A 54,301-nucleotide genomic window follows, 5' to 3' on the forward strand; every position below is an offset into this window, starting at 1 on the left:
GCAATACACAATATGTCGGAGCAGGATTCGAACACTTCCTACCGGGCGCTTAACGTGCTGCTGATTGAAGATTCGGCGGTCCTGCGCGGCATGCTGCTTGAATACCTGAAGGATTTCCCGTTCGTCGAGAACGTCGACTGGGCCGATACCGAAGCCATGGCCCTGCGCCTGCTTGCCGCCGGCCGCTACGACGTCGCCATCGTCGATCTGCAGCTGCGCCAGGGCAACGGCATCAATGTGCTGCGTGCCATGCAGCGCGCCAACAACGGCACCGTGCGCATCGTCTACACCAACCATGCCCAGCTCGAGATGTACCGGCGCCAGTGTGCCGAGGCGGGTGCCGACTACTTTTTCGACAAGTCGCTGGAGCTGGAGCAGGTGTTCCGCGTGATCGAGGAACACGCCGCGCCGCAGCCCTGAAGCGCCCGGGGCATCCAGGGCGTTCAGCGCATTACAGCGCCTTCAGCGTGTTCAGGCGCGTGCCGGCTCCGCGCTCTCCGGCTCTTCGGCCGGCGCCAGCACCGAGGCGGTCAGCGGCACCTCGATCCGGATCCGTACCCCGGCATCCGGTGACGAATCGATCTGCATGCTGCCGCCCAGCGCGGTGACGCGCTGCTCCATCCCCAGCAGTCCGTGGTGGCCGGCCGTGCTGCCGGCATCGAAGTCCGGCGGCAGTCCCTTGCCGTCGTCGCGCACGGTCAGCGTGAGCAGCTCGCCCTGGCAGGCCAGCGCGACCTCGACATGCCTGGCCTCGGAATACTTGCTGGCATTGGTCAGCGATTCCTGCACGATGCGGTACAGCGCGATCGCGGCTTCGTCGCGCAGCGCGGGCAGGTCTTCGGGCACGCTGACCTGGGTTTGCCAGTTGTTGCGCGCGCCCACTTCCTCGACCAGCTGGGACACCGCGGCGCGCAGGCCCAGGTTGAGCAGCACGGTGGGGCGCAGGTCTTCGATCAGGCGGCGCTTGATCTGGATGCCCTGGTCCACGTGCAGCATCACGCGCGTCAGGCGCTCGGCCGCGACCGGCTGGTCGGCCTGTATCTTGCGGCGCACCCAGTGCAGGTCCAGCTTGATCGCGGTCAGGATCGCGCCGAGTTCGTCATGCAGTTCGCGCGCGAGCCGGGTCTTCTCGTCTTCGGTCACGCGCTGCAGGTGGCCGGCCAGCGCCGACAGCTGGCGCGTGCGCGCGCGCACCTTGCGGTCCAGCCGCACGCTTTCCTCTTCCAGCTGGGTGCGCACCGCCTCGGCCATGGCCAGCCGCTTGGCGTGGCCGATGCCGACCGCCATCAGCAGGATGATGTTGATCGCCGTGAGCAGGCCGATGCCGTAGCGCGACAGCTGCACGTCGTTCTCGGCGCCCTCGAGCCGGTGCGAGACCGCGCCGGCCTCGCGCGCCTGCAGCTGGTCGAGCCCGCGGCGCGCGTTGTCCATGGTCTGCTTGCCGTAGTCGGTGCGGATCAGGTCCAGCGCCACTTCGAGGTCGCGCTTGCCGTACACCAGCGTCAGCGCCATCTCGTTGAGCTTGCTGTTGACCAGCTTGGAGGTGTCGCCGAACTGCTTCAGGCCTTCCGGGTCATTGGCGTAGCCCGCGCGGATCTGCGCCATCAGTTCGGCGATGCGGGGCAGCGCCTTGTAGTACGGCTCCAGGTAGCTTTCCTTGCCGGTCAGCAGGAAGCCGCGCTGGCCGGCCTCGGCATTGACCAGCTCGCCGTTGAGCGCGGCCAGCTCGGTCTGCAGGCGCTGCGAGCGGATCACGTCGGTATAGCTTTCGCGCAGGCGGATATTGCCGGTTTCCGACGCCACCAGCACCGCCAGCGTCAGCAGGATGCCGCCCGCGAGCAACAGCGTGTGAGGGAGAAATGACTGCTTGAACATGGGGCAATTCCTATCGTGAAGGCGCGCTCGCCCGCCGCGGCGCCAAGGGAGCGCCCATGGAATCACATCGACCGCCATGGGTCAACCCGGAGCCGGCTTCCGGGGCGCGCCTGGTGCGAGCACCGCAGCCCTGTCGCGCGCGCGGCGCCGGCCGCGGCAGGCGTTGTAGGACTTGGCTGACAGCGGAATCGGCTGCCTGTCGGTATTGGCACGAAGCGTGGCTTTCTACGATGAGGCTATGAGCTTGCACCCCTCGGCGCAAGCCTCACATGGGCCCAGCCAGGGCGCCTGGCCTGGTCCGAATTTTCGGGAGCCTAGCCATGCTGCAATATGCACTCGTATTTTTCGTCATCGCCCTGATCGCCGCGATTTTCGGCTTTGGCGGCATCGCCGCCGGTGCCGTGGAAATCGCCAAGATCCTGTTCTTCATCTTCCTGGTCGTGGCGCTGGTCGCCGCGGTAATGGGCCTCGTGCGCAGGGGACGATGAAGCCGGCGCAAGCCGGCGTCACCCCTCGACCGACTGACCCTGAGGAGACCGTATGCTGACGCAGAACCCTAAAGTCCGGAAGGAACTGAACCACCTGTCCGACAGTGCCGACAGTGCGATCCGCCATATCAAGCATGCCGCCCGCGATACGCGCGAGGCCGCGGCGCCGGTGTCCAGCGAAGTCAAGTCGTTGATCTCGCAGCTCGAGCACACCATCCAGGTGCTGGCGCGCGAGGGCTCGGCCGAGAGTCTGCAGGCCGGCCACCGCCTGCGTGAACGCGCCAGCGAGATGGCGCACCGGCTGCGCGCGCAGACCGCTGACGGCATGATGCGCGCCCGCGAGCGCGTCGACGGCGCGGTGGTGCAGGCCCAGCACCGCGTGGCCGAATCCCCGCTGAAGGCAGTGGCGATCGCCGCCGCCGTCGGCGCGGTGATCGGGCTGCTGCTGGCCAACGGCCGGCATCACGCCGATGAGGAATAGCCCAAGCGGTTTAGCCGACAACCTGGCTGACAAGCCCTGATGCGCAGACCCGCCCCTTCAGCGGGGCTGCGCCGGAATTCCCCCCTTTCCGGAACCCTCGTCCGGAAGCCCGGCCGCCAGTGGTGGTGCCGGGTGTTTTTTTATCCGCAAGCGAAACGGCGCTGAGCGCCCAGCGCGGGCGCGCGCCGGCAGCGCTCAGACACCCCACAGCACATTGGCCCCTTCGCGCTGCGAGGCGCGCAGCATGTCGAGGAACGGATAGGCCCGCTGTCCCAGGTGCAGCGGTTCTTCCTCTTCTTCCTCGGCATCGGGCCGGGCCTCGATCGCCGTGTCGGCCGGATGGGCGCGGCGCGCATCGGCCACGGCGGCTTCGAGCCTGTGGATCGCGTGCGGCAGTTCTTCGACGGTGATCACCCCCCGTTCCCCGAGATGCTTGCCGATGATGCCCAGGAGCGTCACGGCCAGATCCTTCATCATGATCAGGTCCTGCGCGGCGTGGGATTTGAAGGTGATCAGCATGATGGTTTTTCCTTTCTCGGAGAACGGTGGGCGGCGTCCCCGGGGGCGGGATGCCGCGCCGGTTCGGGCACGGTCTGGTACGGCCGCCGGAGCCGATTGTGGTCCGTGGCCGCCTTGCGCATGATGTCAGCATAGCACCTGATAAAATTGCGCGTTCCCGATTCCCATGCCTGTCACGCGGCGCGGCGTTGATTCGCCGTCACTTGCCGTGTTCGTGGCACCGGCGCGGCCCGCAGTGGACCGCGCCTGAACCAGCCCACAGGGCTTCCGACATCCATGCTGCCTGTTCAGACCTCCAATCTTGCCGCCGCGTTCACCGATGCCGTGCGCGCGCTCGCTCCGGCCGATGCCACCTTGCCCGCCGTCACCTTCGAGCGGCCCAAGGTGGCCGCCCATGGCGACCTCGCCTGCAATGTCGCGATGCAGGTTGCGCGCGCGCTCAAGAGCAATCCGCGCGAGCTGGCGCAGCGCATCGTCGCCGCGGTCGAGGCCGATGCCCGCGCGCAAGGGCTGGTCGCGGCCATGGAGATCGCCGGCCCCGGCTTCATCAACCTGCGCCTGACGCCGGCGGCCAAGGCCGAGGTGCTGCGCGCGGTGCTGAACGAGGGCGACCACTACGGCGCGCAGGAGCGCGGCGTGCAGGGCCAGGTGCTGGTGGAATTCGTCTCGGCCAACCCGACCGGTCCGCTGCACGTCGGCCACGGCCGCCAGGCGGCGCTGGGCGACGCGCTCGCCAACCTGCTGTCGTGGCAGGGCTGGCACGTCCACCGCGAGTTCTACTACAACGATGCCGGCGTGCAGATCCAGACCCTGGCGCTGTCGGTGCAGGCGCGCGCGCGCGGCCTCAAGCCGGGCGATGCCAGCTGGCCCGAGGCCGCCTACAACGGCGACTACATCGCCGATATTGCCGCCGATTTCCTCGCCGGCAAGACCGTCAGCGCCTCCGACGGCGAGCCGGTGACCGCGTCCGGCAATGTCGACGACATCGACTCGATCCGCAAGTTCGCCGTGACCTACCTGCGCAACGAGCAGGACATCGACCTGCAGGCCTTCGGCGTCAAGTTCGACCGCTACTACCTGGAGTCGTCGCTGTACAGCGACGGCCGCGTCGACGCCGCGGTGCAGTCGCTGATCGGCAAGGGCAAGACCTACGAGAGCGAGGGCGCGCTGTGGCTGCGCACCACCGACGACGGCGACGACAAGGACCGCGTGATGAAGAAGAGCGACGGCACCTATACCTACTTCGTGCCGGACGTGGCCTACCACACCACCAAGTGGGAGCGCGGCTTCACCAAGGTCATCAACGTGCAGGGCAGCGACCACCACGGCACCATCGCGCGCGTGCGCGCCGGCCTGCAGGGCCTGGACATCGGCATCCCGCAAGGCTATCCCGACTACGTGCTGCACAAGATGGTGACCGTGATGAAGAACGGCGAGGAGGTCAAGATCTCCAAGCGCGCCGGTTCCTACGTCACCGTGCGCGACCTGATCGAATGGTCCAACGGTGGTGACGAAACCATTCGCGGCTGCCTGGAAGGCGGCGTGGCCGACTGGCCTGCGCACTTCACCCGCGGCCGCGACGCGGTGCGCTTCTTCCTGCTGTCGCGCAAGGCCGATACCGAGTTCGTGTTCGATGTCGACCTGGCGCTCAAGCAGAACGACGAGAACCCGGTGTACTACGTCCAGTACGCCCACGCCCGCATCTGCTCGATCTTCGAGTCGTGGGGCGGCGCGGACTGGGAAGCCCGGCTGGCCGAGCTGGCCGGCGCCGACCTGTCCGCCGTGACCGGCGCCGAAGCCAGCGCCCAGGCGCTGGCGCTGGGCCGTCGCCTGGCCGAGTTCCCGGACATGCTGGCCGCCGCCGCGGCCGAACTGGCGCCGCACGCGGTGGCCTTCTACCTGCGCGACCTGGCCGGCGACTTCCACGCCTTCTACAACGCCGACCGCGTGCTGGTCGACGACGAAGCCGTCAAGCGCGCCCGCCTGGCGCTGCTGGCTGCCACGCGCCAGGTGCTGCGCAACGGCCTGGCGGTGATCGGCGTGTCCGCCCCGCGCCGCATGTAAGCAGCCGCCGGCGCGCCCGGCACGGGCCGCCAGGCGACGCAACGGGGCCAGCGGCCCCGGGGACGATCCGGTGCGGCCGCGGGCGGCACTGGCTCTATAATCCCGGCATCACCGAAGAGGACTTCATGCAACAGCAACGCAAGCGCGAGTCGCGCAATGTCCGCCGCAGCCAGCAGCGTGGCGGTACGTTCCTGGGCCTGGTGCTCGGGCTGATCGTCGGGCTGGCCATCGCCGTGGTGGTCGCCCTGTACATCACCAAGTCGCCGACGCCGTTCCAGCAGAAGCACGCCCCGCGGCCGAGCGAGCCCGGCAACGTCACCAGCCAGCTGCCGGCCCCGGCCCAGCGCGCCGACGAGGGTCCGAGCGACCCGAACAAGCCGCTGTGGAGCAAGACCCCGGCCAAGCCGGTGGGCCAGGCGCCCGAGCCCGAGCCCAAGCAGAACGGCCAGCCGCCGGTGGCGACCCGCCCGGCGGAGAAGCCGGTGGAGCGGCCGCTGGAAAAACCCGTGGAAAAACCGGCTGACAAGCCGCTCGCCGCCAAGCCGGCCGAAAAGCCGGTATCCGACCCGATCGCCGAGATCGCCCAGGCCGACGCGCACAAGGTGGGCTACCTGCTGCAGGTGGGCGCGTTCCGCTCGTCGGACGACGCCGACCGCCAGAAGGCCAACCTGGCGATGCAGGGCTTCGAGGCCCGCATCACCGAGCGTGACGTCAATGGGGTCAAGATGTACCGGGTGCGCCTGGGGCCGTACAACCGCATCGAAGACATGAACAAGGCACGCGACCGGCTGCAGTCGTCCGGTTTCGAGGCCTCGGTGATCCGCTTTACCAAGCAGTAGGCGGCACCGCTTAATACCCGGTAACCGCCGCAACACCGCAGCAACAGGTTCCTGCCAGCAGCGGCGGGCGCGCCGATGAACCGGGTGCCGCCGCCGCTGTCATACGCTCATCGTCCAAACCGCAAGGCCGTTCTGATATGAAAAAACTCGCCGCACTGTTCGCCATGTTCGCCGCCGTGGGCGGCCTGCTGATGTCCGCCCCGTCGCAGGCGGCACCCACCGAAGGCAAGGAGTACCAGGTCCTGAAGACACCCCAGCCGGTCCCGGCGGGCAAGATCGAGGTGACCGAGTTCTTCTGGTATGGCTGCCCGCACTGCTACGAGTTCGAGCCGGACCTGGAAGCCTGGGTCAAGAAGCAGGGCGGCAATGTGGTGTTCAAGCGCGTGCCGGTCGCCTTCCGCGACGACCTGCTGCCGCACACCAAGATCTTCTACGCGCTGGAAGCCATCGGCAAGCTCGACGCCATGCACAACAAGGTCTTCAGCGCCATCCACGTCGACCGCAAGCGCCTGACCGACACCAACGAGATCGCCGATTTCATGGCCAAGAACGGCGTCGACCGCAAGGCCTTCCTGGACGCGTACAACTCGTTCACGGTGACGACCAATTCGCAGCGCGCCAACAAGATCGCCGACGCCTACAAGATCGACGGCGTGCCGACCGTGGTGGTGCAGGGCAAGTACGTGACCTCGCCGTCGATTGCCGGCAACAAGCAGACTGCCGTGCAGACCATGGATTATCTGGTGGAGCAGGTCAAGGCGAAGAAGCTTTGATTGGCTGAGGGTTTGCTCCCCTCTCCCGCTTGCGGGAGAGGGGCAGGGGGTGAGGGCAGGCGCCGGCATACCGACGCGCTGTACTTCGTCGACGCTGTACTTCGTCGATATTCCCGCCCTCACCCCAACCCTCTCCCGCGAGCGGGAGAGGGAGTACCCAGGCAGGGGGGCAAAGACCTGTGGCAAGCCAAACGGCTGGTATCCTGTACCAGCCGTTTTTTATTTCCAACCGCCTTCGCGTTTATGCGCCCCCTCAAAGTCTTCCTCACCGGTGCCTCCAGCGGCCTGGGCCAGGCGCTCGCGCGCGAGTATGCCGCGCAGGGTGCGATCCTCGGCCTGGTGGCGCGGCGCGAGGACGCGTTGCGCGCGTTCGTGGCGACGCTGCCCAATCCGGGCGCGGTGCGCGTCTATGGGGCCGATGTGCGCGATGCCGAGGCGATGGCGCGCGCCGCGGAAGACTTTGTCGGCCAGTTCGGCTGCCCGGATGTGGTGATCGCCAATGCCGGGGTCTCGGTCGGCACCGTCGCCAGCGAGCGCGAGGACCTGGACGCGTTCCGCCAGGTCATGGACACCAACTGGTTCGGCGTGCTCACCACCTTCCAGCCCTTCCTGCACGCGATGCAGGCGCGCGAGCCCGGGCATTTCGGCCGGCGCGGCACGCTGGTGGGCATTGCCAGCGTCGCCGGCGTGCGCGGGCTGCCGGGCGCCGGCGCCTACAGCGCTTCCAAGTCGGCGGTGATCAAGCTGCTGGAAAGCCTCCGGCTGGAGCAGCGCCGGCACGGCATCCGCGTGGTCACGATCGCGCCCGGCTATATCCGCACGCCGATGACCGCGCACAACCCGTACCGCATGCCGTTCCTGACCGATGCCGACGTGTTCGCGCGCAAGGCCGTGCGCGTGATCGCGGCGGGGCGGCGCTTCCGCGTGATCCCGTGGCCGATGGGCGTGGTGGCGGCGCTGCTGCACGTGATGCCGCGCTGGCTGTACGACGCGCTCGCCGCGGGCGCGCCGCGCAAGCCGCGGCGTGGCGAAAGCCAGGGGGAGCCCTGACCATGTGGACCGATGCCATCGGCCAGCAGCATGCCGCTGCCACCGGCGTGGTGAGGATCGCCTCGCTGGTGCCGTCGGTGACCGAACTGCTGTTCGCGCTCGGGCTGGCGCGGCAGATGGTGGCGCGCACCGGCTTCTGCATCCACCCGGAACCGGCGGTGCGCGCGGTGCCCAAGGTGGGCGGCACCAAGGACGTCAACGTGGCGCGGCTGCGCGCGCTGGCGCCCACGCATGTGGTGGTCAATATCGACGAGAACCGGCGCGAGACCGTGGACCAGATCCGCGGCTTCGTGCCCAACGTGATCGTCACCCATCCGTGCGCGCCCGAGGACAACCTCGGGCTGTACCGGCTGCTGGGCGGCATCTTCGGCTGCCATGCCGAGGCCGAGGCACTGTGCGCGGCGCTGCAGGCGCAACTGGATGCGATCCGCATGCGGCCGTGGCCGGCGCGGCGCGTGCTGTACGCGATCTGGCAGGACCCGTGGATGACGGTGTCGCGCGACACCTATATCAGCCGCATGCTGGCGCTGGCCAACTGGCAGACCTGGCCTGGCGGCACGGATTCCGTGCAGGCTTGCGCGGGCGGCGACTGCAGCCGTCCCAACGCGCCCGGCGAGCGCTATCCCACCTTCCGCTGGAGCGACGCGCTGGTGCGCGAGCTCGACCTGGTGCTGCTGTCGACCGAGCCCTACCGCTTTACCGAAGACCACGCCGACGCGCTCGAGCGCCAGCTCGGCAAGCCGGTGCTGCTGGTCGACGGCGAGATGCTGTCGTGGTACGGCAGCCGCGCCGTCGACGGGGTGCGCTACCTGGCGGCGCTGGCGGCCGCCAACTGAGGCTCCGGGAAGATCAGGCGGCGCGGAAGCGGATCACGCCGTCGTCGCCGGTTTCGCGCACCAGCTCGCCGCGGTGCCACAGGCAGTGCAGGTGGGCCAGCGACTCGCCCATGGCGAAGGTCATCTGGTGGATGTCGAACTGGCGCTTGAAGATCACGCTGACGATGTCGTACGCGCTGCAGGGTTTTGCGCGGCACGCCTCCAGCGTTTCGGCGAGGCGGTCGGCATGGTGCTCGCGCAGCTGCATGATGCGGGTATGCAGGTTGCGGAAGGGGCGGCCGTGCGAAGGCAGGATCAGCACGTCCTGCGGCAGCGGCTCGTACTTGCCGAGCGAATCCAGGTAGAGCTGCAGCGAATTGCCCTCGGGCTCCATGTCGAACACGCTGACATTGGTCGAGATGCGCGGCAGCACCATGTCGCCGGAGACCAGCACATTGGTGGCGGCGTTATACAGCGCCACGTGCTCGGGCGAATGGCCGAAGCCGGTGATCACGCGCCAGCCGGAGGTCGCCGCGTCGGTGCCGATGCGCACCGTGTCGCCTTCCATCAGGCGGCGGTACTGGGCCGGCAGGTCGGGCACCAGCGACGGATAGTAGGTCTTGCGCGCGCGCAGCTTTTCCTGGCTGTCGGGATCGGTCAGCCCGTGCAGCGCGAAATGCGCGGCAGCGGCGTCGCCGCCGGCGCTCGACCCGGCCCCGGTGCCGCTGCCCATCACGCGCGCGCTCATGTAGTCGCCCAGGCTCATCCACAGCCGCACGTCGAAGCGCCGGCACAGCCAGTGCGCCAGCCCGACATGGTCCGGATGGCTGTGCGTGACCAGCACCCGCACCACCGGCAAGCCTTCCAGCTCGTTGGCGAAGATCGTTTCCCAGTGGCCCTTGATGACATCGTTGGTGATGCCGCAGTCGATGATGGTCCAGCCGTCGCGTCCGTCCAGGCGGTCGCGCAGCAGCCACAGGTTGATGTGGTCGAGCGCGAACGGCAGTGGCATGCGGAGCCAGAAGACGCCCGGGGCGACCTCCTGCCGGGCGCCGGGCGCGGGCATGGTCTCGCCGAACGGATATTGGAGCTGGTGTTCGAGTGCGTTCATGAGGAGTCTCGTGGGGTCGAAGCCTGGCGGCGGGGCGCGGGCTTTCTCGTTCTGCCGGCACGTCCCCGGATCGTGCGCGGGAGCGTGCAAGCACCGGTTGCCAGCCGATCTGGTTGACGCTAACGTAAACGTCAACCATACGGGATCGTTTCCATCTTAAGCGAAAACTTGATTTCGCAACGAACGACCGTTCACTTTCTTTGGTCAGGCCATGTCAGCGACGCCAGCGGCGACTTCCGCCACCTACACCATTACCGACCTCGCACGTGAGTTCGACGTCACGCCCCGGGCCATCCGCTTCTATGAGGACCAGGGCTTGCTGTCGCCCGAGCGGGCGGGGCCGGGCGGGCGCAAGCGCGTCTACAACGGCCGCGAGCGGACCCGGCTGAAGCTGACGCTGCGCGGTAAAAGGTTGGGGCTTACTCTCAACGAGATCCGCGAGATCCTTGATCTTTACGAATCTCCGCGCGACACCGCCCCGCAACTGGACCGCTTCCTGCACGCACTCGCGGCACACCGGCGCACGCTCGAGCGGCAGATGGAAGACCTGCAGGCGCAGCTCGCCGAGATCGACCAGCACGAGCGCCAGTGCAAGGCGCTGCTGGCGGCGCAGAGCGGCGGCGATGCGCCGGACCAGACCCATGCCGCGTGAGCGGCGCTTGCGCACGCCTTGGTGCGATCCGGGATTGACGTTTACGTAAACGTAAATAGAATAGCCGGACAGTGCCCGCCGCGCGCTGTCCATCCAACCAGGCCCCCAACCGGAACCCTGACATGACCGCCTCCACCGACCGTGCCGTGCCCGCCGAACCGGAACCGCTGTCCGCCGCGCGGGCCGACGCCATTGCCACCAGCTTCTCGCGCCAGGGACTGATGCGCACCTTCGGCGCCGAGCTGGCGCGCGTGCAGCGCGGCGAGGTGGAGCTGGCGATGCCGTGGTCCGACGGCGTGACGCAGCAGCACGGCTTTTTCCACGGCGGCGTGGTCGGCGCGCTGGCCGACAGCGCCTGCGGCTATGCCGCGCTGACGCTGGTCGGCGAAGAGGAGGCGGGGCTGACCGCCGAGTACAAGATCAACCTGCTGTCCCCGGCCCAGGGCGAACGCCTGGTGGCGGTGGGGCGGGTGCTCAAGCCCGGGCGCACGCTGATCGTGGCGCAGGGCGATGTCTACGTCGAGCAGGACGGCCGCCGCAAGCCGGTGGCGACCATGCTGATGACGCTGTGCGTGGTCAAGACACTGGGCCACGTCTGAACCGATCGATCCGGCAACCCCGGACCAACCCGCCACACACCGATTCCTACAGGAGACCACCATGACTGAACTGCCAGGCCTGAAATTCGATCTGGGCGAAGACATCGAGATGCTGCGCAATTCCGTGCGCGACTGGGCCCAGGCCGAACTGGCCCCGCGCGCGGCCGAGATCGACCGCACCGACCAGTTCCCGATGGACGCGTGGAAGAAGATGGGCGACCTCGGCGTGCTCGGCATCACCGTGGCCGAGGAATACGGCGGCGCCAACATGGGCTACCTCGCCCATATGATCGCGATGGAAGAAATCAGCCGCGCCTCGGCCTCGGTCGGCCTGTCCTACGGCGCGCATTCCAACCTGTGCGTGAACCAGATCCACCGCAACGGCACCGCCGCGCAGAAGGCAAAGTACCTGCCCAAGCTGGTGTCGGGCGAATGGATCGGCGCGCTAGCGATGAGCGAGCCCAACGCCGGCTCCGACGTGGTCAGCATGAAGCTGCGCGCGCAACTGAAGGGCGACCGCTACGTGCTCAACGGCACCAAGATGTGGATCACCAACGGCCCGGACTGCGACGTGCTGGTGGTCTATGCCAAGACCGAGCCCGAGCTGGGTGCGCGCGGCATGACCGCGTTCATCGTCGAGAAGGGCATGAAGGGCTTCTCGGTAGCGCAGAAGCTGGACAAGCTCGGCATGCGCGGCTCGCACACCGGCGAGCTGGTGTTCGAGGACGTGGAAGTGCCGGTGGAAAACATCCTGGGCGCCGAGAACGGCGGCGCCAAAGTGCTGATGAGCGGCCTGGACTATGAGCGCGCGGTGCTGTCCGGCGGCCCGGTCGGCATCATGCAGGCCTGCATGGACGTGGTCACGCCGTACATCCACGACCGCAAGCAGTTCGGCCAGAGCATCGGCGAATTCCAGCTGATCCAGGGCAAGGTGGCCGACATGTACACCACGCTGCAGGCGGCGCGCAGCTACCTGTACACGGTCGGCAAGAACCTGGATGCGCTCGGCAGCGACCACGTGCGCCAGGTGCGCAAGGACTGCGCCGCGGTGATCCTGTACACGGCGGAGAAGGCCACCTGGATGGCGGGCGAGACCGTGCAGATCCTGGGCGGCAACGGCTATATCAACGAGTACCCCGCCGGCCGCCTGTGGCGCGATGCCAAGCTGTACGAGATCGGCGCCGGCACCTCGGAGATCCGCCGCATGCTGATCGGCCGCGAGCTGTTCGCGGAAACGATGTAAGGGTGCGCGGGGGCGCCGGAATCACCTCCGGCGTCCCCGGACATCCGGGCCCTGGCCCGGAACCCATTTACAATCACAGTACCCGTCGCAAGACCGTCACGCAGCCGTTCCCGTCGACCCCATGTCCCACTTCCCCAAACTGCTCTCCTCGCAGATTGCCTACGATGTGGCGAGAACGATGCTCGACGGGTTCGACAAGCACTACCGCCTGTTCCGCGACGTCAGCCACCAGGCCAAGCTGAAGTTCGAGGCCGGCGACTGGCACGGGCTGCAGCAGATCCAGCGCGACCGCATCGCGTTCTACAACGAGCGCGTGCGCGAGTCCAGCGTGATCCTGGAAGACGAGTACGACGCCGAGAACATCGACGACGAGATCTGGCAGCAGATCAAGCTGCACTACATCGGGCTGCTGACCAACCACCACCAGCCCGAGCTGGCCGAGACCTTCTTCAACTCGGTGTGCACGCGCATCCTGCACCGCTCGTACTTCAACAACGATTTCATCTTCGTGCGCCCGGCGATCTCGACCGAGTACATCGAGAACGAGGAATCGCCCACGCGCCCGACCTTCCGTGCCTACTACCCGGGCAGCCGCGAGGGCATGGCGGCGTGCTTCGAGCGCATCGTCCACAACTTCCAGCTCGAGCGCCCGTTCGAGGACCTGCCGCGCGACATCGGCTACGTGGTGCGCGCCGTCGGCGAGCATTTCGGCGACCTGCGCATCGCGCCGAATTTCCAGATCCACACGCTGTCGTCGCTGTTCTTCCGCAACAAGGCGGCCTTCATCATCGGCCGCATCGTCAACGGCGACCGCACCTTCCCGCTGGCGATCCCGATCCTGCACGGGCCCTCGGGCAAGCTCGTGCTCGACACCGTGCTGCTGAAGAAGGAACAGCTGCTGATCCTGTTCTCGTTCACGCACTCCTACTTCATGGTCGACATGGAGATCCCGTCGGCCTACGTGACCTTCCTGCGCGACATCATGCCGCGCAAGCCGCGCGCGGAGATCTATACCTCGCTGGGTCTGCAGAAGCAGGGCAAGAACCTGTTCTACCGCGATTTCCTGCACCACCTGCAGCATTCGTCGGACCAGTTCATCATCGCGCCCGGCATCCGCGGGCTGGTGATGCTGGTGTTCACGCTGCCGTCGTACCCGTACGTGTTCAAGGTGATCCGCGATGTTTTCCCGGCGCCCAAGGAAACCACGCGCGAGCTGGTCAAGTCGAAGTACCAGCTGGTCAAGCAGCACGACCGTGTCGGCCGCATGGCGGATACGCTGGAATACTCCGACGTGGCGTTCCCGCTGTCGCGCTTCGACGAGGCGCTGGTGCGCGAGTTCGAGCAGCACGCGCCCTCGATGATCGAATACCAGCGCGCCAGGGATGGCGGCGAAGAGATCGTGGTGCGCCACGTCTATATCGAGCGCCGCATGACGCCGCTGAACATCTACCTGCAGGAGGGTTCGGACGAACAGGTCGAGCACGGCGTGCTGGAATATGGCAATGCCATCAAGGAACTGATGGCCGCGAACATCTTCCCGGGCGACATGCTGTACAAGAACTTCGGCGTCACCCGCCATGGGCGCGTGGTGTTCTACGACTACGACGAGATCGAGTACCTGACCGACTGCAACATCCGCCACGTGCCGCAGCCGCGCAACGAGGAAGAGGAGATGTCGGGCGAAGTCTGGTACACCGTGCGTCCGCACGACATCTTTCCCGAGACCTTCCGCACCTTCCTGCTGGGCGATCCGCGCGTACGCGCGGCGTTCCTGCGCCACCATGCGGATTTTTTTGACCCTGCCATGTGGCAGAGCCACAAGGACCGGCTGCTGGCCGGACATGTCCATGACTTCTTTGCCTATCACGCTTCTGAGCGATTCATTCACCGCTACGGCGCCGAGCCGTCCGTCAACCCGTCCCACCCACAGCCCGCTGCCGGCCTTGCAAGGAGAGTCGCATGAATGACGCCATCGCCCAGCTGTTCCGCAACAACCGCGACTGGGTCGACCGCGTCAATGCGGAAGATCCGGCCTTCTTTACCCGCCTGGCCAACCAGCAGGCGCCGGAATACCTGTGGATCGGCTGCTCCGATTCGCGCGTCCCGGCCAACCAGATCCTGGGCCTGGCGCCGGGCGAGGTGTTCGTCCACCGCAACATCGCCAACGTGATCGCGCACAGCGACCTGAACGCACTGTCGGTGATCCAGTTCGCGGTGGAAGTGCTCAAGGTGCGCCATATCACCGTGGTGGGCCACTACGGCTGCGGCGGGGTCAAGGTTGCGCTCAAGCGCGAGCGCATCGGCCTGGCCGACAACTGGCTGCGCCATGTGCGCGACGTCGCCGACAAGCATGAGTCCTACCTCGGCACCATCCTGCGCGAGGAGGACGCCCACACCCGGCTGTGCGAGCTCAACGTGATCGAGCAGGTCAACAACGTCTGCCAGACCACCGTGATCCAGGACGCCTGGGCGCGCGGCCAGGCCATCACCGTGCACGGCTGGATCTACGGCGTGTCCGACGGCCTGCTGCGCGACCTCGGCATGGCCGCCAGCAACAACGACGAGCTGCACGAGCAGCTGGCCGCGGCCTACCGCCAGTACGGCGAGCCGCCGCAGGCGTCGATCCGCTGACCCATTGGCCTGACACCGCTTACCCATACCTACCGATCCAGGGAGACCCGACATGGAAGAGATCGTCATCGTTTCAGCCGCCCGCACGCCGATGGCTGCGTTCCAGGGCGAATTCGCCAGCGTCACCGCACCGCAACTGGGCGCGGTGGCCATCCGCGCCGCGGTCGAGCGCGCCGGGCTCAAGCCCGAGCAGGTAGAGGAAGTGGTGTTCGGCTGCGTGCTGCCCGCCGGCCAGGGCCAGGCGCCGGCGCGGCAGGCCGCGCTCGGCGCGGGCCTGCCGCTGGGCACGGGCTGCACCACCGTCAACAAGATGTGCGGCTCGGGCATGCGCGCGGCCATGACCGTCTATGACGGCCTGGTCGCCGGCTCGTTCGAGATCGCCGTCGCCGGCGGCATGGAAAGCATGACCAACGCGCCCTACCTGATCCCGAAGGGCCGCGGCGGCTACCGCATCGGCCACGGCATGATCTACGACCACATGATGTTGGACGGCCTGGAAGACGCCTACGACAAGGGCCGCGCCATGGGCACCTTCGGCGAGGACTGCGCCGCCAAGTACGGCTTCACGCGCGAGCAGCAGGACGAATTCGCGATGGAAAGCGTGCGCCGCGCGCAGCAGGCCACCGCGAACGGCGACTTCCGCTGGGAGATCGCGCCGGTGACGGTATCGGGCAAGGGCGGCGACACCGTGATCGACACCGACGAAGGCCCGCGCCGCATCAAGCTCGACAAGATCCCGTCGCTCAAGCCCGCCTTTGCCAAGGACGGCACCATCACCGCGGCCTCGTCGTCGTCGATCAACGACGGCGCGTCGGCGCTGGTGATGATGCGCGCCTCCACCGCAAAGGCGCTGGGCCTGCAGCCGATCGCCCGCATGCTGGGCCACACCACCCACGCGCAGGCGCCGGGCTGGTTCACCACCGCGCCGGTCGAGGCCATCGCCAAGCTGTACCGCAAGCTCGACTGGACCACCGACAGCGTCGACCTGTTCGAGATCAACGAGGCCTTTGCCGTGGTGCCGATGGCGGCGATGCACGACCTCAAGATTCCCCGCGACAAGGTCAATATCCACGGCGGCGCCTGCGCGCTGGGCCATCCGATCGGCGCCTCGGGCGCGCGCATCATGACCACGCTGATCGGCGCGCTGCGCAAGACCGGCGGCAAGCGCGGGGTGGCGAGTTTGTGCATTGGTGGCGGTGAGGCGACGGCGGTGGGGATTGAGCTCCTGTAACGTTTCCTTCTCCACTTGGGTGCTCCCCTCTCCCGCGTGCGGGAGAGGGGCGGGGGTGAGGGCCGGCGCATGCCAAGCATGACGCGCCATACTTCGTGGCCACGCCCGCCCTCACCCCAACCCTCTCCCGCAAGCGGGAGAGGGAGCAAGACCGTGGCAGTTTGCTGAATCCGTGGCCAGCCGTGCCGTCTGCGGCGCAGGCCAGTTCTTGAATGGAGGCCCACCCTTGCCAACCGCCCTCATCCTCGGTGCCTCGCGCGGCATCGGCCTTGAATTCGTGCGCCAGTACCGTGCCGACGGCTGGCGTGTCATCGCGGTGGCGCGCACGCCCGAGGGCGTGGGCGCGCTGCAGGCGCTGGGCGCCGAAGCGCACCAGGCCGACCTGTCCGACCCCGGCGCGGTGGCGGGCCTGGGCTGGAAGCTCGATGGCGAGGCGCTCGACGTCGCGGTCTACAACGCCGGCGTGATGGGGCCGCGCAGCGAAAGCGCGCAGCCGGTCACGCCGCCGGAGTTCGACCGCGTCATGCATGTCAACGTGCTGGGACCCATGATGGCGCTGCCGTTGCTGCTGCCCTATGTCGAGGCCGGGCAGTCCGGCCATGGCGGCGTGCTGGCGGTGCTGTCCTCGCGCATGGGCAGCATCGGCGCGATGGAGCACAGCACCAGCTGGCTGTACCGCGTCAGCAAGGCGGGCGCCAACGCCGCACTGCGCGCGGTGTCGCTGGATGCGCGCCATGCCACCTGCGTCGCGCTGCATCCCGGCTGGGTCAAGACCGACATGGGCGGTCAGGAAGCCGACCTGACCGTGCAGCAGAGCGTCAAGGGCATGCGCCAGGTGCTGGCCAGCGTCAAGCGCCGCGACAACGGCACCTTCCACAACTACGACGGCACGCCCATCCCCTGGTAAGGGCGCCCGCACACCTGATCACCGGACCGACATGCTGCTGACCCCCGAACAGGAAATGATCCGCGACGCCGTGCGGCAGTTCGCGCAGGAAGTGATCGCGCCGCAGGCCGCGCAATGGGACCGCGACAAGACCTTCCCCAAGGACGTGCACCGCGAACTGGCGGCGCTGGGCGCCTACGGCGTGGCGGTGCCGGAACAGTATGGCGGCGCCGGGCTCGATTACCTGTCGCTGGCGCTGATCCTGGAAGAAATCGCCGCCGGCGACGGCGGCACCTCCACCGTCATCAGCGTCAACAACTGCCCGGTGTGCAGCATGCTGATGTCGTTCGCCAGCGAGGCGCAGAAGCAGCAGTGGCTGGTGCCGCTGGCGCGCGGCGAGATGCTGGGCGCGTTCTGCCTGACCGAGCCGCACGTCGGCTCCGATGCGTCGGCGCTGCGCACCACGGCGGTCCGCGACGGCGACCACTACGTGCTCAACGGCGTCAAGCAGTTCATCACCAGCGGGCAGAACGCCGACGTGGCGATCGTGCTGGCGGTGACCGACAAGGCCGCCGGCAAGCGCGGCATCAGCGCCTTTATCGTTCCGACCTCGACCCCGGGCTACGTGGTGGCGCGGCTCGAAGACAAGCTCGGCCAGCATTCGTCGGACACCGCGCAGATCCTGTTCGAGGATTGCCGCGTGCCGGCCGCCAACCTGCTCGGCGATGAAGGCGGCGGCTACAAGATGGCGCTGTCGGGGCTGGAAGGCGGCCGCATCGGCATCGCCTCGCAGAGCATCGGCATGGCGCGCGCCGCGTTCGAGGCGGCGCTGGCGTATGCCAAGGAACGCGAGAGTTTCGGCCAGCCGCTGTTCCAGCACCAGGCGGTGCAGTTCCGGCTGGCCGAGATGGCGACGCGCATCGACGTGGCGCGCCAGATGGTGTGGCATGCCGCCGCGCTACGCGATGCTGGCCGCCCGTGCCTGAAGGAGGCGGCGATGGCCAAGCTCTTCGCCAGCGAGATGGCCGAGCGGGTGTGCTCGGATGCGATCCAGGTGTTCGGCGGCTATGGCTACGTCAGCGACTTCCCGGTCGAGCGCATCTACCGCGACGTGCGCGTGTGCCAGATCTACGAGGGCACCAGCGACATCCAGAAGCTCCTGATCGCGCGCGCGCTGGCCTAGCGCCGCCATTTGCGCGTACGATGAGCAGGCGAGGCGGGTGTGCAGCGCCCGCGCCACGCCTTCCCGCAACCGGACCTGCAACCACAACAATAGGGCCCCCGACATGACCGCAGCGATCGACTTCTACTTCGACTTCTCTTCGCCGTACGGCTACTTCGCCAGCACCCGTATCGACGACCTGGCGCAGAAGTACGGGCGCAACGTCGCCTGGCATCCGATCCTGCTGGGCGTGGTGTTCAAGACCACCGGCGCGACGCCGCTGCCGCAGCTGCCGCTCAAGGGCGACTACAGCTGGCGCGACTTCGAGCGCACCGCGCGCTTCCACGGCATCGAGTACAAGCGCCCCACGCATTTCCCGCTGCCCACCACGCATGCCGCGCGCGCCATGCTGTGGCTGCAGAACCATCACGGCGACGACCTCGCCGCGGCCTTTGCCAGGTCGGTGTACCGCGCGCTGTTCGTCGACGACATCAACATCGCCGAGCCGGCCGAGATCATGAAGCTGGCCGAGCCGCTGGGCGTGGACGTGCAGGCGCTCGATGCCGGCGCCACCAGCTACCAGATCAAGGACCAGCTCAAGGCCGAGATCGAGGTGGCGATGGCCAAGGGCGTGTTCGGCTCGCCCTTCGTCATCGTCGATGGCGAGCCGTTCTGGGGCTTCGACCGCTTCGACCAGGTCGAGGCCCATTTGAAGAGCCGCCGCCAGACCGAACTCCGGGCCGTTCCCAACCTGGACACCAAGGAAAAGAAACCCGCATGACTGCAGTAAACCGTGGCCATTCCGGCCGATTCGATTGCGTGATCTTCGACTGCGACGGCGTGCTCGTCGACAGCGAGCCCATCGTCAACCGCGTGCTCAACCAGATGCTGAACGAGCTCGGCATCGAGATCTCGCTGGAAGACTCCACGCGCCTGTTCCTTGGCCGCGCGGTGCGCGAAGAGCTGGACATGATCGAACGCATGCGCGGCGCGCCGCTGCCCGAGAACTGGCTGTCGACCTGGCTGGCGCGCCGCAACGCGGTGCTGGAAGAAGAAGTCGCGGCCGTGGCGCATGTGCGCGAGGCCATCCGCGCGGTCGCCGCGACCGGCATGCCGGTGTGCGTGGCGTCGGGTGCCGACCGCGTCAAGGTCAAGCTGCAGCTGACCAAGACCGGGCTGGCCGAGCTGTTCCAGCAGGATGAGCGCGAGCATATCTTCTCGGCCACCGAGGTCGAGCGCAGCAAGCCCGCGCCGGACGTGTACCTGCTGGCCGCGCGCACCATGGGCGTCGAGCCGGCGCGCTGCGCCGTGGTGGAAGACAGCCCGACCGGCGTGACCGCGGGCGTGGCGGCCGGCATGACGGTGTTCGGCTACGCCGCGCGCAACGATGCCGCGCAGCTGCGCGAGGCCGGCGCGCGCACCATCTTTACGGATATGCGCGAGCTGCCGGAGCTGGTGGGATGACGGGCATGAAGGCGGCCAGGGCAACCAAGGCGGCGCAGCGCCTGCCAAAGGCCGGCCCGGTGCCGTGCCCGTGCGGGAGTGCGGACTATGACGCCTGCTGCGGCCGCTTTCACCGCGGCGAGGCGCTGCCGCCCAATGCCGAGGCGCTGATGCGCTCGCGCTACAGCGCCTATGTACTGAACGACATCGACTGGCTGCGCCAGACCTGGCATGCGTCGACCTGCCCGGCCGAGCTGCTGCCGGACACCGCGACGCGCTGGCTCGGCCTGGCGGTCAAGGCGCATGCGCAGCAGGACGACACGCACGCCGAAGTGGAATTCGTGGCGCGCTACAAGGTGGGCGGGCGCGCCTGGCGGCTGCACGAGCGCAGCCGCTTTGTCTGCGAGGCGCGCGCGCCGGGCGAGGCGCCGCGCTGGCTGTATGTGGATGGCGACATCATCGGGGAGACACCATGAGCATCGACGAGCAGAAAGAGCCTGAGTACCTGCTGTATTGCTTTGCCCAGTCCGGCAACGCCTACAAGGTGGCGCAGCTGCTGGAAACCGTCGGCATGCAGCGCGGCCTGCCGCCGCATCAGCCACTGTGGCAGGCGCGCTTTGTCGATTTCTTCAACGGCGAGACCCGCACCCCGGAATACCGCGCCATCAACGTGATGGGCGAGGTGCCGGTGCTGGAGTTCGGTGGCCAGCGCCTGTCGCAGTCCGGCGCCATCCTCGAGACGCTGGCGTCGCGCCTGGACGCATTCGGTCCGCGCAACGAGGCCGAGCGCGCCGAGGTGCTGCGCTGGCTGCTGTTCGACAACCACAAGTTCACCTCGTACACCGCCACCTATCGCTTCATGCGCACCTTCGCCAGGTCGCCCGACCCCGCCGTGCTGGAATTCTTCCGCGCGCGCTGCGAAGGCGCGTGGAACGTGCTGAACACGCACCTGGCCGGACGCGACTTCGTGCTGGGCGAGCGCCCCACCATCGCCGACTTCTCGCTGGCGGGCTACGTCTTCTTCGACGACGAAATCGGCGTGCACTGGCGCAAGGAGTATCCGCATCTCCACGCGTGGACCGAGCGCTTCCGCGCCTTGCCCGGCTGGAAGCATCCTTATGACCTGATGCCCGGGCATCCGCTGCCGAAGGCAGCCGGCTGAGGCTGCTGCGGGTTCCGAAGTCCACGGTGGTCGACGAGATGAAGTCCGGCGTATTCCGCATGTAACGCCCCGCCGTCCCCGATATTGCCTGACACCTCATGCGCCGCACCGCCCGCCTGTTTTGCCGCCTTGCCCTGGCCACGGCGCTTGCCGTGCTGGCACCGCTGTGCGGGCATGCGCAGATGGCGAACGGCAACGGCCAGTCGGCGGCGCGCGTGCGCTTCCAGGAGCAGGTGGTAATGCTGCCCAAGGCCGCGATCCCGTCGCGCATCGACCTGGAGGCGACGGTGTTCAAGCCGGCCGGGGACGGGCCGTTCCCGCTGGTGGTGATCAACCACGGCAAGGCGCCGGGCCGGCCCGGCATGCAGGGGCGCGCGCGCTTTCCGGCACAGAGCGTGGAATTCCTGCGCCGCGGCTACGTGGTGGTACTGCCGATGCGGCAGGGCTTTGCGCGCTCGGGCGGCGCCTATATCGGCGGCAGCTGCGACATCGAGACCAACGGCATGATGCAGGCCGACGACGTCGTCGCCACGCTCGACTACATGGCCACGCAGCCCTATGTCGACATGGAACGCATCGTCGTGATCGGCCAGTCGCACGGGGGGCTGACCACCATGGCGTTCAGCACCATCGCCTATCCCGGCGTGCGCGGCGTGGTCAACTTTGCCGGCGGGCTGCGCAACCTGAATTGCCCGGACTGGGAAGCGCGCCTGGTCGATGCCTTCGCCAGCTACGGCAGCGCGGCGCGCTATCCCTCGCTGTGGGTCTATGGCGAGAATGACAGTTACTGGCCGGTGCCCTTGCCCGGCCGCATGTTCAACGCCTTCAAGGCGCGCGCCACCGGCCCGGCGGCGCAGGCGCGGCTGGTCGACGTGGGCGAGTTCGGCGCCGACTCGCACCGCCTGTTCAGCGCGCGCGAAGGCATCCCGGTGTGGCTGCCCGAGGTGGGCGACTTCTTCCGCTCGCTGGGGCTGCCCTTCGATCCGGGCACCTGAGCCGCATCGTCCCTATCCGCACTATCCGCAAAATCCGCCAAATCCGCCAACGGAGCGAACCATGGAATTCACTGCCCTGACCGTCACTATCGCCAACCACGTCGCCACCGTCACGCTGAACCGGCCCGACGTGCGCAACGCCTTCAACGAGACCGTGATCGCCGAGCTGACCGGCGCCTTCCGCGCGCTCGGCGACATGGACGAGGTGCGCGCCATCGTGCTGGCCGGCAACGGGCCGGCCTTCTGCGCCGGCGCCGACCTGAACTGGATGAAGAAGATGGCCGGCTACTCCGACGACCAGAACCGCGCCGATGCGCTGACGCTGGCGCAGATGCTGCACACCATCTGGTCCTGTCCGCGCCCGGTGATCGCGCGCATCCAGGGCGATACCTACGCCGGCGGCATGGGCCTGGTGGCCGCGTGCGATATCGCGGTCGCGGCCGAGCATGCGCATTTCTGCCTGTCCGAGGCGCGCCTGGGCCTGTTGCCCGCCACCATCAGCCCGTACGTGATCCGCGCCATGGGCGAGCAGGCCGCGCGCCGCTACTTCATCACCGCCGAGCGCTTCGACGCCGCCGAGGCGCTGCGCCTGGGCCTGCTGCACGCGGTGGTGCCGGCCGAGGCGCTCGACGCCAAGGTCGCCGAGCTGACGGCCGCGCTGGTGGCCAACAGCCCCAACGCCGTGCGCGAGAGCAAGCGGCTGGTGCAGGACATCGCCGGGCGCGTGATCGACAACGACCTGCTGGCGGATACGGCCGACCGCATTGCGAAGATCCGCGCGTCGGAAGAGGGGCGCGAAGGGGTGAAGTCGTTTCTGGAGAAGCGCACGCCGTCGTGGCGGCCGGCCTGAAGCAAAGGGGTTGGCTTCACCCCTGGGTTGCTCCCCTCTCCCGCTTGCGGGAGAGGGAGCCCCGCAGCAGCATGGGACTGCACACCGCACGGAAAAAAGTCTTGCGTGGAGATCGCAGCACGCTAGCGACAACAAGTAGGCTTTATTCGGATACGTCAGGCAAGTTACGCTAAAGATCCGTCAATCTGGAAAACTCACCGGCATTGCCAAGCCGCGGCAGACCTTCCTACCATGACCCTCCCCAATCCGTCCGCCACCCTCGCCCCGACCCAGCCCTTGCTGGCAGCGGCGCCGGCGCGGACGGCCAACCAAGGAGGGCTATCTTGGACCACCTGTCCCTTTCCCCCGGCAGCGGCACGGCCAGCCTGGGCCAGCGCAGCCGCGCTGCCGTCTGGCATCCGTGCACGCGCCTGCGTCCGGACGATGACGCCGTGCCGCTGGCGATCGTGCGCGGCGAAGGCCCGTGGCTGCACGATGCCGACGGCCAGCGCTATTTCGACGCCACCAGCTCCTGGTGGGTCAACCTGTTCGGCCACGCCAACCCGCGCATCAACGCCGCGCTGGCGAGCCAGCTGGAAACGCTCGAGCACGTGATGCTCGCGGGCTGCACGCACGCGCCCGCGGTGGAGCTGGCCGAGCGCCTGTCGGCGCTGACCGGCGGCGCGCTGGGCCATGTCTTCTACGCTTCGGATGGTGCCTCGGCGGTCGAGATCGCGCTGAAGATGAGCTTCCACTACTGGCGCAACACCGGCCTGCCGGCCAAGCGCGAGTTCGTCTGCCTGCGCCACGGCTACCACGGCGAAACCGTGGGCGCGCTCGCCGTGACCGACGTGGAGATCTTCCGCGACGCCTACGACGCGCTGATCCGCCGCGCACACGTGGTGATGTCGCCCGATGCGCGGCAGGCCGGGCGCGGCGAGACCGCTGCCGAGGTGGCGGCGCGCGCGCTGGCGGCGCTGGAAGCGCTGCTGCGCGAGCGCGCCGGCGCGATTGCCGCGCTGATCGTCGAGCCGCTGGTGCAGGGCGCCGCCGGCATGGCGATGCATGACCCGTGCTACCTCGACGGCGTGCGCGCGCTGTGCGACCGTTACCGCGTCCACCTGATCGCCGACGAGATCGCGGTGGGCTGCGGGCGCACCGGCACCTTCTTCGCGTGGGAACAGTCGCGCGGCACCGAGGCGCCGCTGCCCGCGCATGCCTGGCCGGATTTCCTGTGCCTGTCCAAGGGCATCAGCGGCGGCTACCTGCCACTGTCGCTGGTACTGTCGCGCCCGGAAATCCAGCGCGCCTTCGTCGCCGACGAGCTCGCGCGCAGCTTCCTGCATTCGCACTCGTACACCGGCAATCCGCTCGCCTGCCGCGCGGCGCTGGCCACGCTGGACCTGTTCGCGCAGGACGACGTGCTGGCGCGCAACCGCGAGCGCGCGCAGTGGCTGGCCGAAGGCATGGCCGCGCTGGCCGCCGATGCGCGCGTGCACCACGTGCGCCAGCGCGGCCTGATCTGGGCCGCCGACGTGCGCGACGAGGTTGCCGGCGCCGACTTTGCCGCGCGCTTCCACCATGCCGCGCGCGCACGCGAGCTGCTGGTACGCCCGATCGGCCATACGCTCTACGTGATGCCGCCCTATGTCTTCGACGCCGCGCAGGCGCGCTGGCTGGGCGAACAACTGCTGGCCACCCTCGACGACGTGACCGGGAGCGCGGACGTGAGCACGGGCAAGGAGGTGCGCCATGCTGCTTGAACAACTGAAGCAGGCCGCCGAACAGCGCCACGCGCTGGCGCTGACGCGCCGCCGCCGCATTGCGCACAGCGCCTGCGCGCCGCACCAGGCCGTGGGCGAGGACGGCACCGAGGCGGAATCGCTGCTGACCTTCTGCAGCAACGATTACCTTGGGCTGGCCAACCATCCGCAAGTGGTCGCCGCGCTGGTTGAAGGCGCGCAGCGCTATGGCGCCGGCAGCGGCGCCTCGCATCTGGTCAGCGGCCATTCGCTGGCGCACGCGCAGCTGGAGGCCGAGCTGGCGCGCTGGCTCGCGCCGCACATCGCGCAGGCGCGCACGCTGTACTTCTGCACCGGCTACATGGCCAACATGGCGGTGCTGACCGCGTTGGGCACGGCCGGGGCGACGCTGTTCTGCGAGTCGCTCAACCATGCCTCGCTGATCGACGGCGCCCGGCTGGCGCGTGCCGAGGTGCAGCGCTTCCCGCATTGCGATACCGCTGCGCTGGAGGCGTTGCTCGCGGCCAGCACCAGCGCGCGCAAGCTGATCGTCACCGACAGCGTATTCAGCATGGACGGCAACATCGCGCCGCTGCGACAGCTGCTGGCGCTGGCCGAGCGTTATGACGCGTGGATCGTCGTCGACGATGCCCATGGCTTCGGCGTGCTCGGCGAACAGGGCCATGGCGTGCTGGAAGCGCTGGGCCTGTCGTCCGAACGCTTTATCTATATCGGCACGCTCGGCAAGGCCGCCGGCGTCGCGGGCGCCTTCGTCGCCGCGCACGAGACCATCATCGAGCACCTGGTCAACACCGCGCGGCCGTATATCTACACCACGGCCGCACCGCCCGCGGTCGCGCATGCGCTGCTGGCCAGCCTGGCGATCATCGAAGGCGAAGAGGGCCGGCAGCGCCGCGCGCAACTGGCGCGCTGCATCGCGCTGCTGCGCGAGGGCCTGGCGCAGCTGGCCGCGATCGCCGGCTGGACCCTGGGCGACAGCCAGACCGCGGTGCAGCCGCTGATCGTCGGCGACAACGGTGCCGCGCTGGCGCTGTCGGCCACGCTGGAGGCCGACGGCATCCGCGTCGGCGCGATCCGGCCGCCGACCGTGCCCGAGGGCACCGCGCGGCTGCGCATCACGCTGTCGGCCGCGCACGCCGAAGCCGATGTGCGGCGCCTGCTGGATGCGCTCGCCGCCGCGGTGGCGCAGCGGGAGGCCGCATGAGCACCCGCGCTGCCTTCGCCTGCTTCGTCACCGGCACCGATACCGGCATCGGCAAGACCCACGCCAGTGCCACGCTGCTGCATGCGCTCCATGGCGCCGGCTACCGCACCGCGGGCATGAAGCCTGTCGCCAGCGGCAGCGAATGGCGCGACGGCCACTGGCACAACGACGATGTGGCGCAGCTGCGCGCCGCCAGCTCGGTTGCGGTGCCGCTGGGCCAGACCTGCCCGTTCCTGCTGCGTACGCCGTGCTCGCCGCACCTGGCGGCCGCGCAGGAAGGCGTGCGCATCACGCGCGCGCCCATCCGCGCCGCCTTCGACGCGCTGCGCCAGCAGGCCGACGCCGTGGTGGTCGAGGGCGTGGGCGGCTTCAACGTGCCGCTCGACGCCGGCGCGGTGCGCTGGAACACCGCCGACCTCGCGGTGATGCTGAGCGTGCCGGTGGTGCTGGTGGTCGGCATCCGGCTCGGCTGCCTGAACCACGCCATGCTGACCGCCGAGGCCATCCGCGCGCGCGGCCTGCCGCTGGCCGGCTGGATCGCCAACCGGGTCGACCCGGACATGCTGCTGGCCGACGAGAACATCGCCACGCTGCATGCGTCGCTGGATGCGCCGTGCCTGGGCGAGCTGCCGTGGCAGCTCGCGCCCGCCGCCGCCGCGGGCCGGCTCGACCTGGCGCCGCTGCTGGCCGCCGCCACCCGATACCAGACCGAGGCCGCCGGCCTCGCCGCATGAACACAGAATTCGACTGACCATGACCCAAGCCCACACCGTTACCACCATCTCCGCCGAATCGCTGCGCCAGACCGCGCGCCAGCAGGCCTTGCCCGACGATGCCAAATGGCACGTCGATGACGTCGCCGCGCTGTTCGCGCTGCCGTTCAACGACCTGCTGTTCCGCGCCCAGCAAGTGCACCGCGAGCATTTCGACGCCAACACCGTGCAGCTGTCGACGCTGCTGTCGATCAAGACCGGCGGCTGCGAAGAGGATTGCGGCTACTGCCCGCAGAGCGCGCATCACGATGCCGGCGTCAAGGCCGAAAAGCTGATGGCGCTGGACCAAGTGCTGGACGCCGCGCGCGCCGCCAAGGCCAATGGCGCCACGCGCTTCTGCATGGGCGCCGCCTGGCGCAGCCCCAAGGACCGCCACCTGGAGCCGGTGATGGAGATGGTGCGCGAAGTCAAGGCGATGGGCCTGGAGACCTGCGTCACGTTGGGCATGCTCAAGGCCGAGCAGGCGCAGCAACTGAAGCAAGCCGGCCTCGACTACTACAACCACAACCTCGATACCTCGCCGGAGTTCTACGGCAAGATCATCACCACGCGCACCTACCAGGACCGCCTCGACACCATTGGCCATGTGCGCGACGCCGGCATCAACGTCTGCTGCGGCGGCATCGTCGGCATGGGCGAGTCGCGCGAGGCGCGCGCCGGCCTGATCGCGCAGCTGGCCAACATGGACCCGTATCCGGAGTCGGTGCCGATCAACAACCTGGTGCAGGTCGAGGGCACGCCGCTGGCCGGCACCGAGGCACTGGACCCGTTCGAGTTCGTCCGCACCATCGCCGTGGCGCGTATCACCATGCCGCAAGCGATGGTGCGACTGTCCGCCGGCCGCGAGGCCATGGACGAAGCGCTGCAGGCGCTGTGCTTCATGGCCGGCGCCAATTCGATTTTCTACGGCGACAAGCTGCTGACCACCGGCAACCCGCAGGCCGACCGCGATCGCGCGCTGCTGGCCCGCCTCGACATCCGCGCCGAGGGCTACGCGGGATGATGCGATAGGAAAGTGCCCGCTGGACGGCGCGCCGCCGTAATATCCCGGTTACCGGGATAACAAGGAGGGCGCATGTTCAACAAGATCCTGATCGCCAACCGCGGTGAAATCGCCTGCCGCGTGGCCGCCACCTGCCGCCGGCTGGGCATCCGCACCGTCGCGGTGTATTCCGATGCCGACGCCGAGGCGCGCCACGTCGCCTTCTGCGACGAGGCCGTGCATATCGGCGGCGCCGCCGCACGCGATAGCTACCTGCGCGCCGACCACATCATCGAGATGGCGAAGGAGACCGGCGCCCAGGCGATCCACCCGGGCTACGGCTTCCTGTCCGAGAACGAGGCCTTTGCCGGGGCCTGCGCCGCGGCCGGGCTGGTCTTTATCGGCCCGCCGGCATCCGCCATCCACGCGATGGGCAGCAAGAGCGCGGCCAAGCAACTGATGGAAAAGGCGTCGGTGCCGCTGGTGCCGGGCTACCACGGCGAAGACCAGGATCCGGCGCTGCTGCGGCGCGAGGCCGACCGCATCGGCTATCCGGTGCTGCTCAAGGCCAGCGCCGGCGGCGGCGGCAAGGGCATGCGCGTGGTCGAGTCCGGCGATGGCTTCGACGCCGCGCTGGCGTCGGTCAAGCGCGAGGCGTCGGCCAGCTTCGGCGACGACAAGGTGCTGGTCGAGAAATACCTGACGCGCCCGCGCCATATCGAGATCCAGGTGTTCGCCGACAGCCACGGCAACTGCGTCTACCTGTTCGAGCGCGACTGCTCGGTGCAGCGCCGGCACCAGAAGGTGCTGGAGGAAGCGCCGGCACCGGGCATGACCGAGGAGCGCCGCCGCGCCATGGGCGAAGCGGCGGTGGCCGCGGCAAAAGCCGTGGGCTACGTCGGCGCCGGCACGGTCGAGTTCATCGCCAACCAGGACGGCTCGTTCTACTTCATGGAGATGAACACGCGCCTGCAGGTCGAGCATCCGGTGACCGAGATGATCACCGGGCAGGACCTGGTCGAATGGCAGCTGCGCGTCGCCGCCGGTGAGCCGCTGCCGCTGGCGCAAGACCAGTTGCGCATCGACGGCCATGCGCTGGAGGCGCGCATCTACGCCGAGAATCCCGACAAGCAGTTCCTGCCGTCCACCGGCACGCTGCGCTTCCTGCGCACGCCGCCGGCGGTGCAGTTCATGCGCGGCGACGGGGTTGACGCACACCCGCATGGCCCGGCCGGGGTGCGCATCGACGCGGGCGTGCGCGAGGGCGACACCATCAGCCCGTTCTACGACCCGATGATCGCCAAGCTGATCGTCTGGGGCAAGGACCGCGACGAGGCGCTGGCGCGCATGCGCCAGGCGCTGGCGGCGTACCACGTGGTGGGGCTGTCGACCAACGTGGCCTTCCTGCAGCGGCTGGTGAAGTCGGAAGCGTTCCGCACCGCCGACCTCGACACCGGCCTGATCGCGCGCAACGAGGCAGTCCTGTTCCCGCCGCCGGCGCCGGTCGGCATGGAACTGATTGCGCTGGCGGTGGCGGCGCTGCTGGATCGCGAGGCGCGCGAATTGCGCATCGATGCCGCCGATCCGCACTCGCCGTGGACCCACGCCGGCGCCTGGCGGCTCAATGGCGGCGTGTCGCGCACGCTGCGCTTCGGCTACGGCGAGCAGGTGCTGGAAGCCCGGCTCGATACCAATGCGCGCGGCAGCACGCTGATCTACGCCGACCAGGCCGCACCTTTCGCCTTCACCTGCCAGGCGGACGATCTCCGCGTCAACCTCGGCACGCGGCGCACGCATGGACAGGTGCATGCCGATGGCGATATCTTCCACGTCTTCTACGCCGGGCGGCATGTGAGCCTGGCGTGGCTCGACCCGCTCGCCCACGCGGGAGAAACCGAGGGCGAGGGCGGCAAGCTGACCGCGCCGATGCCGGGCAAGGTCATCGCCGTGATGGTCGAGGCCGGCAGCACGGTCACGCGCGGCACGCCGCTGCTGGTGATGGAGGCGATGAAGATGGAGCACACCATCAGCGCGCCCGCCGACGGGGTGGTCAGCGAGGTGCTGTACGGGGTCGGGGAGCAGGTCGCCGAAGGCGCGCAGTTGCTGGCGTTCGAGCGCAAGTGACGTTGGCAGCCTTAGGCGTGGCGGCCGGGCCAAGTTTGGGGGCGATCACCGTTGCATCCGCCAGCCGGGGTCCGGTTCCTCTGCCAGAATACGCATTTACCCCCACCAGAATTCTGCTGGAGACAAGATGAAGTTGCAGTTGTACGTCCCCGATGGCCGCTACGATCCGTGGATCGCCGGCTTTGCCGAAGCGCTGCCGGAAGCGCAATGCGTCACGTGGGAGGACAGCCGTGGCGAGCCGGCCGACTACGCCGTGGTCTGGCGTCCGCCGGTGGAGATGCTGCGCGGCCGCTCCGAGCTGAAGGCCATCTTCAATCTGGGCGCCGGGGTCGACGGCATCCTGCGCCTGCGCGACGAGGCCGCCGACGCACTGCCGGCAGGGGTGCCGATCGTGCGGCTCGACGACGCCGGCATGGCCGCGCAGATGGCCGAATACGTGACCCACGCCGTGCTGCGCTATTTCCGCAAGCTCGATGCCTACGAGGTCCAGCAGCGCACCGCCAGCTGGAAATTCCTCAAGCCGCATCGCCGCGCCGACTTCACCATCGGGGTGATGGGCGTGGGTACGCTGGGCGCGCATATCGCCCGCACGCTGGCGGGTTTCGGTTTTCCGGTACGGGGCTGGAGCCGCAGCGCGCGGGCCCTCGAAGGGGTGAGCGGCTTCTATGGCGATGCCGGCCAGGCGCCGTTCCTCGATGGCTTGCGCGTGCTGGTCAACGTGCTGCCGCTGACGCCGCAGACCGAGAACATCCTCAACGGCGAACTGTTCGGCAAGCTGGCGCAGGGTGCCTACGTGATCAACGTCGCGCGCGGCCAGCACCTGGTCGAAGCCGACCTGCTCGCGGCGGTGCAGGCGGGCCAGATCGCCGGCGCCACGCTGGACGTATTCCGCACCGAGCCGCTGCCCGCCGAGCACCCGTTCTGGCGGGAGCCGCGCATCACCATCACGCCGCATATCTCGGCGCTGACGCTGCGCGAGGACAGCATCGCGCAGATCGCCGGCAAGATCCGCGCGCTGCGCGCCGGCCAGCCGATCGCGGGCGTGGTCGACCTGCAGCGCGGCTACTGACCGGCTGCGCCAGCCCGCCATACGAGCTAACCATACCCCACCGAATAAAGGACAGGAGACCAGCCATGACCATGCCGAACTACGTGAAGATCGTTGAAGTGGGCCCGCGCGACGGCCTGCAGAACGAGAAGGCGATGGTGCCGACCGACGTGAAAGTCGCGCTGATCAACCAGCTTACCGACGCCGGCTTCGTCAATATCGAGGCCGCATCGTTCGTGTCGCCCAAATGGGTGCCGCAGATGGCCGACGGCGCCGACGTGATGGCGCGCATCCAGCGCCGCGCGGGCACGCTGTATTCGGCGCTGACGCCGAACATGAAGGGCTTCGAGGGCGCGATCGCCGCCGGTGCCGACGAGGTGGTGATCTTCGGCGCGGCCAGCGAGGCGTTTTCGCAGAAGAACATCAATTGCTCGATCGCCGAGTCGATCGCGCGCTTTGCGCCGGTGGCTGCCGCCGCCAAGGAGCAGGGTGTGCGCCTGCGCGGCAGCATCTCGTGCGCGCTCGGCTGCCCGTACCAGGGTGAGGTGCCGGTCAGTGCGGTGGTCGACGTGGTGCGCCGCATGCGCGAGCTGGGCTGCGACGAGATCGATATCGCCGACACCATCGGCGTGGGCACGCCGGTGCGCGTGCAGGAAGTGATGCGCGCCGCGGCGGCGGAGTTTGCGCTGGACCGGCTCTCCGGCCATTTCCACGATACCTACGGCCAGGCCCTGTCCAACATCCTGGCCAGCCTGGAAGTGGGCATCGCGATCTTCCATGCCTCGGTGGCGGGCCTGGGCGGCTGCCCCTACGCCAAGGGCGCCACCGGCAACGTCGCCACCGAAGACGTGCTCTACATGCTGCACGGCATGGGCATCCACACCGGCATCGACCTCGAAGCGGTGGTCCGCGCCGGCGACTACATCTCGCAGGCGATCGGCCGCGCCAACAGCTCGCGCGTGGGCCGCGCGCTGCTGACCAAATGGGCGGCCGCCAGCGACGCGGCACCGGCCTGCGTGTAAGCGCGGCCGCAAACAGGAGACTGCATGACGATGCCTGACGAAGCGCTGCCCGAGTCCGCGCAGCGTGTGGCCGACCTGCTGGCCGGTCTCGGCCACGACCGGCCCGTGGTGATGCTGCCCGCCACCGGCAAGACCTCGGCCGAGGCCGCGGCCGGGCTGGGCTGCAGCGTGGCGGAAATCGCCAAGTCCATCATTTTCCGGCGCGTCGCCGACGACGCGCCGGTGCTGGTGATCGCCAGCGGCAGCAACCGCGTCGACGAGGCCAAGGTGGCCGCGCGCGTGGGCGCGCTGGGCAAGGCCGACGCGCGCTTCGTGCGCGAGAAGACCGGCTATGCCATCGGCGGGGTCTGCCCGATCGGCCATGCGGTGGCGCCGGTGATGCTGCTGGACCAGGACCTGTTCCGCTATGACAGCCTGTGGGCCGCGGCCGGCCATCCGCATGCGGTGTTCAACCTGACGCCGCATCAACTGCAGCAGATGACCGGCGCCGAAGTGGCCGACGTCGCGATCGCTGCCGCAGCCTCGCCCGGAGCCGCGGCATGAGCCCGGACCTGCGCCCCGGCCTGGCGTTCAGCTGGCAATACACGGTGCCGCCCAAGGCCACCGTGCCGCGCCTGTACGACGATATCCCGGGCTGCCCGGAGATGCCCGACGTGCTGGCCACCGGCTACCTGGTCGGCATCATGGAGTGCGCCTGCCTGCAGATGCTGCGCGAACACCTGGACTGGCCGCGCGAGCAGTCGCTCGGCACACTGGTCAGCTTCTCGCACCTGGCACCGACGCCGCCGGGCATGACGGTGACGGTCAAGGGCGAACTGGTCGAGGTGGACGGCCGCCGCCTGCGCTTCCAGCTGAGCGCGTGGGACGGTGAGGACAAGATCTCGGAAGGCGTGCACGAGCGCCACCTGATCGACGCCGGCCGCTTCAACCAGAAGGTCGCGGCCAAGGCCGCGCGCGCGGCCGGCTGAGCGCTGTCCGGTGGCCACCATGCCCGCGCCCGTCCCCTCCGCGGCCGAACTGGCGGCGCAAGCCGAGCTGGCGCTGCGCGCGTCGCCCGTGCCCTCGCCGTGCCGCAACATTTGCCACATGGACCCGTTCAGCGGCTACTGCGCAGGTTGCCTGCGCACGATCGACGAAATCGCCGGGTGGTCCTCGGCCAGCGACGAAGACAAGCGCCACGTGTGGGCGCAACTGCCGCAGCGCGCAGCATGGCTGGCAGGCGAGGAGGCATCCCCTTGAATGCAAGCCCGGTCCCGCAGTTGCCGTCCTCCATGCGCGTGTTCGAGCGCGGCTGGCTCTCGGCCAACAACATCCTGTTCGTCGACGGCGACGACACCGCGCTGGTCGACACCGGCTATGTCACCCACGCGCCGCAGACGGTAGCGCTGGTGGCATCCGCGCTGCAGGACCGGCCGCTGGCGCGCGTGATCAACACCCATCTGCACTCCGACCACTGCGGCGGCAATGCCGCGCTGCAGGCGCGCTGGCAACCGCGCACCGCGATCCCGGCGGCCGAGGCCAACGCCGTGGCCGCGTGGGATACGGATGCGCTCAGCTACAAGGCCACCGGCCAGCAGTGCGACCGCTTCACCTTCGACAGCGTGCTGAACGACGGCGACACGCTGCGACTGGGCGGCATCGACTGGCAGGTGGTGGCGGCCCCGGGCCATGACCCGCACGCGGTGATGCTGTTCGCACCGGCCGAGCGCATCCTGATTTCCGGAGATGCGCTGTGGGAGAACGGCTTCGGCGTGATCTTCCCCGAACTGGAAGGGGAGAGCGGCTTTGCCGAACAGGCCGCGGTGCTGGCGCGCATCGCGCAACTCGATGCGCGGCTGGTGATTCCCGGCCACGGGCGCATGTTCACCGACGTCGCGGCGGCGGTCGAACGCGCCCAGGGGCGTTTGGCCTACCTGAGCGCCGACCCGGCGCGCAATGCCAGCCATGCGGTCAAGGTGCTGGTGAAGTTCAAGCTGCTCGAGGCGCAGCGGATGACGCTGGCGGCATTGGCCGCTTGGATGGAAGCGGCGCCGTTGATGGCCCACATGCGCGAGCGCTTTATGCCGCAGCATCAGATGGCGGAGCTGTGCGCGCAGACAGTGGGGGCGCTGGCGCGCGTCGGGGCGGCGCAGGTCGAGGGGGAATGGGTGGTGAATCGGGATTGAATGCCGTGGCCGCTGGTGTGCTCCCCTCTCCCGCTTGCGGGAGAGGGGCAGGGGGTGAGGGCAGGCGCGGGCCTACCGCAGGCCTGACTTCGAAGAGACTCCCGGCCCTCACCCCAACCCTCTCCCGCAAGCGGGAGAGGGAGAACCCAATTGGGATGCGTGGCCTCGCGGCAGGCCGATCAGAACGACGTCCTGAACCCCACCTTCACGCTCCTGCCCGCCAGCGGCGCGATATCGCGCAGGATCGACGCCGCGTTGCGCGCGTCCTGGTTGGTCAGGTTATCGCCGCGCAGGTACACCAGCGTCTGCGTGCCGGCCACCTTGAACTTGTAGGTCAGCGCCAGGCTCAGCAGCGTATAGGCATCGGTCGGCGTGTCGTTGTTCGGCACGCGCGTCTGCTTGGCCGCGTACGTGACATCCACGCGCGCGCCCCACGGCCCGGCACCGTACACCAGCGCGCCGCCCAGGCGCAGCGGCGCCAGCCGGGGCAGCGGCTCGCCGGTGTCGCGGTTTTCGCCGCGCACGTAGTCGGCGCGTGCCTCGAAGTCGAGCGTGTCGCTGCTGGTCAGCAGCTTCTGCAGCAGGCGCGTCTTGCCTTCCGCCTCGAAGCCGTACAGCGTGGCCGGCACGCCCAGGTACTGGAATTCGGGCAGCGCATCCGGGCTGCCGACGGCAACCACATCGCCGGCCTCGTCGCGCGCGCGGCCGGTGGCGCTGAGCGCCAGGTAGTTGGCAAAGCGGCTGTAGTAGCCCGACACGCTGGCGCTGTGCGCGCCTGACTTGAAGCGCACGCCGAGGTCGATCGAGGTGGCGCGCTCCTTGTTGGCGTTGGGATCGCCGACTTCCCAGGCGCCGGTGGCGACGTGGGGGCCGTTGGCGTACAGCTCGTAGAAGGTCGGCGCACGTTCCGTGTAGGACAGGTTGCTGGTCAGCGACCACGCCGGGTTCACCTTGTACAGCAGGCCGGCCGAGGCGCTGGTGGCGTTGAAGCTGCGGTTGGCGTCGGCGAAGCGGTCGTTGCCGTTGGCGCTGGCCTTGACGCTGCTGTGGTCGAGCCGGCCGCCGAAGTTCAGCTTCAGGTCGCCGCCGGCGGTCAGCGGCAGCTCCTCGAACAGGAACAGCGCGGCATTGTCGGTGTTGGTGCTGGGCACGAAGGCCTCTTCGCCCAGCGCCGAGAAGTTGGTGTGCCCGAACTGCGTGCCGACCACTCCCGTCAGGTTGCCGATCTTCGCGTGTTTGGCCTCGAAGCGCGCATCCCAGCCGCGGTTCTTGAAGATCGTGCCGGTCTCGCCGTCTTCGATTTCGCGGTGCTCGTAGTCGGTGAAGCTGACCTTGCCCTTGACCGATTCGAACCAGCCGCCGGTATTGCCGGCCAGGTTGCGCGCCTCGCCTTCCAGCGCGAAGCGGTCCTGCTTCATCTTCAGCCGCACCGCGTCCTCGGCGGGGGTGCCGTAGTCGTTGCGGTAGGCGCTGTAGTTGGCGCCGAGGAAGCCATCGGCCCAGGTGTAGGAGCCGCCCAGCGAGCCGCCCTGCTGGTCGGCGCTGGTGTTGGGCAGGCGCCCGTAGGGCTCGGCCTCGCCCTCGGGCAGCGGTTCGGCGTTGCGCAGGCGCTCGCTGCGCGCGTAGCCGGGGATGCGCAGGTCGCTGGTCTTGCGCGCGAAGGCATCGGCGTGGACGGCAAACTTGCCGTTGCCGGCCTCGATCAGCGCGCTGGCGTTGCGTGCCTGGTCGCCGCCGGCGGTGGCGCTGGCATCGACTGCGCCGCCGATGCCTTGGATCGGCTCTTTCGGGATGCGGTTGTCGATCACGTTGACCACGCCGCCGATGGCATTGCCGCCATACATCAGCGCCGCCGGGCCGCGCACGACTTCGATGCGCTCGGCCACCAGCGGATCGACAGGGACGGCGTGGTCGTAGGACAGCGTGGAGGCGTCGACCGTGGTGCCGCCGTTCTGCAGCACCTTGATGCGGTCGCCGTCCAGGCCGCGGATCACCGGCCGGCTGGCATTGGGGCCGAAGTAGGTGGACGACACCCCGGGCAGCTTGTCCAGGGTCTCGCCCAGCGTGCTGGCCTGGCGCACGGCCAGCGCGTCGCCGCCCAGCGTCGAGACCGGCGCCACCATGTCGTTCAGGTCGCTGCCCAGCGGGTTGGCCGTGACCACCACCTCGCGCAGCGTGGCGCCGGCCGGGGCCGGCGCGGCGTCGGCGGCGGGTGGCGTAGCAGTCTGGGCCAGTGCGGTGGGCGCTACCAGCGCCGTGGCCAGCGTGGCGGTGAGGGAAGCGGCCAGCGCTGCCAGCGGGGTCAGGCGCGGAGCGGTGGAGTTGGTGTAACGGCGGGCGGTGTAACGGTTTTTCGACATGGCGCGCGGAGCAATGCAGTGGCAATCGGCCCGGCTGGCACGGCGGCGTCCGGCCAGGCGCGGCGCGCCCACTATGGGCGTGGCGGCGCGGCCGGAGGGCGCGTGTTCAGCTCGGAATGCGTAAGACGGCGGGTGCGCGGCGCTGGCCGCGTCCCGGATCAGGCGAGGGCGATGGCCGGCACCGGCGGGGCGCGCGACTGGAAGGGATGGGCGGAGGGCAGGTCGGGCCAGCGCCAGGCCAGGCTGGCCGGCTTGACTGGTTTGCCGAAGGCAAGCCGCAGCGGCGGCAGCTTGCCGCAATGCGTGTCGGCAACGGTGGCGCCATCGAACAGCACGCACGAGTGCCCGCCGAAGACCTGTGCCAGCGGATGCGGGTCAGTGTCGGACGCTGCGGTGGCGTTGGCCACCACCGAGGCGCCCGTTGCGGCGAGCAGGCCGCCGTGCACGATGCGGTGGGTCAGCCCGGCATGCTGCGCCAGCAGCAGGCACAGCGCCAGCCATAGCGCGGACCACAGGCCCGGGCCGTGCGCGCGCAGGCGGGCGAACCAGTCAGTGCGCATGGGGATCGCGGCCTTGGTGGCTGTTATCGTGGTCCCCGCAGCCGCAGTCATCGCCGTGGCCGTGGTCGTGGCCATGCGCGTGGTCGTGGTCGTGGTCGTCGTCGAAATCGTCGACCCAGGCCGGGAAAGGGTCCGCATAGCTTGCCCAGGCCGCCACGCCGGCAGCCAGCTCGGCATCGCTCAGCAGGCAGGCATCCAGGCGCGCCTGCAGCGCGGCGTGGTCCAGGTCCAGGCCGATCAGCACCAGTTCCTGGCGGCGGTCGCCGAACGGCGCCGGGGCGCCGCCGTCCTGCATGTCGGCTTCCACTTCCGCGCGCTCGGCGGCGTCGGCCGGCCATTCCGCCGGGTCCAGCGCCGCCCACCAGGCGCCCGCGCCGCCATGGCGGCAGACGCCGCCGGACTGGTTCCAGTCGCCCGCGGTTTCCATGCGGCTCGCCAGCCAGAACAGGCCCCTGGAGCGCAGCACGCTGCCATGCTCGCGCAGCCATTCGGTATGGATCAGGTCGGCGAAGCGTTGCGGGTGGAACGGGCGGCGGCGGCGGTAGACCAGCGTGGAGACGCCGCTGGCGGCGTCCGCGGCGGGTGCTTCGCCACGCAGCGCGGCGAGCCAGCCGGCGCCATCGGCGGCGGCTTCGAAATCAAAGCGGCCGGTGCCCTGCACGCGCCCGGGCGGAACCTTGCCGAAGCTGGATTCGACGATGTCGGCGCGCGGGTTCAGCGCCTGCAGCGCCGCGCGCAGCCGTGCCAACTCGGCGGCGGCGACGAGTTCGGCCTTGTTCAGCACCATCACGTCGCAGCCTTCGATCTGCGCCACCAGCACTTCGGCCACGGTGCGGTCGTCGTCCTGGCCCTGCGCCAGGCCACGGTCAGCGAGGAACTCGGCTTCATTGAGGTCGCGCAGCACGGTAGCGGCATCGACCACGGTCACCAGCGTGTCCGGCTGCAAGGCGGCGTCGGGCCCCGCGCCATGCTCGGCCTCGAACAGGAAGCCTTCGGCAATGGCCAGCGGCTCGTCGAGGCCGTCGGCCTCCACCAGCAGCGCGTCGAAACGGCCTTCGGCGGCCAGCCGTGCGGCTGCGGCGAGCAGCGGCTCGCCCGAGGGCAGCAGCGCGGCCTCACAGCCGGGCGGCAAGGGCGCCAGCGCTTGCCCGTCCTGCGCGCCGCAGACCAGCACGCCGACACGCCCGCGCGCGCCATGCGCGAGCAGGTGGTTCAGCAGCGTGGTCTTGCCGGCGCCGGGAAAACCGGACAGCACGGTGACGGGCAGGCGATCAGCCATGGCAGCAGCAGGGAATGTGGAGGAGGCAACGCAGCGCGCAAAGGTCGCGGGCGCGCTGTTGCAACAAGGTTGCGAATTTACCAGAAAGGCCGCGGCGGCAACAGCCGGATGATTCTCAATGGCAGGCCGTGGCCATGGCGCGACAAGGGCTGGAGGGGGGGCCAAAAGGGCCCAAAAACAAACGGCCCGGGTACCCGGGCCGTCATGTTGCGCAGGCTGCGCCGGCTGGCCGGCGCGCCGCGCTTCAGTCGCCGAACAGCTTCTGGCGCAGTTCGCGGCGTTGCTGCGCTTCCAGCGACAGCGTGGCGGTGGGACGCGCCAGCAGGCGCGGCACGCCGATCGGCTCGCCGGTTTCCTCGCACCAGCCGTAGTCGCCGGACTCGATGCGCTGCAGCGACTGTTCGACCTTCTTCAGCAGCTTGCGCTCGCGGTCGCGCGTGCGCAGTTCCAGCGCGTGTTCTTCCTCGATGGTGGCGCGGTCGGCCGGATCCGGCACGATCACGGTTTCGCGCAGGTGTTCCGTGGTCTGGTCAGCGTTCTTCAGGATTTCGTCGCGCAGCTGCTCAAGGCGATGCTTGAAGAAGGCGAGCTGCGCTTCGTTCATGTAATCCTTGTCGCTCATCTTCAGGATTTCAGCTTCAGTCAGAAGTTTGTTGCTGCTCATGGTTGCTGCTGATTCTCTTGTTGATGCGGCCGGCGGCGTCTCAGTCCGCGCGGGTGCGCTGTCCGCGCGCTTGCGCGCCACGGTTGTTTCACTCTGGCTGGCTGCAGTCTTGCTGCTTCGCGGGCCTCCCTTCCTTGCGCCCGCTTCGGCGTTCGCCGTACTGCCGCGGGGAGCGGGCGCGGCCTTCACAGGCTGCGCCTTGAGCGTCTCTGCCGCGGCACTACCAGTCTTGCTGCGGCTTTCTTTGGTCTTCGTTGCGGCTGTCATGGGGACACCTCTCTCTCGCGTCAGTCAGTGACGGCGCGCGTCGGGGTACCCCAAGCGGAACAGGCGGTCTCCGCACGAAGCACTGCGACCGCACCTGCCGGCGGCCTGCCTCATGCTGACGACAACCGCCGCCCTCAAGTCCACCGGCAAGCGGTGGACCGGATACCGGCGGCGGGAAAAAGGTGCGCCACCGGTATCAAATCCGGCCTATTGTACTTGAACAAATTTTTCGGAGATATGGGGAAAACCGGCTGGCGCTTCGGTATTTCCCCGGTACCCCGAACGGGGGGCAGCCGCGGGGCGGTGTCGGATGGGGTGCCGCCCATGGGACGGCGGGCGCACTCAGGCCAGGCAGTTCTCCAGGCCCTTGAGGATGGCGTCGCGGGGCAGGTCCACGCCGATGAACACCATGCGCGTGCCCGGGGTCTCGTCTTCCCACTTGGCACCGATGTCGCTGCCCATCAGCTGGTGAACGCCCTGGAACACCACCTTGCGGTCCACCCCCTCCATATATAGTACGCCCTTGTAGCGCAACAGTTTTTCCCCGTAGACCGCGAGGATCCCGGACAGGAATTCTTCCAGCTTGCCGTAGTGGAACGGCTTGTCGCTGCGGAAGACGAACGACGCGATGCGGTCGGTGTGGTGGTGGTGGTGATGGTGGTCGTGCGCATGGCCATGTCCATGGCCGTGACCGTGGTCGTGGTCGTGGTCGTGGTCGTGGTCGTGGCCGCAATCGGCGCCGCAATGGTCGCCGTGCTCATGGTCGTGGTCGTGATCGTGTTCCTCGGCGCGCAGGAATTCCGGGTCGATCTCGAGCTTGGCGTTCAGGTTGAAGCCGCGCAGGTCGAAGATGGTGTCGATCGGGGCCTCGCCGAAGTTGACCAGGCGGATCGGCGCGCGCGGGTTCATATGCAGCAGGCGGTGGCGCAGTTCGGCCACGTCGGCTTCGCTCACCAGGTCAGACTTGGTGATGAAGATGGCGTCGGCAAAGCCGACCTGGCGCTGCGCCTCTTCCTGCTTGTCCAGCTGCAGGTGCGCGTGCTTGGCGTCGACCAGCGTGATCACCGCGTCGAGCAGGTAGCGCGAGGCGATTTCCTCGTCCATGAAGAAGGTCTGCGCCACCGGGCCCGGGTTGGCCACGCCCGTGGTTTCGATCACCACGCGGTCGAAGTCGATCTCGCCGGCGTCGCGGCGCGTCAGCAGCGTCGACAGCGCCTGCACCAGATCGCCGCGGATGGTGCAGCAGATGCAGCCGTTGCTCATCTGCACGATCTGCTCGCGGCCATCCTGTACCAGGATCTCGTTGTCGATGTTCTCTTCGCCGAACTCGTTCTCGATCACGGCGATCTTCATGCCGTGCTGCTCGTTCAGGATGCGCTTGAGCAGGGTGGTCTTGCCGCTGCCGAGGAAGCCGGTCAGGATCGTGACCGGAATCAGTTTGGACATTGTTGTTCTCCGGGAAATGAGTGCCGGTCAGTGGGCGGCGCGCGTACGCTTGCCGCATTCGGCGCAGACGCCGTTCACGGTCAGTTCGACATGTTCGATGGCAAAGCCGCTGGGCACGCGCGGCGCGGCCGGCTGCGCCGCGGCGGCGGCATCGTCCAGGCAGAAGGTGCGGTCGCAGCGGGTGCAGTGGAAATGGCTGTGCTGGCGATGTTCCTGCGCCCGCGCGGCCTCGTGCTCGACCAGGCTGAAGCGGAACACGCGGTCGTTGCCGGCGCGCTTCTGCGCCACGCCCTGCTCCACCAGCCAGTCCAGCACGCGGTAGACGGTGACGCGGTCGATGGTCTCGCCGGCCTCGGGCAGCCGGTCGATCACGGCCTGGTGGGTCAGCGCCTCATCGCTGCCGATCAGGCAGGCCAGGATGCACAGCCGCGGCTGGGTCACGCGCGCGCCCAGCCGGCGCAGGCGCTCATGGGCGGCCTCGAGGGCCGCCGGGGTCGGGCTTGCCGGTTCCGGCACCAGGGCCGGCCGGTCCGGACTGGGACGGGTCATGGCCGGATTTAACCATAGGCCTCCGGTTGATGCAATTCAGTTGCGTCAGCCGGGGCGGCGGTTTGCGCCTATGATCGGCACTGGACCACCAAGCGGAGACCCCCATGCTGAATGACGCGAGCGCGCTGCTGTTCCCGAATTTCGAACCGTTCCGGCAGCAGGTCGGCGAAGTCGAGATCGCCGGGGTGCGGGGCGGCTCGGGGCCGCCGCTGCTGCTGTTGCACGGCCACCCGCAAAGCCACCTGATCTGGCACCGGGTGGCGCCCGCGCTGGCCGACCACTTCACGGTGATCGCCACCGACCTGCGCGGCTACGGCAGCAGTTCGGCGCCGCCGGGCAACGCCGGCCACGAGCGCTACAGCAAGCGCACCATGGCGCAGGACCAGGTCGCGCTGATGGCGGCGCTGGGCTACCGGCGCTTTGCGCTGTGCGGCCATGACCGCGGCGCGCGCGTCTCGCACCGGCTGTGCCTGGACCATCCCGAGGCGGTCAGCCGTGCCATGCTGCTCGACATCGCGCCCACGCTGGCCATGTACGAGCGCACCAGCATGGCGTTTGCCGCCGCCTACTGGCACTGGTTCTTCCTGATCCAGCCGGCGCCGTTCCCCGAGACGCTGATCAACGCCGAGCCGGATTTCTATATCCAGAAGCTGATGGGGCTGCGCCACGCCGGCCTGGCGGCGTTCGCCCCCGACGCGATGGCCGCCTACACCGCGGCGATGCGCGACCCGGCCCGCGTGCACGCCATGTGCGAAGACTACCGCGCCGCCGCCACCATCGACCTCGAGCACGATCGCGCCGACCGCGAGGCCGGGCGGCGCCTGGCGCTGCCGCTGCGCGTGCTGTGGGGCGAGCACGGCGTGGTGGCGCGCTGCTTCGAGCCGCTGGCGCTGTGGCAGGAAGTGGCCGCCGACGTGAGCGGGCGCGCGCTGCCCTGCGGCCATTACATCCCCGAGGAAGCCCCTGAACCGCTGCTGGAGGAAATGCTCGGTTTCTTCCGCTAGGCGGCGCCGGGTGTCGCCAACGCAGCCTTTTTGGGCGATTGCTGCCATATCTTCCCTGTTCCCCGCCATATGCCGCGGATTGCAGGCGGGTTAGCCCCTATACCTGCCTATTGTCTGCTGTTGTTAACATCAAGCCCCGCCCTTGCCGTTTGCGGCGGGGCAGCGGTGCCAGCCGGCATGGTCCAAGCGCGGCCAACGAGACTGCGCGAGGGCGCCCCCGAGCGGGCGCCGGGCCGGCGGCAACGCATTGCAGACGGGTATCACCGGGAACCAGGAGAAGAGAGCATGAAACGCGTGGCAAAGATGGTCGCGGCCGCTATGGCAGTCAGCGCGATGGGTGTGGCGACGGGCGCGTACGCCCAGGAATATCCGGGCAGCAAGCCGGTGACGGCGGTGGTGCCGTTTGCCGCGGGCGGGCCCACCGACAAGGTCTCGCGCGAACTGACCATGATCATGTCCAAGCACCTGGGCGCGACCATCGTGATCGAAAACCTCGGCGGTGCCGGCGGCACCATCGGCGCCAAGAAGGTGGTCCAGGCCAAGAACGATGGCCACACCGTGCTGATCCACCATATCGGCATGTCGACGGCCCCGGCGCTGTACCGCAACCTGGGCTTCGATCCGCTCAAGGATTTTGAAATGGTCGGCGAGATCGCCGATGTGCCGATGGTGCTGGTCGGCAACAAGTCGCTGCCGCCCAACACCTTCAAGGACCTGGTGCCGTACATCAAGGCCAACGCCAGCAAGCTGTCGCTGGCCAATGCCGGCATCGGCTCGGCCTCGCACCTGTGCGGCCTGCTGTTCCAGAGCGCGATCCAGACCGAGCTGACCACGGTGCCGTACAAGGGCACGGCGCCGGCGCTGACCGACATCCTGGGCGGCCAGGTCAACCTGATGTGCGACCAGACAACCAATATCGCCGGCCAGCTCAAGGCGGGCGCGCTCAAGCCGTACGCGGCCATGCAGTCGAAACGCGTGGAAGCCTTCAAGGACATCCCGACCGCCGCCGAGCAGGGCCTGCCGGGCGTCGAAGTCAAGATCTGGCACGCCATGTACGCACCCAAGGGTACGCCCAAGCCGGTGATCGACAAGCTGTCGGCGGCGCTGCAGAAATCGGTGGCCGACCCGGCCTTCCGTGCCAAGATGGCCGAGCTGGGCGCCGAGGCCGTGCCCGCGCAGCGCGCCACGCCGGATTCGCTGCGCACCTTCCTGGGCGCCGAAATCAACAAGTGGACCCCGGTCATCAAGAAGGCCGGCGTGTACGCGGACTGATGTAGCGGACTGCTCCGAAGGAGTGATTCATGCGGCGCGCTGGCCTGCTGGCCGGTGCGTCCCGCCCGAGGGCCATGCACTGCGCATGGCCCTTTTTGTTTCCGGATCGCCGCGACCAGCGCGGGCGGGCATCCTATATTGGTCAGACTGCCGCCGCCGGCGAGGTGTCGGGACAGGCCTTGAAACCGTGCGGGGGCGTCGCCAACTACGGTCCTGACATATTCACGGAAGCCACCATGGAACAGTATCACGGCACTACCATCGTCAGCGTCCGCCGCGGCAATCAGGTCGCGCTGGGCGGTGATGGTCAGGTCACGCTCGGCAATATCGTGATGAAGGGCACCGCGCGCAAGGTGCGCCGCATCTACAACGGCAAGGTGCTGGTCGGGTTTGCCGGCAGCACCGCCGACGCCTTCTCGCTGCTGGACCGCTTCGAGGCCAAGCTGGAGAAATACCAGGGCAACCTGACGCGCGCCGCGGTCGACCTCGCCAAGGACTGGCGCTCGGATCGCGCGCTGCGCCGGCTGGAAGCCATGCTGATCACCGCCGACCGCGACACCACGCTGGTCATCACCGGCAATGGCGACGTGCTCGACCCCGAGGGCGGCATCGCCGCGATCGGCTCGGGCGGCGCGTATGCGCAGTCGGCGGCCAAGGCGCTGGTGGAGAACACCGAGATGGCGCCGAAGGACGTGGTCGAAAAGGCGCTGACCATCGCCGGCGAGCTCTGCATCTACACCAACACCAATTTCGTCATCGAGACGCTGGAATAAGCCGCCGGCTACAGCGGGCGCCGGCTCCGGCCGGCGTACGCGCCCCCGCACCGCGCCCCAACTGAACGGATACCATGTCGCATACCATGACCCCGTCGGAAATCGTTTCCGAACTCGACAAGCACATCATCGGCCAGAACAAGGCCAAGAAGGCCGTGGCGGTGGCGCTGCGCAACCGCTGGCGCCGCCAGCAGGTGGCCGAGCCGCTGCGCCAGGAAATCACCCCCAAGAACATCCTGATGATCGGTCCGACCGGCGTCGGCAAGACCGAGATCGCACGGCGCCTGGCCAAGCTGGCCGACGCGCCCTTCATCAAGATCGAGGCGACCAAGTTCACCGAGGTGGGCTATGTCGGCCGCGACGTCGACACCATCGTGCGCGACCTCGCCGAGATGGCGATCAAGCAGACGCGCGAATCCGAGATGAAGAAGGTGCGCACCAAGGCCGAGGACGCCGCCGAAGACCGGCTGCTCGACGTGCTGCTGCCGCCGCCGCGCGATATCGGCTTCTCGCAGCCGGAAGAGAAGGATTCCAACACGCGCCAGGTGTTCCGCAAGAAGCTGCGCGAAGGCTTGCTCGACGACAAGGACATCGAGCTCGAGGTCGCCGCCGGCATGCCCAGCATGGACATCATGGGCCCGCCGGGCATGGAAGACATGACCGAGCAGATCCGCACCATGTTTGCGGGCCTGGGCCAGGGCAAGAAGGCGCGCCGCAAGATGAAGGTCAAGGAAGCGTTCAAGCTGCTGATCGACGAAGAGGCCGCCAAGCTGGTCAACGACGAGGAGCTCAAGCACAAGGCCATCGCCAATGTGGAGCAGAACGGCATCGTGTTCCTGGACGAGATCGACAAGATCGCCAGCCGCAGCGATATCGGCGGCGGCGAGGTGTCGCGCCAGGGCGTGCAGCGCGACCTGCTGCCGCTGGTCGAGGGCACCACGGTGAATACCAAGTACGGCATGATCAAGACCGACCACATCCTGTTCATTGCCTCGGGCGCGTTCCACCTGTCCAAGCCGAGCGACCTGATCCCCGAGCTGCAGGGCCGCTTCCCGATCCGCGTCGAGCTGGAATCGCTGTCGGTGCAGGACTTCGAGGCCATCCTGACGCAGACCGATGCGAGCCTGACCAAGCAGTACCAGGCGTTGCTGAACACGGAAGAGGTCAACCTGGTGTTCGCGCCGGACGGCATCCGCCGGCTCGCCGAGATTGCGTTCTCGGTCAACGAGAAGGTCGAGAACATCGGCGCGCGCCGGCTCTATACGGTGATGGAGCGGCTGCTGGAAGACCTGTCGTTCCACGCCAGCAAGTCGTCCGGCGAGACCGTGACCATCGACGCGGCGTACGTGGAAGAACGGCTGGGCGATCTCGCCGGCAACGAGGACCTGTCGCGCTACGTGCTGTAAGGCCGGCAGCCGGCCCAATCAAGGCGCACCGAGGTGCGCCTTTTTTCATGTCCGTGCGTTTCCACCTGCCACATCCCGGTAAGGCTCGTAAGCATTGGTAAGCCCGCTGGCCGGCGTCGCCGGGCGATGCGACCCTTGCGCACCTTGACGGTCGATTGACCGGTGCGGGAGCCACCGCATCCCCCCTCAACCACTGGCAGGAGAAATCACATGGTCCCTTACAAGACCCGCCGGGTCGTGCTCGCCACGGGCGGCCTGCTGGCTGCGCTGGCCGCCGCCACGGCCTTTCTTTGCGTCCGTCCGGCGATGCCGGCGGCCGCAGCCGCGCAATCGGGCACCCTCGGCGCGGCCGCCGCCGCGGCGGCGACGCTGGCGCTGGATTCGGGCGCGCTGTTCACGCTGGCGGACCGCCATGCCGGCGACGCCATGCGCATCGCCGACAGCGGCACGCCGCCGGACGGCGCCGAGGGCCTGGACTGGGACTACGTCCAGCTGCGCCTGTAAGCCGGCGCCATGCCCACGCCATGCCACGCCATGCAAAAGGCCGCGCACGTGCGCGGCCTTTTGCATGGTGGGGCCCGTGCCGCTTCAGCGTGAGACCGGCCGCTTGCCCAGCTTGCGCTGCAAGGTGCGCCGGTGCATGTTCAGCGCCCGCGCGGTGGCGGAGATATTGCCGCCGTGCTCGGCCAGCACGCGCTGGATATGTTCCCACTCCAGCCGCGCCACCGACAGCGGCACCGGTTCTTCCAGCGCGGCCTGCGCCGCGTCTTCCGATACGCCCGCCATCAGCGCGGTCAGGATCGAATCGACATTGGCCGGCTTGGCCAGGTATTCGTCGGCGCCTTGCTTGACCGCCGCCACCGCCGTGGCGATGCTGGCGTAGCCGGTCAGGATCAGGATGCGCGCGTCCGGCAGCGCCTGGCGCAGCGGCGCCACCAGCTGCAGCCCGGACTCTGCGGGGGCGGTGCTGCCGGCCTCGGGCGGCGGCTCCAGGTGCAGGTCCAGCGTGACGTAGGCAAAGTCGGTGCGCGCCGCCAGCGCCAGCGCGGTGCGGCCGTCGTGCGCCACCGCCACGGCATAGCCGCGGCGCGTCAGCGCGCGCGCCAGCGTGCCGGCAAAGACTTCGTCGTCGTCGATCACCAGGAAGGGTGTGCCAGCCGGTGCGGTGGCTTCGGGTACCGGGGTGAGAGGTTCGGTCATGGGTGGGAAGGTACGGCGGCGGCGGCCGCCGATGCGAACAGCGTGGACAGTGCGGGCAGGCGCAGTTCGGCGACGGTGCCGCCGCCCGGGCGGTCATGCCAGGCGAGCTCGCCGCCCATCTGCCGGGCGGCGCTTTGCGCCAGGTACAGGCCGATGCCCTGGCCTCCGTGCTGGCTGGCCACCGGGGTCTCGCCGAGCTGGCCGCGCAGCGCTTCGGGAATGCCGTCGCCGTGGTCGGCGACGCGGAACGACAGCCACGGCGCGGTGTTGCCCGGGGCCATGGCGATCTGCAGCTGCAGCGGCTGCGCGCCGCGTCCGGCGGCCTGCTGGCTGCGCGCGGCGTTGTCCAGCAGGATGGTCAGGATCTGGCCCACGCGCGCGGTTTCCACCGCCTGCGCGCCGGCACCCGGAGTGGCCACGGCCTGCAGGCTGGCATTGGGATGGCGCAGCTGCCAGCGCTCGGCGAAGGCCGGCAGCCAGCCGTCGATGCGCTGCGGCGCCAGCGTGGCCGGGTCTTCGCGCAGCCGCGCCAGCGTCGAGCGGCACAGCGCCAGCTGCTGCTCCATGGTTTGCAGGTCGGGCAGGTAGCCGCTGATGGCGGCCGCGCCGCGGCCGGCGTCGGAGGCATCGGCGCGCAGCTCGCCGGCAATCACCGCCAGCGTCGCCAGCGGCGTGCCGATCTCGTGCGCGACCGCGGCGGCCTGGCCGTTCAGGTCTTCGACGCGCGCTTCGCGCAGCAATTGCTCGCGCGCCAGGTTCAGCTGCGCCTCGCGCTGGCGCAGCACGCCCGACAGGCGCGCCACGAACAGCGCGATCATCACCGCGCTGGCGACAAAGTTCAGCCACATGCCGGCCAGGTGGTAGGTGACCGCGTTGTCCGGGTTGTGCAGGTCCAGCGGCACGTATTCGATCAGCAGCACCGTGTAGCAGGCCAGCGCGTACAGCGCCAGCGCGATCACCTGGCGCCACGGCAGGATGGCGGCGGCGATGGCCAGCCCCGGCAGGTAGAACGAGACGAACGGGTTGGTGGCGCCGCCGGTGTAGAACAGGATCGCCGACAGCGCGGTCAGGTCGACCAGCAGCTGGCCCATCAGCTCGGCCTCGCCGGGCGCGCTGTTGCGCCGCGTGTGCTGGCGCAGCCGCAGGCCGGTAAGCAGGTTGAACAGCGCCTGCAGCCCCAGCACCACCAGCAGCGGCGTGTAGGGCAGGCGGATGCCGGCAATCGGCTCGCACACCAGCACGGTCAGCGCCTGTCCGCCCAGCAGCGCCCAGCGCAGCCAGAACAGCCGGCGCAGCGTCACCTGGCCATGGCGCGCCGAACTGCCGGCCGGCAGCGGCGACAGGAACGGAAAGTCAGGCAGGCGGGTCATGGCGGGGGCGGGGCGCATGGCGCGAGTGTATCAATGCCGCCGCGGGGCGCCGGCGCGTGCGACACCTTGCCGCATTGGCGCGCCGCCGTGGCGGCTGCCAGACTGGCTGGTTGCGCGGTCGAGCGCGCGTGCCTGGCGGCCACGCCGGCCACATGCAGCAGGGCGGTCCTCGCCATGGTCTAATGTCTGCTTTCAGGAGAGCCTTTGATGCAAGCCAAATTCCGTCCGGCCACGCTGGCCGCACCCTTCGCCCTGGCCGCCGCGCTGGCATCGGGCGCCGCGCTGGCCCAGGTCGATGTCAGCAACGCCTGGGTGCGCGGCACGGTGCCGACCCAGACCGCTTCCGGCGCCTTCATGGTGCTGCACGCGCACGATAACGCGAAGCTGGTCGGCGTCTCGTCGCCGGTGGCGGCGGCCGAGCTGCATGAGATGAAGATGGAAGGCAACGTGATGCGCATGCGCCAGATCAAGTCGCTGGACCTGCCCAGGATGCAGAACGTCGAACTGAAGCCGGGCGGCTACCACGTGATGCTGATGGACCTGAAGGCGCAGCTCAAGCCCGGCGATACCGTGCCCCTCACGCTGAAGATCGAGCAGGGCGGCAAGGTGGTCGAGCAGAAGGTCACGGCCGAAGTGCGCAGCATGGTGCCGGCTGCCGCCGGCGGCGGCCATGCCGGCCACGGCGACCACAAGCACTGAGCGGCTGACCTGACGAGCGCTCGGGCGCGCGGCCGTCAGCCGCGCAGGCTGATCGGCTCGTCCGCTTCCTGGCTTGCCGCCGCCGCCAGCACCCGCTCGCGCAGCCAGGCGTGGGCGGGATCGGCCTCGGTGCGCTCGTGCCAGATCATGCTGAAGGTGAAGTCGTCCAGCGCGAACGGCGGCGCGAACACGGCGTAGCGCGGGTCGTCCTCGAGCGCGGCCAGGCTGCGCCGCGCGGTGGTCAGCACCAGGTTGGTCCCGGCGATCAGCGCCGGCGCCACGCTCCAGTGCGGCACCACGCAGGCGATCTTGCGCCGCCCGCCCAGCTTGGCCACGGCGGTGTCGATCGCATCCATGCGTTCGCTGTGCGTGGCCACCAGCACGTGCGAGCGCGCCAGGTAGGCCACCTGGTCGAGCCGGCCGGTATCGCGCACGGTGGCGGCATCGACCGCGCAGGCATAGCTTTCACGGAACAGCTCGGCCGACTGCACGCCCTCGGGCTGGTGGCTGAACACTCCCAGCGCCATGTCGATCTCGCCGTCGGCCACCTGCGCGGTCATGCCTTCGCGGCTGGCCTGCGACACCACCAGGTCGATATTGGGGGCGGCCTTGCGCACCGCGCGCAGCAGGCGCGGCAGCACCACCAGCGCGCCGTAGTCGGACATCGCCAGCCGGAAGCTGCGCCGCGCGGTGGCCGGCTGAAAGCCGCTCGGCCCCAGCAGGATGCGCACCTGCGCCAGCGCCTCGGCCAGCGGGCCGGACAGCTCGTGGGCGCGCGCGCTCAGCACCAGCCCGCCCTTGCCGCGCACCAGGATGGGGTCGTCGAGCAGCTGCCGCAGGCGCCCGAGCGCATGGCTGACCGCCGGCTGGCTCAGGTGCAGCCGCAGCGCGGCGCGGGAGATATGGCGCTCCGCCAGCAGCGCTTCCAGCACCACCAGCAGGTTGAGGTCGATTCCGCGTAGGCTATTCATTCGGCGAATATTAAACGTACGAAAGCAGAATTGGAAATTCGCAAAGCGATATTTCAAACTGCTGGCATCGCATCTTGCCCGATGGAGCGCGCCATGTCAGGCACCCAGCTGTCGTTTTCGATCCCGTCATCGCTCTGGCTGCCGCTTGGCACCGCCGTGCTGGCCGGTGCCGCGATCCCGTTCCAGGCCGGCGCCAACGCCACGCTCGGGCGCCTGCTCGGCCATCCGCTGTCCGCGACGCTGGTATCTCTGCTGGTGAGCCTGGTGGCGCTGCTGCCCGTGCTGTGGCTGATGCGGGTGCCGCTGCCGTCGCCGGCGGCGCTGGCCCAGGCGCCGGCCTGGCTCTGGGGCGGCGGGGTGCTGGGAGTGTTCTATATCTCCGCCGCGCTGATCATGGCGCCCCGGCTGGGCGCCGCCGGCTTCATTGCCGCGGTGGTGGCGGGACAGGTGCTGGCCGCGTTGCTGGTGGACCAGTTCGGCCTGGCCGGGTTTGCGGTGCGCGCGCTGACGCCGGCGCGGCTGGCCGGCGCCGCGCTGATCGTGGCCGGGATGCTGGCGATGCAGTGGGACAGCGGGGCGGCGCGTCAGCCGGCCGCCGGATCGGGTGCTGAATCGGGTGCTGAACCGGGCGCCGGATCGGGTACGGAACCGGGGGTGAAATCCGGCGCCTGACCCGCCTGTCGCCGGGCCGCCAGGCAGGCCGGACACAGGCAGTGCTGGCCCGGCACGATCTGCCGCGCCGGCAGCAGCGGCTGGCTGGCGCACCAGCACTCGGGAAGTCCCGCCACGTAGCCGCAGACAAAGCCGGCGCCGCAGCGGCTGCAATGTTCGACCGGGCGCAACTGTCCGGCCAGCACCGCGGCGGCGTCGCTCATGGCTGTCTCCGCGGTGCTGGCGGGATGGACAGATTTCGGTCGGGCGGGCGGCGGATGATGGCGGGCATGATGGCAAGGATTCGGGAACACTGCGCCGCGGCACCGGCCAAATCGCTGAGAAGCGGGCCGCGCAGCGCGCCGAGAGCGGCGCGCCTGTTGCATGGACGGAACGCACCGGTGCCCCGCAGGCCGCTTGCGGCCGGTTCGCCGCGTTGCGTTGGGCCGGCGCGCTTTCGCCCCGCGCGGTTTCTTGTAAAATCGGCGCCTGCCGTGGCCGGATGGCGCACTTTCGGGCGATCCCCGTGGGCGATCCGTCGGGCTTCCCCCCGGGGACGCGGCCGCTTAGCCATCATACCTGTTGATTCTCACGGATGTCCCCCATGAACGCCGACAACCCCGGGCCTGCCGCAACCACGGTGGCCGCCATTGCTCCCGCGCTGAAAGCCGAGATTCTCGCCGAGGCCCTGCCGTATATCCGCAAGTTCCACGGCAAGACCATCGTGGTGAAGTACGGCGGCAATGCCATGACCGAAGAAAAGCTCAAGCACGGCTTCGCGCGCGACGTGATCCTGCTGAAGCTGGTCGGCATGAACCCGGTGGTGGTGCACGGCGGCGGCCCGCAGATCGACGAGGCGCTGAAGAAGGTCGGCAAGGTCGGCACCTTCGTGCAGGGCATGCGCGTCACCGACGAAGAGACCATGGAAGTGGTCGAGTGGGTGCTGGGCGGTGAAGTCCAGCAGGACATCGTGATGCTGATCAACCAGTACGGCGGCCAGGCCGTCGGCCTGACCGGCAAGGACGGCGGCCTGATCCGCGCCAAGCGCCTGCAGATGCCCGACCGCGAGAACCCGGGCGCGTTCATCGACATCGGCTACGTCGGCGACATCGAGGCGATCAACCCGGCGGTGGTCAAGGCGCTGCAGGACGACGCCTTCATCCCGGTGATCTCGCCGATCGGCTTCTCCGACGACGGCCAGGCCTACAACATCAACGCCGACGTGGTCGCCGGCAAGATGGCCGAGATCCTCAAGGCCGAGAAGCTGGTGATGATGACCAACATCCCGGGCGTGATGGACAAGAAGGGCAACCTGCTGACCGACCTGTCCGCGCGCGAGATCGAAGAGCTGTTCGCCGACGGCACCATCTCGGGCGGCATGCTGCCGAAGATCTCGTCGGCGCTGGACGCGGCCAAGAGCGGCGTCCATTCGGTGCACATCATCGACGGGCGCATCGAGCATTCGCTGCTGCTGGAAATCCTGACCGAGCAGGCGTTCGGCACCATGATCCGCTCGCACTGAGCGGAGCCCCGGGGCGGCGCCGGCCACGTCCGGCCGCCCCGGCATATCCCACCACCCTCCGAGTTGTCCGGCGTGCCTTCCAGTCTTCCCTCACCGCGCCGTGTCCGCGCACGCCTGCGCCGCCGCCCCGCGGGCGATACCTCGGGCGGCACGGTCTGGCTGTTCGATCTCGACAACACGCTGCACGACGCCTCGCACGCGATCTTCCCGGCGATCAACCGGCTGATGACCGCCTACGTGGCGCGCGTGCTCGGCTGCGACGAGGCCACCGCCAGCCGCGTGCGCGTCGACTACTGGCAGCGCTATGGCGCCACGCTGCTCGGCATGATCCGCCACCACGGCGTCGACCCGGCGGATTTCCTGCGCGCCGCGCATGAATTCCCGGCGCTGGCCGACATGGTGCGGGTCCGGCGCGGGCTGGCCGCGCACCTGCGGCGCCTGCCGGGGCGCAAGATCCTGGTTACCAACGCGCCGCAGGACTACGCCCGCGCGGTGCTGGAGATCGCCGGCATCCGCCATTGCTTCGAACGCGTGGTGGCGATCGAGCAGATGTGGGTGCACGGCCACCTGCGGCCCAAGCCGGACCGCCGCATGCTGCGCCGGCTGCTGGCGCAGCTGCGCATCGCGCCGCAGCGCGCGGTGCTGGTGGAAGACACCGTGTCGCATCTCAAGCGCTACGCCGGCATTGGCATCCGCACCGCGTGGGTGACCGGCTACCTGCGCACGGTCGCGCCTTCGCGCCCCCATGTGGTGCCCGCCGCGCCCGCCGCCGCACATGACGACGGCAGCCGGCGCGACGCCGCGGTGCGCTCGACGCTGCAGGCCGAGGACCGCCGCCACGCCGGCCACGCCGTGCAGGAGCGCTCGGTGACGCTGGTGGCCGCCGAAACCCAGGCGCCGCAGGCGCAGCCCGGCAACGTGCCGCGCGTGCGAGCGCGGGTGCCGAACCGGCCGGCCTATGTGGACATAAAAGTACAATCGATGCATCAACTCCAACGACGAATGCGGAGAACCGGGTCATGACGCAAAGCAACGGGCGCGAACCAGAGGCGGTCATCACGGGCAGCGCGCAGGACGCCGACCAGCAGCCCGCGCTGCCGGCGCGCAAGCGCCCGCGCCCGGGCGAGCGCCGCGTGCAGATCCTGCAGACGCTGGCGACCATGCTGGAGCACCCTCGCGGGGAGAAGATCACCACCGCGGCGCTGGCGGCGCGCCTGAGCGTTTCCGAGGCGGCGCTGTACCGGCATTTCGCCAGCAAGGCGCAGATGTACGAGGGGCTGATCGGCTTTATCGAGCAGACCGTGTTCGGCCTGATCAACCAGATCACCGACAAGGAAGAGCACGGCCTGCGCCAGGCGCACGCGATCGTGCGCATGCTGCTGTCGTTCGCGGAAAAGAACCCCGGCATGACGCGCGTGCTGACCGGCGAGGCCCTGGTGGGCGAGCACGAACGGCTGCAGGAGCGCATCAATCAGGTGGTGGACCGCATCGAGGCTTCGCTGCGCCAGTGCCTGAAGGTGGCGGTGACCCAGGCCGCGTTCCCGGCGGATGCCGATATCCCCGCGCGCGCCGCGCTGATCATGGCGGCGGTGCAGGGCCAGTGGCACCGCTATGCCAAGAGCGGTTTCCGCAAGTCGCCGTCGGACCATGCCGAGGCGCATCTGCGCGTGCTGCTGGGCTGAATGCAACCTGTCGGGCCGATTGCTCTATAATTGCCCGGTCGCGCCGATTTGATGACTGGCTTGCGGGCGCGCGGCAGCCACGGACAAGGGTCCGCAAGGCTTGCCACTATAAATGCGGCTAAAGAGGTTGGGTCGGCGCCCCATGCCACCACGGCAGTGGATGGCGCCGGCACGCGGAATCCCGCAAGGAATCCAGCGAATCCCGACTTGGCTGCGACGCTTGATACGCAAATGCCGGTCGGGTTTTTTTATGCCCGTTCGCCACGGGCCGGATTCCATGACTGATGTCGCCCTGCCGACCGCCGCGCCTGCCGCGTTCGACCTGCCGCCAGATTCGGTCGGCGTGGTCGCGCCGCAGCGCATGCACTTCGCCGAGCCGCTGAAGCTGCGCAACGGCTCGTCCATCGCCGGCTACGACCTGATGGTCGAGACCTACGGCACGCTCAACGCGGCCCGTTCCAATGCGGTGCTGGTGTGCCACGCGCTGAACGCCTCGCACCATGTCGCCGGGGTCTATGCCGAAGACCCGCGCGACGTGGGCTGGTGGGACAACATGGTCGGTCCCGGCAAGCCGCTCGATACCAACCGCTTCTTCGTCATCGGCATCAACAACCTGGGCTCGTGCTTCGGCTCGACCGGGCCGATGAGCCTGAACCCGGCCACCGGCGCGCCTTATGGCGCGGCGTTCCCGGTGGTC

General features: G+C 68.9%; 57 protein-coding genes (1 of these 57 running past the window's edge). 44 read left to right on the forward strand and 13 right to left on the reverse strand.

Annotation, left to right across the window (positions count from 1 at the left end; genetic code table 11):
• Nucleotides 1-12 precede the first annotated feature (12 nt).
• Complete coding sequence (locus LIN44_RS00550) at nt 13-420, forward strand: response regulator (protein WP_227313094.1); 408 nt, start codon at nt 13-15, stop codon at nt 418-420.
• Between the two features lie 51 nt (nt 421-471).
• Here LIN44_RS00550 and LIN44_RS00555 read toward each other — a convergent pair whose 3' ends face one another.
• Complete coding sequence (locus LIN44_RS00555; protein ID WP_227313095.1) at nt 472-1,875, reverse strand: CHASE3 domain-containing protein; 1,404 nt, start codon at nt 1,873-1,875, stop codon at nt 472-474.
• 320 nt (nt 1,876-2,195) lie between these two features.
• Here LIN44_RS00555 and LIN44_RS00560 point away from each other — a divergent pair, with 320 nt between their 5' ends.
• Together LIN44_RS00560 and LIN44_RS00565 are read left to right on the forward strand one after the other, a co-directional pair.
• Entirely contained in the window at nt 2,196-2,363 is a 168-nt protein-coding gene (locus tag LIN44_RS00560; protein ID WP_010812883.1) for a DUF1328 domain-containing protein, read from the forward strand.
• A 52-nt stretch (nt 2,364-2,415) separates the two neighbouring features.
• Nucleotides 2,416-2,844 (forward strand): DUF883 family protein, encoded by a 429-nt coding sequence (locus LIN44_RS00565; protein ID WP_227313096.1) that lies wholly within the window; start codon nt 2,416-2,418, stop codon nt 2,842-2,844.
• A gap of 195 nt (nt 2,845-3,039) precedes the next feature.
• On the opposite strand, the gene LIN44_RS00570 is transcribed toward LIN44_RS00565, so the two are convergent.
• A complete protein-coding gene (locus LIN44_RS00570; RefSeq protein ID WP_227313097.1) occupies nt 3,040-3,363 on the reverse strand; it encodes a DUF1840 domain-containing protein in 324 nt (107 codons plus the stop codon).
• A 276-nt stretch (nt 3,364-3,639) separates the two neighbouring features.
• Between LIN44_RS00570 and argS the strand changes: the two genes are divergently transcribed.
• The 5 genes from argS to LIN44_RS00595 all read left to right on the forward strand — a co-directional run bounded on the left by argS (nt 3,640) and on the right by LIN44_RS00595 (nt 8,925).
• Nucleotides 3,640-5,427: an arginine--tRNA ligase gene (gene argS, locus LIN44_RS00575; RefSeq protein ID WP_227313098.1), complete on the forward strand. Its 1,788-nt coding sequence runs from the start codon at nt 3,640-3,642 to the stop codon at nt 5,425-5,427.
• Between the two features lie 125 nt (nt 5,428-5,552).
• Nucleotides 5,553-6,266 carry an SPOR domain-containing protein gene (locus LIN44_RS00580; RefSeq protein ID WP_227313099.1) on the forward strand — a complete coding sequence of 238 codons (714 nt, stop codon included), beginning with the start codon at nt 5,553-5,555 and terminating at the stop codon, nt 6,264-6,266.
• Nucleotides 6,267-6,403: 137 nt separating this feature from the next.
• The gene (locus LIN44_RS00585; RefSeq protein ID WP_227313100.1) at nt 6,404-7,039 is read left to right on the forward strand and encodes a thiol:disulfide interchange protein DsbA/DsbL; all 636 of its coding nucleotides are present in this window, start codon (nt 6,404-6,406) and stop codon (nt 7,037-7,039) included.
• Between the two features lie 243 nt (nt 7,040-7,282).
• A complete protein-coding gene (locus LIN44_RS00590) occupies nt 7,283-8,089 on the forward strand; it encodes an SDR family oxidoreductase (protein WP_227313101.1) in 807 nt (268 codons plus the stop codon).
• A 2-nt stretch (nt 8,090-8,091) separates the two neighbouring features.
• On the forward strand, nt 8,092-8,925 hold the full coding sequence (locus tag LIN44_RS00595; protein ID WP_227313102.1) for a helical backbone metal receptor: 834 nt from the start codon (nt 8,092-8,094) through the stop codon (nt 8,923-8,925).
• A gap of 13 nt (nt 8,926-8,938) precedes the next feature.
• Here LIN44_RS00595 and LIN44_RS00600 read toward each other — a convergent pair whose 3' ends face one another.
• Nucleotides 8,939-10,015: an MBL fold metallo-hydrolase gene (locus LIN44_RS00600; RefSeq protein WP_227313103.1), complete on the reverse strand. Its 1,077-nt coding sequence runs from the start codon at nt 10,013-10,015 to the stop codon at nt 8,939-8,941.
• A gap of 211 nt (nt 10,016-10,226) precedes the next feature.
• Between LIN44_RS00600 and LIN44_RS00605 the strand changes: the two genes are divergently transcribed.
• From LIN44_RS00605 to LIN44_RS00725, 25 genes are all read left to right on the forward strand, one after another.
• Nucleotides 10,227-10,667 carry a MerR family DNA-binding transcriptional regulator gene (locus LIN44_RS00605; protein WP_227313104.1) on the forward strand — a complete coding sequence of 147 codons (441 nt, stop codon included), beginning with the start codon at nt 10,227-10,229 and terminating at the stop codon, nt 10,665-10,667.
• A 122-nt stretch (nt 10,668-10,789) separates the two neighbouring features.
• Nucleotides 10,790-11,266 carry a PaaI family thioesterase gene (locus LIN44_RS00610; RefSeq protein WP_227313105.1) on the forward strand — a complete coding sequence of 159 codons (477 nt, stop codon included), beginning with the start codon at nt 10,790-10,792 and terminating at the stop codon, nt 11,264-11,266.
• A gap of 61 nt (nt 11,267-11,327) precedes the next feature.
• Nucleotides 11,328-12,509 (forward strand): isovaleryl-CoA dehydrogenase, encoded by a 1,182-nt coding sequence (locus LIN44_RS00615; RefSeq protein WP_227313106.1) that lies wholly within the window; start codon nt 11,328-11,330, stop codon nt 12,507-12,509.
• Between the two features lie 121 nt (nt 12,510-12,630).
• Nucleotides 12,631-14,472: a bifunctional isocitrate dehydrogenase kinase/phosphatase gene (aceK, locus tag LIN44_RS00620; RefSeq protein WP_227313107.1), complete on the forward strand. Its 1,842-nt coding sequence runs from the start codon at nt 12,631-12,633 to the stop codon at nt 14,470-14,472.
• Nucleotides 14,469-15,140 (forward strand): carbonate dehydratase, encoded by a 672-nt coding sequence (can, locus tag LIN44_RS00625; RefSeq protein WP_012351453.1) that lies wholly within the window; start codon nt 14,469-14,471, stop codon nt 15,138-15,140. Before aceK ends, can begins: the two co-directional genes overlap by 4 nt.
• A gap of 52 nt (nt 15,141-15,192) precedes the next feature.
• Nucleotides 15,193-16,371, forward strand: coding sequence for an acetyl-CoA C-acetyltransferase (locus tag LIN44_RS00630; RefSeq protein WP_227313108.1), 1,179 nt, complete (start codon nt 15,193-15,195; stop codon nt 16,369-16,371).
• Nucleotides 16,372-16,597: 226 nt separating this feature from the next.
• Complete coding sequence (locus LIN44_RS00635) at nt 16,598-17,278, forward strand: SDR family oxidoreductase (protein ID WP_227313109.1); 681 nt, start codon at nt 16,598-16,600, stop codon at nt 17,276-17,278.
• 31 nt (nt 17,279-17,309) lie between these two features.
• On the forward strand, nt 17,310-18,440 hold the full coding sequence (locus tag LIN44_RS00640; RefSeq protein ID WP_227313110.1) for an acyl-CoA dehydrogenase family protein: 1,131 nt from the start codon (nt 17,310-17,312) through the stop codon (nt 18,438-18,440).
• Between the two features lie 103 nt (nt 18,441-18,543).
• On the forward strand, nt 18,544-19,200 hold the full coding sequence (locus tag LIN44_RS00645; protein ID WP_227313111.1) for a 2-hydroxychromene-2-carboxylate isomerase: 657 nt from the start codon (nt 18,544-18,546) through the stop codon (nt 19,198-19,200).
• Entirely contained in the window at nt 19,197-19,883 is a 687-nt protein-coding gene (locus LIN44_RS00650; protein ID WP_227313112.1) for an HAD family phosphatase, read from the forward strand. Before LIN44_RS00645 ends, LIN44_RS00650 begins: the two co-directional genes overlap by 4 nt.
• Nucleotides 19,880-20,338, forward strand: coding sequence for a YchJ family protein (locus LIN44_RS00655; RefSeq protein WP_227313113.1), 459 nt, complete (start codon nt 19,880-19,882; stop codon nt 20,336-20,338). The genes LIN44_RS00650 and LIN44_RS00655 overlap by 4 nt, the downstream gene beginning before the upstream one ends.
• Nucleotides 20,335-21,024, forward strand: coding sequence for a glutathione S-transferase family protein (locus LIN44_RS00660; protein WP_227313114.1), 690 nt, complete (start codon nt 20,335-20,337; stop codon nt 21,022-21,024). The genes LIN44_RS00655 and LIN44_RS00660 overlap by 4 nt, the downstream gene beginning before the upstream one ends.
• A gap of 98 nt (nt 21,025-21,122) precedes the next feature.
• A complete protein-coding gene (locus LIN44_RS00665) occupies nt 21,123-22,019 on the forward strand; it encodes a dienelactone hydrolase family protein (RefSeq protein ID WP_227313115.1) in 897 nt (298 codons plus the stop codon).
• Between the two features lie 61 nt (nt 22,020-22,080).
• Entirely contained in the window at nt 22,081-22,869 is a 789-nt protein-coding gene (locus LIN44_RS00670) for an enoyl-CoA hydratase/isomerase family protein (protein WP_227313116.1), read from the forward strand.
• A 323-nt stretch (nt 22,870-23,192) separates the two neighbouring features.
• Nucleotides 23,193-24,611 carry an adenosylmethionine--8-amino-7-oxononanoate transaminase gene (bioA, locus tag LIN44_RS00675; RefSeq protein ID WP_227313117.1) on the forward strand — a complete coding sequence of 473 codons (1,419 nt, stop codon included), beginning with the start codon at nt 23,193-23,195 and terminating at the stop codon, nt 24,609-24,611.
• Nucleotides 24,601-25,815 carry an 8-amino-7-oxononanoate synthase gene (gene bioF, locus LIN44_RS00680; protein ID WP_227313118.1) on the forward strand — a complete coding sequence of 405 codons (1,215 nt, stop codon included), beginning with the start codon at nt 24,601-24,603 and terminating at the stop codon, nt 25,813-25,815. Before bioA ends, bioF begins: the two co-directional genes overlap by 11 nt.
• On the forward strand, nt 25,812-26,549 hold the full coding sequence (gene bioD / locus LIN44_RS00685; RefSeq protein WP_227313119.1) for a dethiobiotin synthase: 738 nt from the start codon (nt 25,812-25,814) through the stop codon (nt 26,547-26,549). The genes bioF and bioD overlap by 4 nt, the downstream gene beginning before the upstream one ends.
• Nucleotides 26,550-26,568: 19 nt before the next feature.
• The gene (gene bioB / locus LIN44_RS00690; protein ID WP_227313120.1) at nt 26,569-27,591 is read left to right on the forward strand and encodes a biotin synthase BioB; all 1,023 of its coding nucleotides are present in this window, start codon (nt 26,569-26,571) and stop codon (nt 27,589-27,591) included.
• Nucleotides 27,592-27,663: 72 nt separating this feature from the next.
• The gene (locus tag LIN44_RS00695) at nt 27,664-29,694 is read left to right on the forward strand and encodes an acetyl/propionyl/methylcrotonyl-CoA carboxylase subunit alpha (protein WP_227313121.1); all 2,031 of its coding nucleotides are present in this window, start codon (nt 27,664-27,666) and stop codon (nt 29,692-29,694) included.
• Nucleotides 29,695-29,821: 127 nt separating this feature from the next.
• Complete coding sequence (locus LIN44_RS00700; protein WP_227313122.1) at nt 29,822-30,763, forward strand: glyoxylate/hydroxypyruvate reductase A; 942 nt, start codon at nt 29,822-29,824, stop codon at nt 30,761-30,763.
• Between the two features lie 65 nt (nt 30,764-30,828).
• Nucleotides 30,829-31,764 carry a hydroxymethylglutaryl-CoA lyase gene (locus LIN44_RS00705; protein ID WP_227313123.1) on the forward strand — a complete coding sequence of 312 codons (936 nt, stop codon included), beginning with the start codon at nt 30,829-30,831 and terminating at the stop codon, nt 31,762-31,764.
• 24 nt (nt 31,765-31,788) lie between these two features.
• Nucleotides 31,789-32,307 (forward strand): YbaK/EbsC family protein, encoded by a 519-nt coding sequence (locus LIN44_RS00710; RefSeq protein WP_227313124.1) that lies wholly within the window; start codon nt 31,789-31,791, stop codon nt 32,305-32,307.
• On the forward strand, nt 32,304-32,732 hold the full coding sequence (locus LIN44_RS00715; RefSeq protein ID WP_012351472.1) for a thioesterase family protein: 429 nt from the start codon (nt 32,304-32,306) through the stop codon (nt 32,730-32,732). The genes LIN44_RS00710 and LIN44_RS00715 overlap by 4 nt, the downstream gene beginning before the upstream one ends.
• 19 nt (nt 32,733-32,751) lie before the next feature.
• On the forward strand, nt 32,752-33,003 hold the full coding sequence (locus tag LIN44_RS00720; protein WP_227313125.1) for a DUF1289 domain-containing protein: 252 nt from the start codon (nt 32,752-32,754) through the stop codon (nt 33,001-33,003).
• A complete protein-coding gene (locus LIN44_RS00725) occupies nt 32,973-33,929 on the forward strand; it encodes an MBL fold metallo-hydrolase (RefSeq protein ID WP_227313126.1) in 957 nt (318 codons plus the stop codon). The genes LIN44_RS00720 and LIN44_RS00725 overlap by 31 nt, the downstream gene beginning before the upstream one ends.
• A 179-nt stretch (nt 33,930-34,108) precedes the next feature.
• On the opposite strand, the gene LIN44_RS00730 is transcribed toward LIN44_RS00725, so the two are convergent.
• From LIN44_RS00730 to LIN44_RS00755, 6 genes are all read right to left on the reverse strand, one after another.
• Entirely contained in the window at nt 34,109-36,289 is a 2,181-nt protein-coding gene (locus LIN44_RS00730; RefSeq protein ID WP_227313127.1) for a TonB-dependent receptor, read from the reverse strand.
• Between the two features lie 158 nt (nt 36,290-36,447).
• The gene (locus LIN44_RS00735) at nt 36,448-36,849 is read right to left on the reverse strand and encodes a hypothetical protein (RefSeq protein WP_227313128.1); all 402 of its coding nucleotides are present in this window, start codon (nt 36,847-36,849) and stop codon (nt 36,448-36,450) included.
• A complete protein-coding gene (locus tag LIN44_RS00740; RefSeq protein WP_227313129.1) occupies nt 36,839-38,128 on the reverse strand; it encodes a GTP-binding protein in 1,290 nt (429 codons plus the stop codon). Before LIN44_RS00740 ends, LIN44_RS00735 begins: the two co-directional genes overlap by 11 nt.
• 244 nt (nt 38,129-38,372) lie before the next feature.
• On the reverse strand, nt 38,373-38,792 hold the full coding sequence (gene dksA / locus LIN44_RS00745) for an RNA polymerase-binding protein DksA (protein ID WP_010813282.1): 420 nt from the start codon (nt 38,790-38,792) through the stop codon (nt 38,373-38,375).
• Nucleotides 38,793-39,401: 609 nt separating this feature from the next.
• Nucleotides 39,402-40,505, reverse strand: a complete 1,104-nt coding sequence (locus LIN44_RS00750) for a GTP-binding protein (RefSeq protein ID WP_227313130.1) — start codon at nt 40,503-40,505, stop codon at nt 39,402-39,404.
• A gap of 27 nt (nt 40,506-40,532) precedes the next feature.
• Entirely contained in the window at nt 40,533-41,054 is a 522-nt protein-coding gene (locus LIN44_RS00755; RefSeq protein WP_227313131.1) for a Fur family transcriptional regulator, read from the reverse strand.
• Between the two features lie 104 nt (nt 41,055-41,158).
• Here LIN44_RS00755 and LIN44_RS00760 point away from each other — a divergent pair, with 104 nt between their 5' ends.
• The 5 genes from LIN44_RS00760 (at nt 41,159) to LIN44_RS00780 (ending at nt 46,013) form a co-directional block, all read left to right on the forward strand.
• Nucleotides 41,159-42,058: an alpha/beta fold hydrolase gene (locus tag LIN44_RS00760; RefSeq protein ID WP_227313132.1), complete on the forward strand. Its 900-nt coding sequence runs from the start codon at nt 41,159-41,161 to the stop codon at nt 42,056-42,058.
• A 285-nt stretch (nt 42,059-42,343) separates the two neighbouring features.
• Nucleotides 42,344-43,330, forward strand: coding sequence for a tripartite tricarboxylate transporter substrate-binding protein (locus LIN44_RS00765; protein ID WP_227313133.1), 987 nt, complete (start codon nt 42,344-42,346; stop codon nt 43,328-43,330).
• A 236-nt stretch (nt 43,331-43,566) separates the two neighbouring features.
• Nucleotides 43,567-44,103: an ATP-dependent protease subunit HslV gene (gene hslV / locus LIN44_RS00770; protein ID WP_010813287.1), complete on the forward strand. Its 537-nt coding sequence runs from the start codon at nt 43,567-43,569 to the stop codon at nt 44,101-44,103.
• 74 nt (nt 44,104-44,177) lie between these two features.
• Entirely contained in the window at nt 44,178-45,509 is a 1,332-nt protein-coding gene (gene hslU / locus LIN44_RS00775; protein WP_227313134.1) for an ATP-dependent protease ATPase subunit HslU, read from the forward strand.
• 210 nt (nt 45,510-45,719) lie between these two features.
• Nucleotides 45,720-46,013 carry a hypothetical protein gene (locus LIN44_RS00780; protein ID WP_227313135.1) on the forward strand — a complete coding sequence of 98 codons (294 nt, stop codon included), beginning with the start codon at nt 45,720-45,722 and terminating at the stop codon, nt 46,011-46,013.
• Between the two features lie 84 nt (nt 46,014-46,097).
• Here the strand turns inward: LIN44_RS00780 and LIN44_RS00785 are convergent, their stop codons facing one another.
• Complete coding sequence (locus LIN44_RS00785; RefSeq protein ID WP_115679153.1) at nt 46,098-46,709, reverse strand: response regulator transcription factor; 612 nt, start codon at nt 46,707-46,709, stop codon at nt 46,098-46,100.
• Nucleotides 46,706-48,097, reverse strand: coding sequence for an ATP-binding protein (locus tag LIN44_RS00790; protein ID WP_227313136.1), 1,392 nt, complete (start codon nt 48,095-48,097; stop codon nt 46,706-46,708). Before LIN44_RS00790 ends, LIN44_RS00785 begins: the two co-directional genes overlap by 4 nt.
• A gap of 189 nt (nt 48,098-48,286) precedes the next feature.
• Between LIN44_RS00790 and LIN44_RS00795 the strand changes: the two genes are divergently transcribed.
• A complete protein-coding gene (locus tag LIN44_RS00795; protein WP_227313137.1) occupies nt 48,287-48,778 on the forward strand; it encodes a copper chaperone PCu(A)C in 492 nt (163 codons plus the stop codon).
• A gap of 35 nt (nt 48,779-48,813) precedes the next feature.
• On the opposite strand, the gene LIN44_RS00800 is transcribed toward LIN44_RS00795, so the two are convergent.
• Nucleotides 48,814-49,749: a LysR family transcriptional regulator gene (locus tag LIN44_RS00800; protein ID WP_227313138.1), complete on the reverse strand. Its 936-nt coding sequence runs from the start codon at nt 49,747-49,749 to the stop codon at nt 48,814-48,816.
• A gap of 93 nt (nt 49,750-49,842) precedes the next feature.
• Between LIN44_RS00800 and LIN44_RS00805 the strand changes: the two genes are divergently transcribed.
• Entirely contained in the window at nt 49,843-50,421 is a 579-nt protein-coding gene (locus tag LIN44_RS00805; RefSeq protein ID WP_227313139.1) for a DMT family transporter, read from the forward strand.
• On the opposite strand, the gene LIN44_RS00810 is transcribed toward LIN44_RS00805, so the two are convergent.
• Complete coding sequence (locus LIN44_RS00810) at nt 50,334-50,624, reverse strand: cysteine-rich CWC family protein (protein WP_227313140.1); 291 nt, start codon at nt 50,622-50,624, stop codon at nt 50,334-50,336. The genes LIN44_RS00805 and LIN44_RS00810 overlap by 88 nt on opposite strands.
• Nucleotides 50,625-51,004: 380 nt before the next feature.
• Here LIN44_RS00810 and argB point away from each other — a divergent pair, with 380 nt between their 5' ends.
• The 4 genes from argB to LIN44_RS00830 form a co-directional block, all read left to right on the forward strand.
• A complete protein-coding gene (gene argB, locus LIN44_RS00815; protein ID WP_010813296.1) occupies nt 51,005-51,922 on the forward strand; it encodes an acetylglutamate kinase in 918 nt (305 codons plus the stop codon).
• Between the two features lie 72 nt (nt 51,923-51,994).
• Complete coding sequence (locus LIN44_RS00820; protein WP_227313141.1) at nt 51,995-52,945, forward strand: pyrimidine 5'-nucleotidase; 951 nt, start codon at nt 51,995-51,997, stop codon at nt 52,943-52,945.
• Complete coding sequence (gene slmA / locus LIN44_RS00825; protein ID WP_112777343.1) at nt 52,942-53,604, forward strand: nucleoid occlusion factor SlmA; 663 nt, start codon at nt 52,942-52,944, stop codon at nt 53,602-53,604. Before LIN44_RS00820 ends, slmA begins: the two co-directional genes overlap by 4 nt.
• A 277-nt stretch (nt 53,605-53,881) precedes the next feature.
• Nucleotides 53,882-54,301: the 5' portion of a homoserine O-acetyltransferase gene (locus LIN44_RS00830; RefSeq protein ID WP_227313142.1), read on the forward strand. 762 nt of this gene lie beyond the right edge of the window; only the first 420 of its 1,182 coding nucleotides appear in the window; it begins with the start codon at nt 53,882-53,884; the stop codon falls past the right edge of the window.

The organism is Cupriavidus sp. MP-37, assembly GCF_020618415.1.
GTDB lineage: Bacteria > Pseudomonadota > Gammaproteobacteria > Burkholderiales > Burkholderiaceae > Cupriavidus.

What these genes read in the sequence shown, in the direction of transcription:
- LIN44_RS00550 (WP_227313094.1), top strand. Translation starts at nt 13, where the DNA reads ATGTCGGAGCAGGATTCGAACACTTCCTACCGGGCGCTTAACGTGCTG.
- LIN44_RS00555 (WP_227313095.1), bottom strand. Translation starts at nt 1,875, where the DNA reads ATGTTCAAGCAGTCATTTCTCCCTCACACGCTGTTGCTCGCGGGCGGC.
- LIN44_RS00560 (WP_010812883.1), top strand. Translation starts at nt 2,196, where the DNA reads ATGCTGCAATATGCACTCGTATTTTTCGTCATCGCCCTGATCGCCGCG.
- LIN44_RS00565 (WP_227313096.1), top strand. Translation starts at nt 2,416, where the DNA reads ATGCTGACGCAGAACCCTAAAGTCCGGAAGGAACTGAACCACCTGTCC.
- LIN44_RS00570 (WP_227313097.1), bottom strand. Translation starts at nt 3,363, where the DNA reads ATGCTGATCACCTTCAAATCCCACGCCGCGCAGGACCTGATCATGATG.
- argS (WP_227313098.1), top strand. Translation starts at nt 3,640, where the DNA reads ATGCTGCCTGTTCAGACCTCCAATCTTGCCGCCGCGTTCACCGATGCC.
- LIN44_RS00580 (WP_227313099.1), top strand. Translation starts at nt 5,553, where the DNA reads ATGCAACAGCAACGCAAGCGCGAGTCGCGCAATGTCCGCCGCAGCCAG.
- LIN44_RS00585 (WP_227313100.1), top strand. Translation starts at nt 6,404, where the DNA reads ATGAAAAAACTCGCCGCACTGTTCGCCATGTTCGCCGCCGTGGGCGGC.
- LIN44_RS00590 (WP_227313101.1), top strand. Translation starts at nt 7,283, where the DNA reads ATGCGCCCCCTCAAAGTCTTCCTCACCGGTGCCTCCAGCGGCCTGGGC.
- LIN44_RS00595 (WP_227313102.1), top strand. Translation starts at nt 8,092, where the DNA reads ATGTGGACCGATGCCATCGGCCAGCAGCATGCCGCTGCCACCGGCGTG.
- LIN44_RS00600 (WP_227313103.1), bottom strand. Translation starts at nt 10,015, where the DNA reads ATGAACGCACTCGAACACCAGCTCCAATATCCGTTCGGCGAGACCATG.
- LIN44_RS00605 (WP_227313104.1), top strand. Translation starts at nt 10,227, where the DNA reads ATGTCAGCGACGCCAGCGGCGACTTCCGCCACCTACACCATTACCGAC.
- LIN44_RS00610 (WP_227313105.1), top strand. Translation starts at nt 10,790, where the DNA reads ATGACCGCCTCCACCGACCGTGCCGTGCCCGCCGAACCGGAACCGCTG.
- LIN44_RS00615 (WP_227313106.1), top strand. Translation starts at nt 11,328, where the DNA reads ATGACTGAACTGCCAGGCCTGAAATTCGATCTGGGCGAAGACATCGAG.
- aceK (WP_227313107.1), top strand. Translation starts at nt 12,631, where the DNA reads ATGTCCCACTTCCCCAAACTGCTCTCCTCGCAGATTGCCTACGATGTG.
- can (WP_012351453.1), top strand. Translation starts at nt 14,469, where the DNA reads ATGAATGACGCCATCGCCCAGCTGTTCCGCAACAACCGCGACTGGGTC.
- LIN44_RS00630 (WP_227313108.1), top strand. Translation starts at nt 15,193, where the DNA reads ATGGAAGAGATCGTCATCGTTTCAGCCGCCCGCACGCCGATGGCTGCG.
- LIN44_RS00640 (WP_227313110.1), top strand. Translation starts at nt 17,310, where the DNA reads ATGCTGCTGACCCCCGAACAGGAAATGATCCGCGACGCCGTGCGGCAG.
- LIN44_RS00645 (WP_227313111.1), top strand. Translation starts at nt 18,544, where the DNA reads ATGACCGCAGCGATCGACTTCTACTTCGACTTCTCTTCGCCGTACGGC.
- LIN44_RS00650 (WP_227313112.1), top strand. Translation starts at nt 19,197, where the DNA reads ATGACTGCAGTAAACCGTGGCCATTCCGGCCGATTCGATTGCGTGATC.
- LIN44_RS00655 (WP_227313113.1), top strand. Translation starts at nt 19,880, where the DNA reads ATGACGGGCATGAAGGCGGCCAGGGCAACCAAGGCGGCGCAGCGCCTG.
- LIN44_RS00660 (WP_227313114.1), top strand. Translation starts at nt 20,335, where the DNA reads ATGAGCATCGACGAGCAGAAAGAGCCTGAGTACCTGCTGTATTGCTTT.
- LIN44_RS00665 (WP_227313115.1), top strand. Translation starts at nt 21,123, where the DNA reads ATGCGCCGCACCGCCCGCCTGTTTTGCCGCCTTGCCCTGGCCACGGCG.
- LIN44_RS00670 (WP_227313116.1), top strand. Translation starts at nt 22,081, where the DNA reads ATGGAATTCACTGCCCTGACCGTCACTATCGCCAACCACGTCGCCACC.
- bioF (WP_227313118.1), top strand. Translation starts at nt 24,601, where the DNA reads ATGCTGCTTGAACAACTGAAGCAGGCCGCCGAACAGCGCCACGCGCTG.
- bioD (WP_227313119.1), top strand. Translation starts at nt 25,812, where the DNA reads ATGAGCACCCGCGCTGCCTTCGCCTGCTTCGTCACCGGCACCGATACC.
- bioB (WP_227313120.1), top strand. Translation starts at nt 26,569, where the DNA reads ATGACCCAAGCCCACACCGTTACCACCATCTCCGCCGAATCGCTGCGC.
- LIN44_RS00695 (WP_227313121.1), top strand. Translation starts at nt 27,664, where the DNA reads ATGTTCAACAAGATCCTGATCGCCAACCGCGGTGAAATCGCCTGCCGC.
- LIN44_RS00700 (WP_227313122.1), top strand. Translation starts at nt 29,822, where the DNA reads ATGAAGTTGCAGTTGTACGTCCCCGATGGCCGCTACGATCCGTGGATC.
- LIN44_RS00705 (WP_227313123.1), top strand. Translation starts at nt 30,829, where the DNA reads ATGACCATGCCGAACTACGTGAAGATCGTTGAAGTGGGCCCGCGCGAC.
- LIN44_RS00710 (WP_227313124.1), top strand. Translation starts at nt 31,789, where the DNA reads ATGACGATGCCTGACGAAGCGCTGCCCGAGTCCGCGCAGCGTGTGGCC.
- LIN44_RS00715 (WP_012351472.1), top strand. Translation starts at nt 32,304, where the DNA reads ATGAGCCCGGACCTGCGCCCCGGCCTGGCGTTCAGCTGGCAATACACG.
- LIN44_RS00720 (WP_227313125.1), top strand. Translation starts at nt 32,752, where the DNA reads ATGCCCGCGCCCGTCCCCTCCGCGGCCGAACTGGCGGCGCAAGCCGAG.
- LIN44_RS00725 (WP_227313126.1), top strand. Translation starts at nt 32,973, where the DNA reads ATGGCTGGCAGGCGAGGAGGCATCCCCTTGAATGCAAGCCCGGTCCCG.
- LIN44_RS00730 (WP_227313127.1), bottom strand. Translation starts at nt 36,289, where the DNA reads ATGTCGAAAAACCGTTACACCGCCCGCCGTTACACCAACTCCACCGCT.
- LIN44_RS00735 (WP_227313128.1), bottom strand. Translation starts at nt 36,849, where the DNA reads ATGCGCACTGACTGGTTCGCCCGCCTGCGCGCGCACGGCCCGGGCCTG.
- LIN44_RS00740 (WP_227313129.1), bottom strand. Translation starts at nt 38,128, where the DNA reads ATGGCTGATCGCCTGCCCGTCACCGTGCTGTCCGGTTTTCCCGGCGCC.
- dksA (WP_010813282.1), bottom strand. Translation starts at nt 38,792, where the DNA reads ATGAGCAGCAACAAACTTCTGACTGAAGCTGAAATCCTGAAGATGAGC.
- LIN44_RS00750 (WP_227313130.1), bottom strand. Translation starts at nt 40,505, where the DNA reads ATGTCCAAACTGATTCCGGTCACGATCCTGACCGGCTTCCTCGGCAGC.
- LIN44_RS00755 (WP_227313131.1), bottom strand. Translation starts at nt 41,054, where the DNA reads ATGACCCGTCCCAGTCCGGACCGGCCGGCCCTGGTGCCGGAACCGGCA.
- LIN44_RS00760 (WP_227313132.1), top strand. Translation starts at nt 41,159, where the DNA reads ATGCTGAATGACGCGAGCGCGCTGCTGTTCCCGAATTTCGAACCGTTC.
- LIN44_RS00765 (WP_227313133.1), top strand. Translation starts at nt 42,344, where the DNA reads ATGAAACGCGTGGCAAAGATGGTCGCGGCCGCTATGGCAGTCAGCGCG.
- hslV (WP_010813287.1), top strand. Translation starts at nt 43,567, where the DNA reads ATGGAACAGTATCACGGCACTACCATCGTCAGCGTCCGCCGCGGCAAT.
- hslU (WP_227313134.1), top strand. Translation starts at nt 44,178, where the DNA reads ATGTCGCATACCATGACCCCGTCGGAAATCGTTTCCGAACTCGACAAG.
- LIN44_RS00780 (WP_227313135.1), top strand. Translation starts at nt 45,720, where the DNA reads ATGGTCCCTTACAAGACCCGCCGGGTCGTGCTCGCCACGGGCGGCCTG.
- LIN44_RS00785 (WP_115679153.1), bottom strand. Translation starts at nt 46,709, where the DNA reads ATGACCGAACCTCTCACCCCGGTACCCGAAGCCACCGCACCGGCTGGC.
- LIN44_RS00790 (WP_227313136.1), bottom strand. Translation starts at nt 48,097, where the DNA reads ATGCGCCCCGCCCCCGCCATGACCCGCCTGCCTGACTTTCCGTTCCTG.
- LIN44_RS00795 (WP_227313137.1), top strand. Translation starts at nt 48,287, where the DNA reads ATGCAAGCCAAATTCCGTCCGGCCACGCTGGCCGCACCCTTCGCCCTG.
- LIN44_RS00800 (WP_227313138.1), bottom strand. Translation starts at nt 49,749, where the DNA reads ATGAATAGCCTACGCGGAATCGACCTCAACCTGCTGGTGGTGCTGGAA.
- LIN44_RS00805 (WP_227313139.1), top strand. Translation starts at nt 49,843, where the DNA reads ATGTCAGGCACCCAGCTGTCGTTTTCGATCCCGTCATCGCTCTGGCTG.
- LIN44_RS00810 (WP_227313140.1), bottom strand. Translation starts at nt 50,624, where the DNA reads ATGAGCGACGCCGCCGCGGTGCTGGCCGGACAGTTGCGCCCGGTCGAA.
- argB (WP_010813296.1), top strand. Translation starts at nt 51,005, where the DNA reads ATGAACGCCGACAACCCCGGGCCTGCCGCAACCACGGTGGCCGCCATT.
- slmA (WP_112777343.1), top strand. Translation starts at nt 52,942, where the DNA reads ATGACGCAAAGCAACGGGCGCGAACCAGAGGCGGTCATCACGGGCAGC.